Genomic DNA, 57671 nt, shown 5'->3' with positions numbered 1-57671 from the left:
CGGACAAGGACACCGCGTTCGACGTGACCGGCTACGTCCGCGGCGCCATCACCCCGCTCGGCAGCACCCACGCCTGGCCGGTCATCGCCGACGAACGGATCACCGGCACCATCTCGATCGGCGGCGGCGACCACGGCGTGGGGATGACGGTGAACGCCGAGGACCTGGCCAAGGTCCTCAACGCCACCGTCGCCGATGTGACCGACTAGGTCGTGTCTGGTAATCCCGCGCCGTAGCGAGCAGGTGCTCGGTGCGGTGCATCGGTGCGCGGGAGCGAAGGTCTCGATGCGGCGCATCGTGGCCCTTGCTCACGTGCGGCGAAGTGCCGTGCCGAGTGCCGCGCAGTAGGCGGGGGATTACCAGACACGACCTAGACCAGCAGCCCACGTTGGCCCGCGCGGAGGCCGGCCTGGAAGCGGGTGGTGGCATCCAGCGACTTCAGGATGCGTTGCATGCGACGCTCCACCGTCCGCTGTGCCACACCGAGCCGCCGGGCGATGGCCTGGTCTGTCAGCCCGGCCGCTGCCAGCGACAACAACTGCTGATCCTCGAAGCTGAGCGGACCCTCGGCAGCCGACGGAGCCAACGGACTCGCCTGCTTCCACAACAGCTCGAACAACCGCAGCAGTCCGTCCAGCAGACTCGAAGGCCCGAGCTCCACCACCACATCCGGACTCGTCGGCAGCAGCCCAGTACGCCGATCCACGACGACCAACTTCAGCGGTACGTCGCGCAGGATCCGGCAACCCGCAGACCGGGCAGCCACCAGGTCAGTCGGCTCCGACAGCGACGCCATGTCGTAGATCGTCCGGTACGACACACCATGCGCCCACCGCGGCTCGATCGGCACCACCGCGTACGGCGGCCGATCCAGCACGAGTACTTCGTCCTGCGCGCACTGCTGCGCCTGGTAGAACCGCTGAGCGATCGCCTCCGCACCGCGGACCGCAGTGAACGCGTCCTGCCGCGCCCGAAACTCCGCAGTCAGTACCGAGGCACCCACGCGGGCCTCGACGATCGCGGCCTGCTTCCGCAGCGCCAGCAACTCGACCGCAGCCTCCGGCACGGCCGGGACGTAGCGCGCAGGACGCCCCGGCGTGCGGGAGGCCAGGCCGAGTGACAGCAGTGACCGCAGATGCCGGCCGACGCGGGTAGCCGGCCAGCCAGTGTCATGGGACAGCTCGATCGTGGTGCAATCCGGCCGGGCCAGAAGCGCCCGGTAGAGCTGCTCGTCCTCCGAGCAGACACCGAGCGCCTCCAGCACCGGAGCGGGTCGGTAGCTGTGCATGTCCGCGGGTCAGGGCAGTGAATGGACGTGGGATCCGACCTGGTTGGCGAACGCGTTGCCGTTCAACGCGTCCCAGTTGGTCGACCACGTCATCGCGCCACGCAGCCCCGGCCACGTGGTGCTGGGCTTGAAGTTGCCGCAGTTAGTGCCCTTGGTCAGGCAGTCCAGCGCGTTGTTGACGACCGTCGGCGAGACATACCCGCTGCCGGCCGCACGGGACGACGCCGGCAGGCCGAGGCCGACCTGGTCGGGCCGGAGTCCGCCCTGCAGCATGATGCAGGCCTGCGCGGCGATGAAGTCGACCGTGCCCTGCGAGTAGACCTGACCGTCGCAGCCGTTCATCGACCCGGAGTTGTAGTACTGCACGTTGACCACGGTCAGGATGTCCTTGATCGCCAGCGCGAGCTTGAAGTACTCGAACGACGTACTCTGCATGTCGATCGTCTGCGGTGCCATCGCGATCACCAGACCGCTGCCGAACTGGCCCTGCAGGCTGCGCAGCGCCTGACCCAGGTACTGCGCGTTGACGCCGTTCTCCAGGTCGATGTCGATCCCGTCGAACCCGTACTCCTGCAGTACGGCGAGCGCGCTGCCGGCGAAGTTGTTCGCGGCGGTGGAGTTGCCGACCGAGATGGTGCCGTTCTGGCCACCGACCGACAGGATGACCTTCTTCCCGGCAGCCTTCTTCGCGGCGATATCCGCCTTGAACTGGGCGACGGTGTACCCACCGAGCCCGGCGGAGTCCAGGGTGAAGGTGATGGCACCCGGCCGGGACGCATCCGCATCGGCGAAGGCGACAGCGATCAGGTCGTACGCCGCCGGTACGTCGGAGATGCGCTGCACCGTCGCACCATTGTTGAAGTTCTGCCAGTACCCGGTGACGATGTGCTTCGGCAGATCGCTGGCCGGCGGGTTCGTCGGCCCACTGGAGGTCGTGCCGGAGACGGTGGCGCCGTACGGCGAGCAGTTGCCACTCGGGTCACACGCCCGCACCTTGAAGCTGTACGTCGTACTCGGGCTCAGACCGGTCGCGGTCCAGTTGGTCACGGCGCCGACGTTCTGTGCGGCCGACGTCCCGCGCACCACGTCGTAGTGATCGATGCCGTTCGCGTCCGACGCGGCGGACCAGTTGAGCTGCAACGAACTCGAGGTCGGGCTGCCGACCGTCAGTCCGCCAGGAGTCGACGGCGGCGTGGTGTCCGCGGTCCCACCCGGACCATCCAGTACGACGTCATCAGCCTGGTACGCCGGGAGTCCGTACCAGCCGTGCAGGTAGATGGTCACGGACGTGGCCGAAGCGCCGCTCGTGAAGGGGACTGTCAGCTGGCTCCACGTGCTGCTCGTGGTCCAGGTGCTGGGTCCACCGTCGACGCCCAGATAGACGTTCGATCCCTTGACCCAGGCGGACAGTGTGTACGCCGTATTGGGCTGTACCGGTATCGATTGGGAGCACCGGGCGATGTCGGATCCGCTCGGGGTGGCCTGGAGCGCGTAGCTACCGGTGCGGGCCGAGCCGGAGACCGTGCCGGCCGGGCAGGACCACCCGGACGTGGTGCCGGTTTCGAAGGATCCGTTGGTGACGAGATTGGTGGCGGCCGTCCCGGTCGAGGGGACCAGGACCAGGCCCGCGAGGGCGAGAAGCAGCGTGAGCAGGACGGGAATGATCGCGGCCTGGGGGCGGTGTGCAGGCGGGTTCATGCATTACAAACTGTGACTGCCTAACTACATTGTCAAGACCCTGCATAAAGTGAACGCGCTCTCACGCTGCGAAAAAGTGAAGAACATACAGATTCTTGACATAACCGTTGCGAAATCCGCCGGTAGAAAGGCGACGGCCCCCGGCGGGGGGGTGACCGGGGGCCGTCTTCGGCCACGGGCTCGGGGGGAGGAGCCGGGGGCCGATCAGGAGGCGACAGTCTGCCACTGTCAGGGGGTATGTACCCCCCAAGATCGGATCTCACACATCTCGATTCGGTTGCGACCGAGCACGTGTGGACCGAGCGCCCAAGAATGCCGATCAGGCGTCCCGAGCCAGTGTCACTGTCACACTGCTCCACAGTCTAACGGGAGACCGGCCGACACAAAAGCCCAGGCCCCTCGGCGTTTCTCTCCGATGCCTATGCTCGACCTCATGGAGCCCCTCGGGACCACCCGGTCCGCCGCCTTCTTCGATCTGGACAAGACCATAATCGCCCGTTCGAGCACGCTCGCGTTCTCGCGGCCGTTCTATGCCGGCGGGCTGATCAACCGGCGGACGGTCCTGCGCAGCGCCTACGCGCAGTTCGTCTATCTGCTCGGCGGGGCGGACCACGACCAGATGGAGCGGATGCGGGAATACATCTCCGCGATGTGCACCGGATGGGACGTCCGGACGGTGCAGGCGATCGTCGCGGACACCCTCCACCACATCGTCACGCCGATGATCCACGACGAGGCGGTGGAGCTGATCGAGGCGCATCACGCAGCCGGCCGGGACGTGGTGATCGTGTCGTCGTCGGGAGTCGAGGTGGTCGAGCCGATCGGCGCGATGCTCGGCGCGGACAAGGTGATCGCCACCCGGATGGTAGTTGCCGATGGCAAGTACACCGGTGAGATCGCGGAGTACGCCTACGGCCCCAACAAGGCGACGGCGATCCAGGCGCTGGCCCTTGCCGAGGGCTACGACCTCGGGAACTCCTTCGCCTATTCGGATTCCATCACCGACGAACCGATGCTGGCCACGGTCGGTCACCCACATGCGGTCAACCCGGACAAGGCGTTGCGGCGGCTCGCTGCCGAGCGTGACTGGCCGGTCCTCGACTTCAAGGAGCCCGTCGGCTTGGCCGAACGGTCACGTTTGCGTGAGGTACGACGTCCCGCGATGGCGGCCGGCCTGGTCGCCGGACTGGCCGCCGGGGTGTTCCTGCTGGCGTCGCGCCGGCGGTCCCGGCCGGGCCCGGACGGCCTGGGCGGCGGCCCTGATAGCTGAAGGTTGCTTCATTGTTCTCAACTGCATGAAGACCGAGCTTCCCCTTCCCAGAAAGGGTTTTCAGGAGTACAAAGGAAGCACAAAGGACCTCCGGGTCCGGTAGAGATTGCACGGCAGCCAGGCACCCACGCGGCGACCAGCCCATCCCAACCGGGCAGCGCGACCCAGGCCTAGTCCTGTGGCGGCAATCAGGTGCACGCATGGTAACCAGGATGGCGTGCCAGCGACGGCGTTCTCATCTGAGAACGCCGTTCGCACGTTACTGCGACCGGACCAGCGGTGACCGTTCGGCACCGAGTGTCAGGACTTCGCAGGTCCGCAATAACCAGTCACGAACCCCGGTCAATCCTCGCGCTGCGTAGTCGCCGAGGCCCGATCCATACGATCCGGCCAACTCGTAGTGACCAAGCTCCGGCACCGTGACCCCGACCGGGTCGATGCCCCGGGCAACCAACAGGCAGCGTTCGGCGGCCCGGGCGACGAGTCCGTTCGCGGTGGGGAACGGGCGCAGGACGGCGAGTTCCGCATGCACGATGCCCGCGACGACCAGGCCGGGCGCCTTGGTCGGGCGAGTCAGGTTCTGGGCGAGAGCGCTCAACCGCTCCCACATCTCGTCCGCGGGCGGCGACGGTGGCAGGCCCGGGATGTCGTCGGGCAGTGGTTCGCGGCTGGTCCGCAGATGGCCCAACTGCTCGTCCGGTCCGAGGTCGGCGGCCGCCAACTGGTGCAGTCTGGTCCAGACCTGCACCGGCGCGGTGTCCACCCGCGGCGCGAGCGCCATCAGCTCACCGGTCATCCGCACTGCTCCGGTCGCCAGTCCATCGGCGGCGCCACGGCGTACCTCGTCGAGCGTCGCCGGGCTGCCGGCCAGCGCGGCGGACGCGTGGGCGCCGCGCAACAGGGCCTCGGCGGTCATGTCCGAGCCGACCTTGCGCAGACCACGGTCCCGCAGCAGTACGTCGACCGCGTCCCGGGCCGCCCGGGCCGCCGACCCGACCCCCTCCAGCCCGCCCAGTGGCTCGAACACATCAAGACTCATACCTGCACCCTAGGGCGTCGCTGGTGGTCCCACGCCTACTGCGCGGCACTCGGCACGGCATCTCGCCGCACTGGAGCAAAGACCATGATGGATCCGCATCGAGGCCTTCACTCCAGCACGCCGAGCTACCGCGCCGAGCACCTGCTCGCGACGGCGTGGGACCACCAGCGACACCCTAGGATGACGTGGCATGGCGCTCGGCACCGTCCCCAAGTTCAGCATCGTGGTCCCCTGCCATGCCTCGCGGGCGTGGCTGCGACCGTGCCTGGACTCGGTGCTGAGCCAGTCGTTCACCGACTTCGAGATCATCGGGGTGGACGACGCCGATCGGGACAGCTCCGGCCGGATCCTGGACGAGTACGCCGCCGCCGACCCGCGGGTGCGGGCGTTGCACCTGGACGAGAACGTCGGTTTGGGCCTGGCCCGGAACGCCGGGCTGAAGGAGTGCCGCGGCGAGTACGTGCTCTTCCTGGACGCTGACGACCTGTACCTGCCCGGCTCGCTGGAGGCGATCGCCGACCGGATCGATGACACCGACCGGCCGGACATCGTGCTGTTCGACTACGAGCGGATCTTCTGGGACGGCCGGGTGGTCGGCAACCGGCGGCACGACGCGTTCGCCCGGGAGGGCGCCGGGGTGTTCACGGCCGCCGAGCGGCCGATCTTCCTCACCTTCCTCGAAGTGGTCTGGAACAAGGCCTGCCGGCGCGACTTCCTCAGCCGGCACGGGTTCGCGTTCACGGACGGCTTCTACGAGGACGCGCCGTGGACGTACTCGACGATGCTGACCGCCGAGCGGATCGCCACCCTGGACCGGGTGGTCGTGCACTACCGGCAGCACCGGACCGGCGGCAACATCCACGCCACCGGCGGCCGCAGGCAGTGGGACATCTTCCGCCAGTACGACCGGGTGCACGCGTTCATCCAGTCCGACCCGGAGCTGGCCGGCTGGCGGCGGTTCGCGTTCGACCGGTCGCTGGACCACATCCTCACCGTCCTGGCCAAGCCGGAGCGGATCGATCCGGACGACCGGGCCGACTTCTTCCACGCCGCGCACGCGTTCGCGAAGCGGTGGAAGCCCGAGGGGTACACCTCTGACCGCACCGGCCGCGGCTTCAAACGCTGGCTGCTGATCCACGACGACTATGCGACGTACTCGACGCTCAAGCTCAGCGCGAAGGTGTTGCAGGTCCCGAGTCCGCGCAAGACCGTCGGCAAGCTGCTGCACCGGGCGAAGCTGGACCCGAACCTGGCGGCCTACACGGCGTACTGGTTCAAGCAGTACGCGTGCAACCCGCGGGCGATCTACGAGAAGGCGGCCGAGTTGGCGCCCCACCTGCGCGGCGTCTGGGTCGTCGACTCCGACCACGTGGCCGCCGTCCCGGAGGGTGTCGAGTACGTCGTCGCGGGCTCCCCGGCGTACGGCAAGTTGCTGGACCGGGCGACGTACTTCATCAGCAACATGAACTGGCCGAAGGAGCTGGAGAAGCGGGATGGGCAGATCCACCTGCAGACCCAGCACGGTACGCCGCTGAAGACCATGGGCACCGACCTGCGGCACTTCCCCCAGGCGGCGAAGGACCTCGACCTGGACGAGTTGATGCGCCAGGTCGACCGGTGGGACTTCAACCTGTCGTCGAACCGGTACTCGTCCGAGATCTGGGAGCGCACCTATCCGGCGTACTTCGAGGAGCTCGAGTACGGCTACCCGCGGAACGACCGCCTGCTCACCACGAGCATCGACGAGGTCCGCGCGATCCGGGCGTCGTTCGGCTTCGACGACTCACACCTCGTGGTGCTCTACGCGCCGACGTTCCGCGACGGCATCGACTCGATCCGGACTCCGACCGGCGTGGTCGATCTGGGCGGCACTGGCATCCACCTCGACCTGGACCGGTTGGCCGGAGCGGTCGGCGAGCACGGTCGGGTGCTGGTGCGAACGCACTACTCGTTGTCGACGAGTCCGGACGTCGACTCCGGGAAGGTGGTCGACGCGTCCCGGCACCCGCGGGTCGAGGACCTGATGCTGGCCGCCGACGTCCTCGTGTCGGACTACTCCTCCATCACTTTCGACTACGCGAACCTGGACCGCCCGGTCGTCCTGCTGGCCGAGGATCAGCGCTTCTACAATCGCCGGCGCGGCACCTACTTCGACATCACCGAGTTCCCGCCCGGGCTGGTCGCGCGGTCGCCGGAGGAGTTGCTGACGATCCTGCAGACCGGCGCGTTCGCGTCGGCCGAGGCGTCCAAGCACCGTCAGCTGTTCCGGGAGAAGTTCTGCGAGTACGACGATGGCCAGGCGGCGGAGCGAGTGGTACGCCGGGTCTTCCTCGGCGAGACCGACGTACCGCCGATCGTGCCGCTGCACGACCGCTCTCCGGCAGCCTCGCCGCACCTTCATGCATAATGGCTGCCATGTCGACCAGCCTGGAGTCCGTGAGCGCCCTGCGCCCCCGCTTCAGCCTGCGACGACGACGCACTGTCTGAACACCTCAGCCCCTGTTCCAGTGCGTCTCCCTTTGAAGGACCCTTCATGTCCGCTGTTCTGCCTGTCCTGGCCACCAGACTGTCCACTGCCGCCGCGACCGCCTTCGGTCCGTCGTACGGCGAACTCGATCCCGAACTGCGGTCGGCGACCAGACCCGAGTTCGGCCACTACCAGACCAACCTCGCGCTCCGGCTGGCGAACGCACTCGGCCGGCCGCCGCGGGAGATCGCCGCACGCCTGATCGCTGAGCTGCACGTCGACGACCTGTGCGAACCACCGCAGATCGCCGGTCCGGGGTTCGTCAACCTGACCTTGCGGGCCGAGACGTTGGCCGCGGCGGTGAACGAGCCCGAGACGTTCGGGCCGCGCGGCGAGCGAGTCGTCGTCGACTACTCGCAGCCCAACGTCGCGAAGCAGATGCACGTCGGCCATCTGCGGTCGACCGTGATCGGTGACGCGCTCTGCAACGTGCTGCGGTACGTCGGCTACGAGGTGATCCGGCAGAACCACGTCGGCGACTGGGGCACGCAGTACGGGATGATGATCGAGCAGCTCAAGGATGAGGAGCTGGACCCGGAATCCCTTGATCTGCAGGGATTGCAGCTGCTGTACGAGCGGAGCCGGAAGCAATTCGACGCCGATGGCACGTTCGCGGACCGGTCCCGGTTGCGGGTCGTGGCGCTGCAGTCCGGCGATCCGGAGACGCGGGCGATCTGGCGGCGGATGGTCGATGTGTCGCTGGACGACTTCGAGCAGGTGTATGCGCTACTCGGATCCGCGCTGACCCGGGACGATGTGGTCGGCGAGAGCGCCTACAACGACGACCTTCAGCCGATCGTCGACGAGCTGTCGGCCGCGGGCTTGCTGACCGAGTCCGAGGGTGCGTTGTGCGCGTTCCTGCCCGGCTTCCTCGGCCGGGACGGCCAGCCGCTGCCGGTGATCGTACGAAAGTCCGACGGTGGCTTCGGCTACAGCGCTACCGATCTCGCCGCCGTCCGGCACCGCGTGAACACATTGCACGCCAGCCGGATCGTGTACGTCGTCGACCACCGGCAGTCCTTGCACTTCGACCAGATCTTCACCCTCGCCAGGACGGCCGGCTGGTTGCCAGCGACAACGACCGCCGAGCACGTCAGCTTCGGAACGGTGCTCGGACCGAACGGAAAGCCCTTCAAAACAAGGGCAGGCGGCACGGTCAAGCTGACCGCCCTGCTCAACGAGGCGGTGGCGCGGGCCGATTCACTGCTGGAGGGTCGCGACGGCGTCGACCGGCAGACGACGGCACGCGCGGTCGGCATCGGCGCGGTCAAGTACGCCGACCTGTCCAGCGACCGGGGCAACGACTACGTGTTCGACCTCGACCGGATGGTCGCAATGACCGGCAACACCGGGCCGTACCTCCAGTACGCGCATGCCCGGCTGACCCGGCTGCTCACCAAGGCCGGCGCATCCGGCGGCGAGGTGACCGGCCTCAAGGACCCGGCCGAGGTGAGACTCGCACTGCTGCTGACCGGGTTCGCGAGCACGGTCGTCCAAGTCGCGGAGACCCTCCAACCACACCGGCTCTGCACCTATCTGTACGAGGTCGCTGCCGCGCTATCCGCGTTCTACGAGCTGTGCCCGGTGCTGACGAGCGAGGGCGCGACCAGAGCCAGCCGGATCGCGCTCTGCGCGGCGACCCGGAAAGTGTTGCAGGATGGACTCGGCCTGCTCGGTATCGCGGCCCCTGACGCAATGTGACAGTCGCCATGTGAGACCTGAAGGAGTTGCCCATGTTGCCGTGGTCCGCGGATCTGGCCGGCCGGTTCGAGCAGACGACGTACGACAGCGCCTTGCTGCGCGGGAACCCATTGGGTGATCCGCACGAGCGGCCGGTGCTCGTCTACCTGCCACCGGGGTACGACGACTCGGACCGGCGCTACCCGGCGATCTACGTGACGATGGGATACACCGGGCACATCGGGATGTGGTTCAACCGGACGCCGTTCCGGCAGCCGTTCCCGGAGTTGCTCGACGCGCTCTTCGCACCGGGCGACGTACCGCCGGCGATCGTCGTGTTCGTGGACAGCTGGACGCGGTACGGCGGCAGCCAGTGCCTCGACTCCCCCGGCACCGGGCAGTACCACTCGTACCTGTGCGAGGAGATCGTGCCCTGGGTCGACGCGAAGTACCGGACCATCGCCGACCGCGACCACCGCGCCATCACCGGCAAGTCGAGCGGCGGCTACACCGCGATGGTGACGCCGATGCTGCGGCCGGACGTGTTCGGCGCGCTGGCGACGCATGCCGGGGACGCGGCCTTCGGCGTCTGCTACACGCCGGAGTTCCCCGCCCGGGCGCGGACGCTGCGGGACAAGTACGACGGCAGCTACGAGAAGTTCTTCGAGTCGTTCGCAGCCAAGGCGGGCCGGACCACGAACGAGGACCTGCACATGCTCGAGATGCACGGCTACTCCTCGGCGTACTCGGCTGAACCCGACGGCACCGTGCTCCTGCCGTACGACGACCTGGGCCGAATCATCCCGGAGGTCTGGGAGCGCTGGCTGGCCAACGACCCGGTGGAGATGGCCCGCCAGCCGCAGTACGCCGATGCGCTGCGCTCACTGCGCGCGGTCTGGATCGATGCGGGTAAGCAGGACGAGTTCTACCTCGACTTCGGTGCCACCGCGTTCCACCGGGAGGTCCAGCAGGCCGGTGTGCCCGAGGACCGTGTGCACTTCGAGCTGTTCGAAGGAACCCACGGCGGCATCGAGTACCGCTATCCGCTCGCGGTGCGGTGGCTCTGCGAGCAACTGCAGTAATTCACGTGCTCCGGCCGGAGCCACCCCGTACCTTCGGGCCATGGGGACTATCACCTGGCCGGAGGGGATCGACGCGCGCCCGATCGACAAGGGCGATGCGGAAGCGTGGGCCGAGCTGCTCGCCGCGCGGGAGAAGGTCGATCAGGAGGGCGAGAACTACGACGCCGACGACCTGATCGAGGAGCTGGAGGATGCCCAACTGGACACCTCCCGCGACACCGTCGGGCTGTGGGCCGGCGGGCGGATGATCGCGTACGGCAAGGTCTACGCCTCGAGCTCGGTGGTGGACGTCGCCCGGATCCGGACAGAGGGCACCGTCCATCCGGAGTGGCGCCGGCAGGGGATCGGTACGGCGATGCTGCGGTGGCTGATCCAGCGTGCGGGCGAGGTCCACACCGAGAAGCACCCGGACACCAAGGGCGAGATCAACACCGCGACGATCAGCACGAACGTCGGCGCCGACCGGCTGCTGCGGACCTTCGGCTTCGAGGAGTGCCGCTACTTCTTCGACATGAAGCGCCCGCTGGATTCCGCGGTGCCCGAGGCCGCGCTGGCCGATGGACTGCGGCTCGCGCAGTTCGACCCGGTGATGGACGAGGACCTCCGGGTGACCCACAACGAGGCCTTCCGCGACCACTGGGGCTCGACCCCGCGGGACCCGGAGAGCTGGAAGAACTGGGTCACCGGCTCCCGCGCCTTCCGCCGGGGACAGTCGTACGTCGTCCTGGACGGTGACACGATCGCGGCGTACGTGCTCGGCTACGAGTGGGTCGCCGACACGGAGGCCACCGGGATCAAGGAGCTGTACATCGGCCAGGTCGGCACCCTCCGGGACTACCGCGGCCGCGGGCTGGCCCGGGCCACGCTGGCGAAGGTGCTGACCGAGGCCGTACAGGCCGGCTTCCAGCGCGCGGGTCTCGGCGTCGATGCCGACAACCCGACTGGAGCGCTCGGCCTGTACGAAGGCCTCGGCTTCTCGATTCACAGCAAGTGGATCACCTACCGCCTACCGCTCTGATCAGACGTGTGAGTCCACGACGACCGGCTCCGGAGTCGCCTCGAGCGGCTCCGGACCGCGCCGGAACCAGTTCCACGGCCGGACACTGACCACGATCATCGTCAGGCTCAGGACGGCGTACACCAGGGATCCGATGAAGGCCGCGTGCACGCCGTCGGTCAGCACCTCGCGCGGGACGGTCGAGGTGGAGTTGCGGCTCGCCGTACCGAAGATGGTGACCAGGATGCCCAGGCCGAGCGCGCCGCCGACCTGCTGGACCACGTTCAGCATGCCGGACGCGGCCCCCGAATCCTCCGGCGCGACGCCCGAGATGGCCCGGCTGACCAGCGGGATGAAGATCATCCCGGCGCCCAGGCCGAACAGCAGCATCGGACCGACCACGTCGGCGAGGTAGGTGCTGTTCGCGTCCAGTTGCGTCAGCCACACCGTGCCCAGCGCGACCAGCGTGGAGCCGGTGAGCATCAGCTTGCCGCTGTCGATCCGGGCGATCAGCCTCGGCACCACCCGGGAGGCGGTGAACAGCAGAAGGGTCAGCGGCAGGAAGGCCAGACCGGCAGCCAGCGGGCTGAGCTCCAGCACACCCTGCAGGTACTGCGTCAGGAAGAAGAACATCCCGAACATGGTCCCGACCACCAGCAGCATGGTCACGTACGACGCCGACCGGTTGGCCGACCGGAACAGGCGCAACGGGACGATCGGGTGGCTGACCCGGCGCTCGACCAGGACGAACGTGACCAGCAGTACCACGCCGACCGCGAACGCACCGAGGACCTCGGCCGACGTCCAGCCGACGTCGGCGACCCGGATGAAGCCGAACACGAGCGAGGTGATGCCGAGCGTCGAGGTGAGCGCACCGGCCACGTCGAACCGGCCGGTCTCCGGCGCGGTCTCGGTCAGCACCCGCCGGGCCGCGATGACCAGGCCGATGCCGATCGGCACATTGATGAACAGACCCCAGCGCCACGACGCCCAGTCGGTCAGCATCCCGCCGAGGACCAGACCGACGCTGCCACCGCCGGAGGACACCAGGCTGTAGTAGCCGAGCGCCTTCAGCCGCTCGGGACCTTCGCGATAGGTGAGCATGAGCAGGGTCAGCGCGGCAGGTGCGGCGATGGCACCGCCGATGCCCTGCAGGACGCGGGCCGCGAGCAGTAGCTCCGCGCTCGGCGCGAGACCGCCCAGCAGCGAGGCGAGCGTGAAGACACTGATACCGGTGACGAACACCCGGCGGCGACCGAGCAGGTCGCCGGCCCGGGCACCGAGCAGGAGCAGACCACCGAACGCGAGCGCGTAGGCGTTCTGCACCCAGGACAGGCTGGACGGGCTGAAGTCGAGCGCGTGCTGGATCTTGGGCATCGCGATGTTCACCACGGTGCCGTCGAGGATCACCATCAACTGCGTGATCAGGATGACCGCGAGAACGACCCCCGGCCGCCGCGCGGGCGTGCCTGGGGTGGCGCCGGACGGCGCCGCGGCTGTTGCCGACATATTGCTCCTTACCCCGGAGGGGCTACAGTTGAGACAGAAAGCGGAGCGCTCCTCCGGATACAATACGGAGGCCCCCTCCGCTTTGCAAGCGATATTCTTCGGGAACTTCGACTGCTGCGATCCGTGAGGAGGCTGATGAGCACGCCACCGCTGCCGTCCATGCGGCCGACCCGCGCGGATGCGGCCCGCAACTACGACCTGCTCGTCACGGCCGCCCGCGAGGCGTTCACCGAGAACGGCGCCGATACCTCGCTGGAGGAGATCGCCCGCCGGGCCGGCGTCGGCATCGGTACGCTCTACCGCCGGTTCCCGAGCCGGACCGCCCTGCTCGAGGCGGTCTACGTGGACGAGATCCAGTCGGTCTGCGACCGGGCGTACGGCTTCGCCGAAGAGCTCGAGCCGTTCGACGCGCTGGCCGCCTGGCTGCGCAGTTTCGTCGGCTACGCCATCTCCAAGAAGTCCCTGGCCGGCGAGCTGACGGTTGCCCTGGGCAGAGACTCGGAGTTCTTCCAGACCTGCAAGGTCAATGTCCGGGAGGCCGGCCAGCTGCTGCTGGACAAGGCGAAGGCGTCCGGCGAGGTGCGGCCCGAGCTCGACCTGGCGGACATCATGCGTCTGGTCGGCGGGATCAACATGAGCCGCGACATGGAGCCCGAGCAGGCCCAGCGGCTGCTCGACATCATCCTGTGCGGCCTCAGGCCGGCTGGCTCACGGCCTCAGTCAGCGTCCTGATCTCGGCCAGCGTCGGGTTGCCCGCGTCGCGTTCGGTCCAGCTCAGTTGGTCGCGTGGGAACGGCCAGTCGATCGCGAGCTCGGGATCGAACAGGTCGACCGTGACTCGCTCCGGCGACCAGTACTCGTTCACCAGGAAGTTGTAGACCGTGTGCGGCGTCAGCGTGCAGAACGAGTTCCCGCACCCGCGCGGAACGTAGAGCGCCTGCCCGGCGCCCAACTCGAACGTCTCAACAGCACCGAAGGTCTCGCCCGGGCGCAGGTCCACCAGGGCGACGAACACCCGGCCGGCCGACGGCGACAGGTACTTGTCCCAGGGCTCGGCATGAATCCCGCGAATGATCCCTGCCTCGGCGAAGTACGACACGTTGTGCTGCACCGCATCCAGCGAAGGCACTCCCACCTGCTCCAGCTTCGCGCGGTGGAAGTTCTCCTTGAACCAGCCGTCGTCGCTCGGCTGCACCTCAAGGTCGATCCGCAGCACATCCGGGATCGTGGTTTCGTGTGCCCTCACCGGCGTACCTGCCGGCGAGCCTCGAGCTGCGCCTGGTCGGCCGCGGTCAGCCCCGCCTCCCAGCCGGCGCCGTTGGTGATCCGGGTCCGCCGCGTGGTCGTGTTCGGGAACAGCTTGCTGAACAGCGCGTCCACCTGTTCCTCTCGCTTCGTCAGCACAGGCAACAGGCGCCCCGCATCGGCCTGCGGTACGGCGGCCTGGGTCGCCGCCGCGGCGGCCTGCAACCGCTCCCCGATCCGCTGCGCGTAGGCCATCAGGAACGACTGCCGGAAGGACCGCGTTCGCGATTCGCCGCGCCGGCCGAAGTGTTTGCCCGCAGCAAGCATCGCCCGATTCGCCTGCACCAGCAGGGAAGTGCTGAGAATCTCGGTCAGCTGCAGATCCAGGTCGGCACCGACGATCGTGACCACGGCCAACTCGTCGATCACCACGGTGCGGCAGCGGTTCGCCGACGCGACGGCACCGACCAGCTGTGCCTTGGCCGACACGTACGGCGTGTCGACCCACAGTCGCCGGCCGGCCGAGTCGTCCGGGATCTCCACCGCCGGATCCGCCTCCACCAGGGCACTGTCGAGCGAGAACTTCGCCATCAGCTCCTGCGCCTTGCCGGACAACGCCTCCGCCTCGTCCGGGAACTCCGTCGCCTCCGCCTTCGCGAGCAGACCCCGGATCCGCGCCAGCACCTTCCCGTTCACGGGTACGACGTGATGTTCGCCGCGACGTACCGGCGTACCAGGGAGGGGGTAGAGGCGGGCGAGGATCGGGAGGGTCTGGAGGAAGCCTGCGAGGGAAAGGGCGTGGTGGAGCGTGAGGTAGCGGCCGACGCGGGCCTCGGCGGCCCAGGCGGTCAGGTCGAGGCCGGTGAAGGGTGGCGAGACACCGAGGTCCGTGAGCTGGTCAAGCCAGCCCGGGTCGATCGTGGCGGGCTTGTAGGCCTGGTGTTCGGCGGAGATCGCGGCCAGGAGCAGCGGCTCGACACCCGCATCCAACTGCCGTCGCCCGTGCTGAACGACATCGGCCGGCGACCAGCCGCGCTCCCACGTCGTCCGGAGCAGACCGGTCAGAAACCCCTGCAGGCAACGATCGACCTGCGCCTGGTCGCGTTCGTCGTACGCACCGAGGCGGGCCAGCTCGGCGTCGGCGCGATCGTCGCTCAGGGCAACGACGGCGGCAGCGATCGGCAACAATCGCAGGATCTCGTCGTCACTCACGCGGTCGAGTCTGACACCCGGCGAAGTTCCCGCCCAAACGGGATTGCGATCCCTTGTGGAAAACCCGGCGTTTCTGAAGCCTGGCTGAAGACAGCGCACGAAGATCTGTCCAAAAGGACGCTGTCGCAGGGGGAACGGGCACCAGCCTGACAGCACCAAATCGGGGAGGAAACGCAATGACTCAGCTTGCGGAAGCTGGATTCGACGAACTGCGCGCGGCACTGGAGGGGACCGTGCTGGCGCCGGACGACGATGGGTACGACGACGCGCGGCGACTCTGGAACGCGCACCACGACCGGCGTCCGGCGGTGATCGCCCAGGCCCGGACCGCCGAAGACGTCCAGGCCGCGATCCGGTTCGCCGTCGCGAACGACCTGGAGATCGCCGTCCGCGGCGGTTCACACAGCATGTCCGGGGCGTCGTCGGTCGACGACGGACTGATGATCGACCTGAGCCGGATGAACCAGGTCACGGTCGATCCGGAGGCACGCCGCGCCCGCGTCGGCGGCGGTGCGCTGCTGGGCGACCTCGACGCGGCCACACAGGCGCACGGCCTGGCCGTGCCGGCCGGCATGATCAGCCACACCGGTGTCGGTGGACTGACGCTCGGTGGCGGCATGGGCTGGCTGACTCGCAAGCACGGCCTCAGCATCGACAACCTGGAATCCGTGCAGATCGTCACCGCGGACGGCAGCATCCTGCGGGCGGCCGAGGACGAGAACCCGGACCTGTTCTGGGCGGTCCGCGGCGGTGGCGGCAACTTCGGCGTGGTCACCGAGTTCGAGTTCCGGCTGCACGAGGCCGGGCCGATGGTGCAACTGGGCATGATCTTCTTCGGACTCGACCAGGGCCCCGAGGCGCTGCGGATGGCGCGCGACGTCATCCCGAGCCTGCCGCGCGACCTCAACGTGGTGATCGCCTGCCTGAACGCGCCGCCCGCGCCGTTCGTCCCGGCGGAGCACCACTTCAAGCCCGGGTATGCGCTGGTCGTGGTCGGCTTCGGCTCCCCGCAGGAGCACGCCGACGCACTCGAGCGCATCCGGACCGCGCTGCCGCCGCTGTTCGAGTTCGCGTCACCGATGCCGTACGTCGCGCTGCAGCAGATGCTCGACGAGGCGAACGACTGGGGCCGCTACAACTACGAGAAGGGCATCTACCTCGATGCCCTGACCGACGGCGCGATCGACGCGATCACCGAACAGGTGCCGCGGAAGACCTCGCCGATGTCGGTCGTGCTCTTCTACCACCTCGACGGTGCGTACCTCGAGGCCGACGACGACTCCACGGCCTTCGGCGGCGGGCGGACCGAGCGGTATGCGGTCTTCTCGATCGCGATCTGCCCGGAGCCGTCGATGTTCGACGCCGAGCGGGCCTGGGTCCGCGGCCTGTGGGACGCGCTGCAGCCGCACGCGAGCGGCATCGGCGGCTACGTGAACGGGATGACCGACCCGGACGAGGACCGGCTGCGGGCGTCGTACGGCGACAAGTACGACCGGCTCGCGCAGATCAAGGCGAAGTACGACCCGGACAACGTGTTCCACCGCAACCAGAACATCAAGCCGGCCTGACCGACGATCGTCCCATCTGCCTAGCTGACCCAGACCGTGGTGGGTTGGCCACCCGGATTCCGGGTGGCCAACCCACCCTCTGGTAGGTCAGCCAGGCAGATGGGGAGGGGTCAGATCGAGGCGGCGCCGTCGACGACCAGGACCTGACCGTTGATGTTGGTCTGGTCGAGCAGGAGCATGCGGACCACGGGGACGACCTCGTCGGGCTCGGTCAGGTGGCCGGTGGGGGTGCGCCGGACGATCTGGTCGAGCTGGGTCTGGCCCAGGACCGCGGACATCTCCGAGGCGAAGAAGCCGGGCGCGACGGCGTTCGCCAGCACGCGGCCGCCGAGTTCGCGGGCGAGCGACCGGGTGGCGGCGTCCATGCCGCCCTTTGTGGCGGAGTAGGCGACCAGACCCGGGTAGCCGCGCTGCGCACAGATCGAGGTGACGTTGACGATCCGGCCCTTCAGGCCCTTCGCGAGCATGCGGCGCAGCACGAAGCGGGTGAGAATCAGCGGCGACGTCAGGTTGGTCTGGATGATCTGCGCGAGCTGGTCGGCCGACGTGTGGACGTGCAGCGAGTCCTGGCCGATGGCGGCGTTGTTGACCAGACCGTCGATCGGTCCGAGCGCCGTCTCCACCGCCCGCACGAACGCCTGCCCGGCCTGGGCGTCGTTGATGTCGACGGAGCCGTAGTACAGGTGGTCCGGGTACTTCTCGCCGAGCGCCGTCAGCTCCGGCGTCACGGTCCGGGCGAACGCGGCGACCTTCAGGCCGTTGGTGAGCAGGTCGGTCACGATCGCGAGCCCGAGGCCGCGCGATCCTCCCGACACCAGCACGACCGACGCGGGCGGAATCATGCTTGGTTCAGACATCGCTCTTCAGGGTTTCCTTCTGCGGGATCTCGTCGAGGAAGGTGATCCGCCGCGGTACGCCGTAGTCCGGCAAACGGCTCGAGCACCACTGCACCAGGTCGTTGTGGGTGAGCGGACCCAACGTCGGATTCCGCACCACCTCGGCGGCCACCATCCGGCCGACCAGCGGCGCCCTGCGCGCGAACACGCGGGCCCACGCGACACCCGGGTGACCCATCAGCACATTGCGTACGACGCCGGCCGACACCTTCGACCCACCGACGTTGATCTCGTCGGTGTCCAACCGGCCAGTGATCAGCACCCGGTCACCGACGTACTCGATCCGGTCGCCGGTATGCACCGCACCGACCAGCCCCGCGCCATGATGCGGCGACCGGATGACGAGCTCGTCCCCGTCGGTCGAGAGGATCGGGCGGTCCGGGTCGGGTTTGCGGTCCAGCCACTCGCGCGGGAAGCCGGCCTTGCCGTCGTGCACCACGATCGACGCACCGACCTCGGAGGACGCATAGATCCAGGAGATCCGGGCCTTCGGGAAGATCTCTCGCAGCTGGTCGAGAATCGCCTGGTCGACCGGCTCACCACCGAGCGTGATCTGCTCCAGCGGTACGGCGGCCAACGCGTCCGCGTCACGGTAGATCGCCTGGCGCCAGAAGGTCGGCGTCCCGGAAGCCGCGGTGACTCCGTGGGTGGCGGCGATCGACGGCCAGTCCTCAAGCTCGTCCGGTTCGATCGCCACCACGCCCTGATCGGCGTGGGTCAGCGAGAGCGTGACGACCTGCCACCAGGCGTACGTGCCGGGTGAGTACGGCAGGAGCCAGGTGCGCGGCGGCTGGTCGCCGGTGACTGTGGTCAGCGACTCCAGGGTGTGACCGATCCGTTTCGGACGGCCGGTCGAACCGGAGGTGAGCAGCCAGGCACGGCCGGACTCCTCGACGCGCTTGAGCTTCGCCGGCGTCACTTCCCCATTGGGCAGAACGATGGCGAACCCGGACTCACCCAGCTCCTCCCGCATCCGGTTGTCGACGCGGGACGACGTGGCGACCAGGAGCTCAGTGCCGTGGACTGCGTGGTGACGCAACGCGGCGAGGGCGTCGGCGCCATTGTCGACCAGGACTGCAGCCGGTGAGGGCAGTTGCGGAAGTTTGTGCAGGGTCCGCCAGGTCAGGCTCTTCCCGGCGACGACCACTGTGTTGTCGTCACCGATGAGAGCGGTGGTCCGGCGCGGCGCGGTCACGCCGACTGAAGTTGCTCGATGAAGTCCAGCACATCGCCGACAGTGGCGATCCGGCGCAGCCCGGGGGCATCGAAGTTCAGCTCGGCCTCCAGCTCGTCCTCCACCCGGAGGGCCAGCTCGGAGAAGTCCAGCGACCGGAACCCGATCTCTCGCAGATCGGCGGTGTCGTCGCCCGGCAAGTTCTTTCCCTGCGCCGTCATCACCTCGCCCATCAACTCCCTGACCCTGCCACGCGCTATCGAACTCATGAGGCCAAAGCCTAGCTTGTGCGCTCGCCGGCTCGCGGTGGCTCCCGCGGCGGGGTGACGGCGCGACGCCGGACCAGGGATTTCAGTCGTTTGACCCGGCTGGAGATCTCCCAGCCGATCAGGGCGATCAGCGGGCTCGCGGCAGCGACGGCGGCAAGCAGAACCTCCTCGACCGGCAGACCGGCGATGTGGAGGGCGACCATCGAACCTCCCGAACCGTGCGAGAGCTGGGAGATTACTGAGTGTAAAGGGGATCGCGCCACGGGTAAACGTCTCGGGCGACTCCGGCGACCCATACACTTCACCGGTGACCACACCTGGCCGGGGGACGCGCGTGGCCGCGATGGTGAGCCTGCCGGTGCTTCCGCTGGCGTGGTTCGTCGCCTTGCAGGAGCATCCGCCCTGGATGCCGGCCGCGTATCTCGGCTACCTCCTGATCATCATCGCTATACCGGGCACGATGTTCTGGCGACGGCTCACCGGCGGGACCGGATGGTTCTTGGCGGACGCAGTACTGGGGACGGCGTTCGGACTGGCTGTCGAAACGCTGCTCTACCCGATCGGGATGCTGTTCAAGATGCCGTTCGCGGCGCTGCTGATGCCTGCGCTGGCGGTCGGGGTGTACCGCGCGCTGCCACGGCGCAAGCTGCCCGAGCGGCCCACGCCATGGTGGGCGACGGCCGGTGTGATGGTCGCGGTCGGCGTTGCGGCGGCGTGGTTCGTGCGGGTCGGCTCACAGCTCATTCCGCTCAACGGCGCGAGTGCACTGCGGCCGAACTCCGACGCACCGCACAACCTCGCGCTGGCCGGTGAGCTCACGCACCACTTCCCGCCGAAGGTCCCCTCTGCGGACGGGAAATGGCTGACCAGCCACTGGGCGGCGTACGACCAGATCGCCTCGTCGCACTGGCTCACGAACATCCCTCTCGACGTTCTGACGCACCGGATCGCACCGTTCGCCTGGATCCTGCTGACCGTGCTGGGTGCTGCGGCCGTTGGCATGCTGTTCACCGGTCGCGCTGTCGCAGCGCCGATCGCAGCTGGGCTGACGGTGGTCGCCGGGGACCTCACTGCCTGGCCGTGGGCTGTGTCTGACCGTGTCCTCACCGAGAGCCCGTTCTCGCTCGGTCAGCTGACCAACCCGCCGCAGGCGTTCTCCACAGTGCTGTTGCTGCCGCTCATCGCGGTGACCACCTTGCTTCTACGCCGCAAGCCCGGCCAGACGCGCGGTCAGCTGTTCCGGCTGTTCGTCACGGCCGGTGTGCTCATCGCGGCCCTCGCCCTCACGAAGGCGACGACTCTCCCGATCTACGCCGCCGGACTGGCGGCAGCGTGGGTCTATCTGACTGTCCGGGCCGGGCGTCTCAACCTCCGCGCGCTGGTGCTCGGTGTGAGCGTTGCGGCGGCCTACGTACTGACCTTCTTCGTCGTACTGGGCGGCGCAGTGTCCAGCGTCCTCTTCAAGCCGGGTACGACGTTCGACCAGCTGGCCGACCGGATGGGCGGCGGGTCCGCGGTCGCGGTGATCGGTGCTGTTGTCGTGATCGGTTGGGTCAAGCCTGCCGTCGGCGCGCTGCTGATCAAGCGACGCGTGCAGCGCGATCCGATGCCGGTGTTCCTCGTCGTCGGCTTCCTTGCCGCGATCGTGGCTGCGGCAGTGCTGTCCGACGACGGACTGACTCAGCTGTACTTCGTCCGCACCGGCTTCATCTACGGCGTTCTGCTGGCCACCTGGGGTCTGGCGTCGCTGGATCGCCGGCAATTCACCATCGCGGGCGTTGCACTCCTCATCGGGGTCGCCGCGATCTATTGGGGTCGCTACCGGTCGGACGACGCGTGTACGTCGGCCAACTGCTTCGGTCAGGGCCTGGCGGTCGCACTGGTCATCGCAGCGATCGGCATCGGCGTCTTCGGGCTCGTCCTGCGCGGCTCACGTCGTACCTGGGCTCTCATCGCCGTCGCGGTGCTGCTGGGTACGACCGTGTCGCCGACGGTGGTGTCGCTGCGGAAGTTCGCCACGCCACCGCTGACGGAGTACGAGTCGATCGCACCGGGCGGGATCGACGCGGCGCGGTTCATCCGACGGAACTCGGGGTCCGACGACCTGATCGCCACCAACCTGCACTGCCACCGCGCCCGCGCCTCGCACTGCCTCACCGGCTCGTACTGGATCTCCGGGTACGCCGAACGCCGGGTGCTCGTGCAGGGCTGGGCCTACCAGACCAGAGTGGACGATACATACCCGGACGGCGTGCAGAGCAAGTACTGGGACGAGGAGACCCTCCGGCTGAACGACGAGGTGTTCACGGACCCCACGCGGGAGAACCTGGAGACACTGCGGACCAAGTACGGCGTGCAGTGGCTGCTGCTGGACGAACGCGTCAGCGCACCGCCGAAGAACCTGGACCGCCTGACCGAGCTCCGCTTCCAGTACGGCTCGGTCCGCGTCTACCAGCTCTACCCACCGCCGCCGGCCAACCCGTTCCCGTCCCAGAGCCCATCGCCCACGGGCACCCCGTCACAGACGCCAGGCTTCCCGACCGGCACCCCGAGCTTCCCGACCGGCACCCCGAGCTTCCCGACAGGCACCCCGAGCTTCCCGACGGGGACCCCCAGCTTCCCCACCGGGACCTCGAGCTTCCCGACGCAAACGCCCAGCTTCCCCACGCAGACCTTTCCCACGCAGAGCTTCCCGACCGGGACCTTCCCGACGCAGACTCCCTGACCGTCAGCGCAGGGACACGGCCGGGATCGGCACGCTCTGGTTGGCGAGGCGGTCCAGGGCGGTGACCGAGTACAGGTACTTCGTGCCAGGCGTCGCCGACGTGTCCAGGTAGGACTGCTCTGCGCCGCTCGACCGGACCGTGGCGATCAGGTTGCGAGCGTCGTTGTCCGGGCAGTGGTCGCCACCCAGCAGCTCACGCCGGTAGATCGCGTACGACGTGGTGTCACCCGACGTACGGCCCCACTTGACCTGTACGCCGCTACCCGTCCGTGTGGCCTGGACTGCATGGACCGGGAGCGGTGCACGCGAGTCGAGCGCCGGCATGGCCGGAATCAGCGCCGGACGGGTGTACCAGGTGTTGTTGAGCAGTGTGGTCGCCCCGAGCCGGTCAGCGCGGACGTCCTTCGCGGAGAAGTAGATGTTGCCCTTCACCTCGGGGATCGCACTGTCGAACGCCAGGTGGTCACTCAGCTCGAGCGGATCCGCCCAGTCCGGCGACTGGGTCGACGTACCGACCTTGTACGTCGCCTCGCCGATGTACAGATGCACATGGGTGCCGCGGACCTGATCGGCCCACCACGGGACGATCTTGTTGTAGTCGGCCGGCGCGAACCCACCGGCCCAGTAGACCTGCGGGACGATGTAGTCGATCCACTCCTCGCGGACCCACTTCCGGGTGTCCGCCGCGAGGTCGTCGTACGTCTGCACGCCGGCGGTGGTGTCGGTGCCCTCCGGGTCGGTCGCCTTGTTCCGCCAGACCGCGAACGGCGAGATGCCGAACTTCACCCACGGCTTGATCGCCTTGATCTTCTGGCCCAGCTCCTGGATCAGCAGGTCGATGTTGTTCCGCCGCCAGTCCTGCAGGTTGGAGAAGCCGGCGCCGTACTGCGCGAACGTCGCGGCGTCGTCGAAGACCTGGCCCGCCACCGGGTACGGGTAGAAGTAGTCGTCGAAGTGGACGCCGTCGATGTCGTAGCGCGAGACCGCGTCCATGATCGCGTCCTCGACCAGCTTGCGGGCGGCCGGAATGCCGGGGTTGTAGTACAGCTTGCCGCCGTACGAGACGACCCAGTCCGGGTGCTGGCGCGCCGGGTGCTCGGGCACCAGCGCGTTGATGTCGGTGCCCATCGACAGCCGATAGGGGTTGAACCAGGCGTGCAGCTCGAGGTTCCGCTTGTGCGCCTCGGCCACGGCGAAGGCCAGCGGGTCGTAGCCGGGGTCGCCGCCCTGATGGCCGGTCAGGTACTGCGACCAGGGCTCGACCGTGGACGGCCAGAAGGCGTCGGCGGTCGGGCGGACCTGCAGTATGACGGCGTTGTGGTGCTGACGGACCGCGTCGTCGAACCAGCCGATCAGCTCCGCCTGCTGCTGTGCCGGGGTCAGACCGGTCTTCGACGGCCAGTCGATGTTGACCACCGACGCGACCCAGCTCGCGCGGAACTGCCGGAGCGGCGTGGCCGGGTTCGCCACGCATTGACTCCCGTCCGCGGACGCCGCAGGCGCGGCTGACGCCGTACCGGACAACCCGCTCAGCAGCAGCCCTGCCGTGGCACCGAGGACACCCATGACTCGCCAGACTCTCATGTCACTCTCCGACTATCGCTCCGGACGAAGTGGAAAGATGTTTACACATCAAGGCGCTCCAGAGAAGACGCTAGGTTGGGTGCATGCTGCGCGCCGCGACCCAGGACGACCTCGACACCATCCGCCGGCTCCGCAACCAGCAGGCCAACCGCGAGGTCAGCATCAATTCGCACGAGATCTCCGCGGACGAACACGCTGCGTGGTGGGCGAAGACCTCGGCCGACCCGAGCCGCCGGGTGCTGATCTACGAGCGCGCCGGGACGACGGCCGGTGTGGTGAACTTCTTCGACATCGAAGGATCCACTGCCGCCTGGGGGTTCTTCCTCGACGCCGACGGCCTGGCCGAGCGGGGTGAGACCCTGCCGGCCTGGATCGAGGTGATGCGCGATGCGGCGTCGTACGCGTTCGACGACCTGGGCCTCGATGTGCTCACCGGCGAGGTGCTGGAGCACAATACGGTGGTGCGGCAGATGAACCGGCGGTTTCGCTTCACCGAGGGGACGCCAGAGGTCCGGTCCGCAGACGGTCGCGAGGTCACCGTGATTCCGATCAGCCTGCGCAAGCAGGACCGACGACACCAGAGGACGTCATGAACACCACCATCGAGATCGGCGGAGTGCCGGTCGGGCCGGACCACCAGCCGTTCGTCATCGCGGAGATGTCCGGGAACCACAACGGTGATCTCGAGCGGGCGAAGGACATCGTCAGGGCGGTGGCGGAGTCGGGCGCGCAGGCGCTGAAGCTGCAGACGTACACGGCGGACACGATGACGCTCGACGTCGACCTGCCGGCGTTCCGGCTGCCGTCGGAGCATGAGCTGTGGAGTGACGCGCGGCTGTACGACCTCTACGACGAGGCACACACACCGTGGGCCTGGCACGAGCCGATCTTCGACCTGGCGACGTCGCTGGGCATGGTGGCGTTCTCGTCGGCCTTCGACCGGACCGCGATCGACTTCCTGGAGAAGCTGAACGTCCCGGCGTACAAGGTCGCCTCGAACGAGATCGGCGACCTGCCGCTGGTCCGCGGGATGGCGGAGACCGGCAAGCCGATCATCATCTCCACCGGCTCGGCGACGCTCACCGACATCGACGCCGCGGTCCGCGCGGCCCGCTCCACCGGCAACGAGCAGATCATCGTCCTGTCGTGTACAGCGAGCTACCCGGCTCCGCCCGAGCAGTCCAACCTGCGCGCGATTCCGGTCCTGCGCGACGCCCTCGGCGTACAGGTCGGTCTCTCCGACCACACCATGGGCATCGGCGCCGCCATCGCCGCAGTCGCGCTCGGTGCCACCGTCATCGAGAAGCACGTCACCCTCAAGCGCGCCGACGGCGGCGTCGATTCCGCCTTCTCCCTCGAGCCGGGTGAGCTGGAGGCGCTCGTCGAGAACACCCGCGTCGCCCAGCTGGCGCTCGGCGAACCGATCATCGGTCCGAAGCAGGCCGAGCAGAACGTCCTCCGCTTCCGCCGGTCGCTCTACGTCACCCGGGACGTCAAGGCCGGCGAGCGGGTTGCCGTCGACAACGTCCGCTCGGTGCGACCGGCCGGCGGCCTGCCGCCGGACGCCTTCGGCTCGGTCGAGGGCCGTGAGTTCCGCGTCGACGCACCGGAGGGCACCCCGCTCACCTGGGACATCCTCTGAGCATTCACGCCGTGCCCAGCTTGTTCTTCAGTTGGCGCTTCACCTTGCCGGCGAACGTCCGCGGATTGCGGATCTGCGCGACGTTGCGAACCAGCTTGACCGCGGCGTACGCGCGGGACTTCCGCAGCCTGGCGTGCTCGGCGTTCACCGCCTGTACCTGGATGCGCAGCTCGCGGATCCGGGTCTCCCGAGTCTTCAGTGCCTTGTCCCGGAAATTGAGCGTACGTTCCAGGCCGAAGATCTGACCCTTCAGCTCGTAGACCTCGTGCGCGGCCCGCTCGGCCGCCGCGAGCGCCGTGCGGACGTCCGGCGTCTGCGACGCGTCGGCCGGGATGCCCACCGCGGCGGCCAGCGCGCCGGCCAACTCCTTGCCGCGGGCAACATACTCGACGGAGGCCGGCGGCGTGTCCGGGCCGGTGGCCGGCGTTGGCCCGACCGGTTCGATACCGGACATCGCCACCCAGGCGGCGACCAGGTCGTCGCCGACCACCCACGGTGGCCACGGGTGCCGGCGGTGGCCGCCGATCAGCCGATCGTGGAACCGGGACCACGCGGCGGCCAGCCGGTCTTTGCCGGTCTCCTCGGCGGCGGTCGTCCAGGCGGAGATCCCGAACCCGAAGCTTTCGCCGTCGACGACCACGTCGTCCCAGCGCAGCAGCACCCGCGAATCGGTCTGTGACCGGGCCCAGTCGCCGAGCCGTGCGGCCAGGTCGCGGAAGCTCGGGACGTCCTCGGCGGCGGCCAGCCGAATCAGTTGCGTCTCGACGGTGACCCCACCCGGCACCCTGGCCGGCACCGCGGACGCGTCGAAGATCACACCGGCGATCTCCGCACCACCGCCGGTGACGCTGACGGACCAACCATCGCTTTCGGGATCGGCGGTCAGCAGGGCTTCCTGCCCCGGCGTCTGCGCGTACACGGCGTGCTTCGGCGCCGCGCCCGCCACTGCGATCCACCCACCCGCGGTCGATGCCAGCAGACCGGCGCGCGCGGCCGCCTCCGCACCCTCGGCCACCGGCGCGAGCAGCGGTACGACGGCGGCTGACGCCTCGAGCGCCTCGACCGCGATCCGCGTAGGCAGCTGACCTGGGCGAGCGGCCGCGGCGACGTCGGCCGCGATCAGTGCCGACGGGGTCTCATCCACCGAGAAGGCCGCGTACGCCGCGACATCCGTGCCGAGCCCGACCCGCTCGAGCGACTCGGCGAGTTGCGCGACGGAGACCGGCCGGGACGGGTCGTCGTGCAGCGGACGCCACTCGTCGTCAGCGTGCCGCTGATCGGCAGGGCGACGGTCGAGCAGGTTCACCAGCGAGAACTCGTTCTCGAGACCCAGTACCAGCACGCCCTGCGGCGACATCACGGCGGCGAGCGCGTCCAGCCGCTGCTGCCAGCTCAGGTCGTCGCTGTCGTAGCCGAGTACCCGGTCGAGCCCGTCGGCCGCCACGATCACGTCGTACGTCGGGACACCGGCTGCGATCAGGCCGTCGAGCGCACCCGCGATGACCTGGAGCCGGTCACCGAACTTCTCACTCAGCTCGCCCGCGTCGGATACCGAGCGGACCAGCAGGGTCGTCGGTCCGGACCTGGCCAGCACGGCTTCGATCAGGTCGGCGCCGTGCGGGCCGAGGACGAGTGTGCGTGCGTCGAGCAGCACGTCAGTCAGCAGTGTGCGCAGAACCAGCCCGCCAACGGCCTTCCGCTTTCCGGAGTAGTCGCTCCACGGCTGCATCTCGCCGCGGACCACTTCGACGGCCAACTGGTTCTCAGACACGCTCTCTCCAATCGAACAGCATTCGCATCTCCTGGGGCGGCATCATCCACGGCACCCCGAGCTCCAGATCGGTGGTCGCCCGAGCGGCCTCCAGGTCGAGTTCCTTGCCGAGCATCTCCGGCCACAGCCGCGCGATCCGGTTGTCACCGCCGAACAGCGGGTTCTCGCCCTCCATCGCCATCGGGTCGCCGTACACGGCCGCATCGCAGCCGGCCGCGATGCCGTAGAAGATCGCGGTGGACAGCCGGTTCGCGGCCACCCGCTTGTGCTTGCGCAACTCGGCCAACTGCTTGTAGAGGAACTTCGGATCGGTGCCCTCGTAGGAGAAGCCTCGGCGGCCGAACGAGACCACCCGGAAGCCGGCGTCCTCATAGAACCTGCGGATCTCCGGCCGCTCGTACTCGGTGTAGTACAGGCTGAAGGTGACCGGACCGGTCTCCGTCTCGCGGATCTCGTCGATCAGCCCCTTGTGGTCGCCCCGGATCTTGCCGCCCTCCCAGCCGTGGAAGAGGAACCACAGGGTGCCCTCGCGCTTGTCCTGCGGCACCACAACCGGCTCGGGCTCCATGTCCAGGAGATACAGGAACGGCGCACCGATGCTGTGGTAGTTCCGCCGGCCGAGCGCGTGGCCACGGCGGCGCGGGGCGTCGCTCCAGGTGAACCGGAAGGCGCCGTCGTAGAACTCGTGTACCGGGTTCCAGCCGTCGCCGATGTTCCAGCCGTGCTGGAGGTAGCCGCGCAGCCGCGGTGGGTACTCGTCGTCCAGACCGGCATATCGGGCGAGGATGTGCGCCTGGCCGTAGTAGTGGTTGTGGTGGTGCATCAGCGAACCTCGAGGTGAAGGGTCCCCGCGTGCGGACGCAGCGCCGCGATGTGGCCGTCCTGCTCCGCGTCGATCGGCAGCCGGCTGGACAGGAACGGCTCGCACTGCACGGCGCGCGCCGACCCGTCCGGCGAGGCCGCGAAGAGGATCCAGTCCGCCAGGCTGGCCAGCGGATCGGTGGCGTTGGCGACCGCGTTCTCCGGAATCAGCTCGGACAGCGTCACCGCGGCGGTCCAGCGGCCGTCCTGCTCGGCCGGCCGGCACTGCACGTCGAGATGGTCGTCGGAGTCGTCCAGATAGCGCCGCCAATGGAACTCGTAGCCGTCGCCGTCCAGCGCCGGGCCGCTGATGCGCAGCTCCTTACCATTGCTGCCAGCAACAATCTCGGCGTCCTCGGCGGGTAGTCGCAGCGGCGCTTCGTGCAGGTTCACGTAGCCACCCACGGACCGGGTCAGCGTGACCAACCGGTCCTGCTCGAGGTGGTGGATCGCCCGCGGACGGGCGGTCCACAACAGCAGCCGCTCCTCGCCGTCGACACCGATCAGCCGGAAGGCCCGGATGGTGCGCTGGGTGAACGGGTCGTCGGGATTGGCATCCTCGATGATCGACTGGATCGGGATCCGCACCGCGAAGTCCCGTCCGTCGCCGCTCAGCGTGACCGGCAGAACCGTGTCCTGATCGGCCAGCGGGCGACTGATCCGCAGCTTCGGCTCGTCGAGCTCGGCCGGCACCCGGCCCCGCAGCACCAACGCGTCGGCGGTGTGCTCGGCGGCGGTGAGCCGGCAGCAGTCAACCATCGTGCGGAGCACGAACGCACCGTCGGCGCCCTGGCCGGGCTGCACCCAGCTCGTCGCGTCGATCCACGCCCCTGGCGCCCAGGCGGGACTGCCGGGCCGCAGGCCGCCGAGCTTGCCGTGCCGGCGCAGCCGGCCGGACCACAGCCGGACCACGAAGTGCGCCGGCGCCGCGGCCTGCTTCAGCGTCGCCAGCAGCGCCTTGTCGATCCGTGCCTCGAATCCGGCCAGGGCTGGGTCGCCGTGGGTGTCGATCGCCTCGAACCGGCGGACCGCGAGCTCTGTCTCCACACCGGCGACGACCAGCGCGATCCGCAGGCTGGACGACGCCTTGATCTCCAGGTGCCGGATCTCCGCCGTGCCTTTGACCGACAGCGAGCCGTCCTCGAGCCAGGCGACGTGCTGGACACTGGTGGCCAGCGACAGCTCCTTCTTCGGCAGCCGGTACAGCTCCTTCGGCACCGAGCTCCGCTGGTCCTGCACACCGGGGTAGTTGTGCTCGAGCAGCCAGGGGCGGCCACGCCGGGGCAGCGCGCGGGCTCCCCCGCGCAGGCCGCCGTCGCCGCGGAACCGGGCCAGCCGACGGAGCAGGTCGACGTCGCCCGCCTCGAGCGCGGAATGCTGGATCCGGTCGTAGCCGTGCGCTCCCACCAGCTCGGAGTCGTCCAGCCGGTCCATCAGCCGCCGGGCGAGCTTGAGCAGGTTCTCCTCTTCCTCCGGTGGCGCCGCGCCGAACGCCATCATCAGCGTCAGCAGGTCGATCTGGGTGAAGTGCGCGTGCACGCGGCGACGCACCTCGCGCAGGCTCTGCTGCCCCTCGACCAGGTCCATCACCAGCTCGGCGGAGCGGACCCGGTCCTCGAGGTTGCCGAGCTGGAACTTCTGCTGGGTGATCGACTCGCCGGACTCACGTTCGCGCCAGTAGTAGACCGGCACGGCCAGCGCGTCGACGGTCACGGCATCCAGGTGCGCCTTCAGCGTCACCGGGTAGTCCTCGTACCGGATCGCCGGGAAGTCGTAGCCGTACTCGTCCCAGAACGACCGCCGATACACCTTGTTCCAGACCATCCGGTCCAGGACCAGGTCCGCGGTTTCGGTCACATGGGTGGCGATCCGGTTCTGCGCGAACGGCAGCCGATGGATCCAGGACGGCCGGACGCCGGAGGTGTTGTTGAACCGGCGCGCGTTCCCGCCGGCGAAGGAGGACCCGGTCTTGTCGAGGGTGCGAATCAGCTTCTCGAAGCCGTGCCGGGACACCAGGTCGTCGCTGTCGACGAAGGTGAGGTACTCGCCCTGCGCGTGCCGTACGCCGGTGTTGCGGGCCGGGCCCAGCCCTTGGTTCTCCTGCTCGATCATCCGGAACCGGCTGTCCCGGGCGCAGAACTCCTTCGCGATCGTGGCGCTGTGGTCGGGTGACCCGTCGTCGACCAGGATCGCCTCGAAATCGGTCCAGGTCTGGCGGGCGATCGAGTCCAGACAGTCGCCGATGTACTCACCAACTTTGTAGAAGGGCACCACCACGGTCAGTCGCGGCGTCACGCCGGCAAGTCTCCCCTCACTGCATGTTTACGCGATGTGCCCCCCGAGGCACTCTACGAAGCGGCAACGAAGGTGACCCGTCAGAAGTTATGGGTGGATTCGAATCCGTGGCAGGCCCAGACCCGCTAGGAGCTGCGGCGCACTGCGCACAGGCGCGCGCCGCCGGGCGCGACAATCTACGAAATCAGCTGCAAGAACGCGTCGGCGACCCGGGACCGGCCCTGGCCGTCGACCAGCTTCCACCCCACGGCGGCTACCCGGGCACGTTCCACGGGGTCCAGCAGCAGCCGGCGGAGTACCGCGGCAGCGGCTGACGGGTCGACCTTGAGGTCGGACAGGACGCCGACGTCGATCGCGGCGCCGGTGGCAACCGTTCGTTCGTAACCCATCACCTGGTTGTCGACGACGCAGACCAGCCCCGCGGTGGCCCCGAGACACAACAGCTCCCAGGTCGAGGTCCCCGAGGCGCTGAGCACGAGGTCCGACGCGACCACGGCCTTGGCCAGCTCGGACGTCGGCCCGATCACCTCGACGTGCTGGCCTGGTGCCAGGGCCACCGTGCGGATCGCGTCGGCGAGGTCGTCATCCGGCGCGACCACTAGCCCCTCGAACGGAACGCCGCTCATTGCGAGCGCACGGACGACGTGCGGGCCGGCGCCGAACGCGTCGGTCCCGCCGAAGAATGCGAACACCTTGGGAACCCCGTGCTCGCGCGGCTGCGGCGGCGCGGCGGCGCGGAGCTGGAGAATCTCGTTGCGCAGCAGGACGTAGTCGAGGCCGGCGAGCCGGGTGGAGGCCTCCGGCAGAAGCGGGCGGTCCAGTTCGGCTCCCAGGTTCTGGTCGACGAAGACGTCCGCCTCGGCGCCGCGCAGGTCGCCGTCGACGATCGCGAGGGTCGGCAGACCGGACTTGCGGACGGCGGTGAACACCTCGGCGTCCAGGTCGTAGGAGTCGAACACCACGGCGTCGAGTCGCAACCGCGCGAAGAGGTCGAGGTGCTCCTGTGGCGACCGGACCGCCGGTTCGACCTGGATCCCCCGTCTCCGGATCTGCTCGTCCGCCCACGGCACCGTGTGGCTGTCGCAGACGAAGACAAGCTCCGCCCCGCGTGCGCCCAGCTCCTCCGCCAGCGCCAGACTCCGCATCACATGCCCGATCCCCCGCTGGGGGCCAACATCACACCTGACGCCGACGCGCACGGTCACCCCCGGGCCGTATCAGGTCCGCCGGGCGCGCCGTGCACGTGGTCTTCGTGGGCAATGGTCTGGTCGGACAGCACACGGACGTGGTCGAGATCCACCAGGCCGGCGTCCTCGACGACGATCGGGCGGCGTCCTTCCCGGGGCGGGCGGCCGTTGACCACGAGCGGCAGCGTCCGGACTGTCACGTCGCGCAGGACGAGGTCGGTGTACGCACGAGTGGTGACGGTGCCGTCGACCTCGCTCCGGCCCCAGCCCGCGACCCGGATGGCGTAGAGGTCGCCGCACCAGCCGATGTCACAGCCGCGGATCGACAGGCGTTCGTTGATGCCCGAGCCGGCACCCTTCTCGTGGTACCGGTCGGTGTTGTCCCCGGGCAACAACCGGAATCCGATCTCGACCCGCTCGCACCGCACGTCGCGCACCTCGACATCGTGTACCGAGCTGAGACAGAACGCCTCGAAGGCGTCGTGCACCCGCAGGCCTTCCACCTGAAAGTGGTGCGGGTGCAGCGAGTGTCCGGTGATGTCGTTCACGGCCGCGCCGACGGCACCCCAGTGCGCCATGATGGCGGTGCCGCCCCCGTGCACCTCGAGGTCCGCGCATCGCACGTCCCGGACAGCGCCGATCAGCGTGATGTTGTTCGCCGGACACCGGCCGGCACGACGGATCACCACCCGTTCCACGGTGATCCGTTCGATCCACTCCGGCTTCTCGGTGTAGAAGTACCGGCCGATCGTGATGGCGGTCCATTCCGCCCCGTCGTGCGGACCAGGCGTGGCGTCCGGGAGCTCGAGGGTCAGGTCGGTGACCGAAACGCCCGATCCGAGAACATGGATCAGCGGCGATTCCTCGGCCTCCGCCCGCCACAACGTCGTACCGGAGCCGCAGAGGCACCAGGAATCGGTGAGTACCAGCCCTCCGCTGATCGGGTAGGACCCGGTCGGAAGGACCACGCGGCCGGGTTCGGAGCCACTCAGCAGGCCTCGGAGCAGCGCACCGTTCTGATCCCCGTCGCCAGTGAGTCGCGGCCGGTACTCGGCGACCATCAGGACTCGGTCTCGACGAGATCCCAGCGCACTGTTTTGTCGTCGACGCCTGGCACCCCGCGCAGGCTCGACGGGTCGATCGACAGCCGGACCAGGGCCGGGACTCTCAGTGGACCATCGGTGACGATCTCGATCTCAGCTCCCGGACGTGCCCGCACCTGCACGCCGGGCGTCGCACCGGCTCCGATCCCGGCCAGCTCCACCTGCACGAGGTTCCTGCTGACCAGGTCGACCATCACATCGGCGAGGGGGTTGCGCGCCAAGGCTCGCGGAACCGAAAGGGAAGCGCTCACCCAGGACATGGAGCGGGCGGACAACCGCCGCTTGGCGGCTCGTCGAAGCCTGCGCTTGAGACCTGCCACCCGCCGGCGCGCTGTGCGCGCAGCCGGAACGGCGGCAACCGGCACGACCCAGCGGGCGGCACGTCTGGCCCCGCGTTTGAGCCTCTGCTTGGCGTCGAGCGACGTGCTCGGCCAGCTGTCGATCGGCTCGCCCACCGGGTCGACGAGCGGCGCGAACTTGGTCCGGGGCCCCGGCAGCACCGGATCCACCAGAGTCGCGTGAGCGATCCAGCGCCGTGGCTCGTCGCGGTCGCCCGGATTGGCCACGAAGTACCCCGCGCCGAGCGTCAGTCTGCCGTTCCCCGGGTCGGGCGGCAGGGTGCCGGTGGAGACCAGGCCGATCTCGCGATCGCCTTCCACCTCGGCGAAATCGATCAGGTCCATCATGATGCCGACCGAACCGGCAGGCACGGCGGATGCCCACGCCGGCCGGCCCGTGTCGATGCTGATCATCTCGAAGACGAACAGTCCCTCCGCAGTCAACTCCTCCGGCTGCAGATCGAAGCAGACGACCCCGGTCGCCGCTCTGTGGAAATCCACTGCCGGCCGGATCAGCAGCGCGGCGCCGCGGGTCTTGCCCTGCGAACGGACCAGCACCAGCCGAGGCGCACCGGCACCACGGACCGGCCCTGGCGTCGTGACGCGTTGTTCCCACCAGCCCAGCGACATGCTGTCGAAGCGGAAGTGCGCGGTGACCCGGACCGGACGGCCGGTCGGCCGGACCTTGACGCCGAGCAGTGCCGGCGAGGCGATGAAACGGCCGATCACGGCATTACCGCGGACCATCTGGTCGACAGTGGTCAGCTCGGGGGCCGCACCGGAGCGGAGTTCGCCTGGCAGCGCGAGCGGCTCGATCATCCGGTCGTACGCGGTCTGGAAGTGCGGCGTCGTGAAAGTTCTGGTCACAGCTCGCTCACTCCCCCCAGCGCCAGGGCGAACTCCTCGGCCGGCAACGTCATGTCGATACGGGTCAGGAAAGGATCCTTACGGGCCCACATCCGGCGGACTGCGGTGAACGCCGGGTCGGCGTCTGCCTCGACATGCCGCATCGACACCCTGACCGCGCGCAGCAACTGCTCGCTCCGGCCCATCTCCCAGGGCTGTACCAGTTGGGTCGAGACATCCGCTCCGCTGCGGTAGAACCACGCCCAGAGCCGGGCGCGCTCGATCTGCTCCTCGGTGATCAGCGGGCGCCCGGCCAGCAGGCTCTCGATCGATTCGTCCAGCCGCTTCCAGTAGTCGCCGGCGTCGTCGGCCACGATCGTGAACCCGCACTGGCTCCACTCCGACCAGCCCGCCTGGATCGCCGGGATTCCGAACGCGGGCAACTCGTTACTGATGCTGCCTCGGACCGTGACGCCGAGGTCGACCAGGCTCCACATCACGTTCTTGCTCAGCTCGAGGCTGGGCAGGAAGGCCAGCGGTGAGCCGGCGAGCCGCTCCTTCAGGCTGTCGAAGAAACCGGTCGAGTCGTACAGGCCCTGATTCGGGTGGTCGAGGAACAGCCAGTTCACGTCCGCACGCTTGGTCGCGTACTCCGCCGTCGCCTCGTACCAGGCGGCGAGGTCGTCGAAGATCTCGACGTTCGTCCGGGGCGCGTCGGAAATCGCGTGGTTGAACACCGCGACCACCGGCTTGTCGGGATCGAAGCCGAACCTCGCCAGGGCGTGCTCACGAAGCGACAGCCGATCCTCGGGGGTTTGCAACTCGATCGCCGCCATCGCGCCACCACGCCACCACGCCGGCCTCCCCCAGTCGCCCTTCACCCGCCAGGCGCTCAGCTCGGCGCTGGACCGCAACCTGTCCCGGTTCGACCAGACGTACTGCTCGAAGAACTCCCCGATCTGATGGGTGAGCTCGGCCCGGAAGGTTGCCGCACCGCGCCGCTTCTCGGGGAAGAGCGCATACGCCTTGAGGGTGCCCGTGCTCTGGACGTGCACCGTCGGTACGTTGAACCGGGTGGCCGTCTCGACCGCCAGCCCCCAATGGTTGTAGTCGACGTGGCTGGTCACCAGGGCGACCGGGTCGAGGCCGGTGAAGAGGGCATCGTAGATGTTCGAGAACTGCTCGCTCCGCTGCCGGACCTCGGCGTACTTCGCGCCGGCGCGAATCTCGTCGGTCACCTGCGGAATCTTGAGCACCCGGCTGAGCGTCGCGCGGACGATCTCGTCCAGCACGGCCGGCTCGATGCCCGACCCGGCAACCGGCAGGTCCTTCCCGGCAACGTGCAGATCGCCAGGCACGCGATCGGCGATCCGGCTGTCCACCAGGTCGTGGATGTCGATCACGTCGACCGCGCCGTACGCGCGCGAGATCGCCGACAGCACACCGGAGTCGAAGAACGTCCAGAGGATCTCGTTCCAGTCGTCGTCCGCGCCGGTGAAGACGACCAGCTTGGCCGGAATGAACCGCCGCAGAGCGTTCGCAACCGTGAGGTTTCGCAAGGTGACGCGGATGTCCTGGCTCATCGCTTCGACCAGGATCACCCGCTCGCCACCGGGCAGCAGGTTCCGTTGCCAGAACTCGAGGGCAGTCGTGCAGAACTGCGGAAACTCCGCAGTGTCCGTGAGACTTTTTTGAACCTGGATCGGGGCTGTCACCACAGAGTTATACCAACTACGGCGGGGCACGCGGTCACCCGGGCGCAACCCGGCCGCCCAGGCGAGCCCTCGCCGGCGAACCGCCGGGGGCGAGGCAACCGTGCTGAACTAAGCCAGTGACCACCGCACAATCAGGCACGACGGCGATCCCCCCACCGGAACCGCCCGTTGTCACGGGTCCTGGCTCGCCCGGTCCGGCGATCGTCGGACGGATGGTTCCTTGGTTGCTTCCGGTGGTGGCCGGCATCGGCGGGCTGCTTGTGATCGACGTGCGCTTGGCGGCCGTGCTCGCCTACTTGGTCTATTTCGGCTGCTGCGTCGTCCTGCCCGGCGTACTGCTGCTGCGGGCCGCGTGGCGAAGCAGCGGCAACTGGGCCGAGGACGTCGGCTTGGGTGCAGCGGTCGGAATGGCCCACCAATTGCTGGGCTGGGCGATCTTCACGGCTCTGGGGCAGCAAACCTGGCTGGTCGTCTGGCCGATGCTCGTCCTGGCCGTCTTCGCGGTACTGCCTCGGCTGCGGCAGTGCTGGCGGATCGCGACGCCGGCTCCGCTGCCGGTGGCATGGTCCTGGGGTCTGGCGAGCTGCGCGACCTTGCTGGTCGCCTTCGTCACCTTCACTTCACTGTCCGACCACAAGCCGCCGCCGGACGGAACGTCCTATTACCAGGACCTGCTGTTCCACCTGTCGATGGTGAACGAGCTGATGCGGTCGGTGCCGCCGCAATTGCCGCAGGTGGCCGGTGAACCGCTGCAGTACCACTGGTTCGCCAACGCCGACATGGCCGGCGCGGCGGACATCACTCGACTCTCGCCCGCCTTGGTGTACTTCCGGCTCTGGCTGCTGCCGCAGGCGGTTGTCGTGCTGCTCGTGTGCGCGTCCCTGGCCCGGCAGGTCAGCAAGGTGTGGTGGACCGGAGTGCTGGCTGCACTGATCGTCGTGCCTACCGGATCCGCGAGTCTGCTCAGCCCTTCCACGACCTTCAGCCTCGTCACCGGAACCGCGGCGGCGATCTTCCTCGTCGACGCCCTGTTCCGTCGCAGCGGCGGCCGAGGCGCCTGGGTGCTCGCTGCGGCGTTGGCGGTCATCGCCGGTGGATCGAAACCGTCGACCTTGCCCCTCCTGATCGGCGGCGTCGGACTGGCCGCGCTGTTCGTCCTGATCCGGGACCGGAAGCTGCTGTGGCGTTCGACCGGCGCGGGCCTGATCCTGATGCTCGCCATGCTCGGCACCTTGCGCTTCATCGCCGGCAGCACCAGTGGATCAGGGTTCCAGTTCCTGGCCATCGCCAGGTTCCGGGCGGACTACCGCGGGATCACCGACGACCAGTCCTTGCCGGGCACCGGCGGCCTGCTGCTGCCGTCGCTGACCTCTGGCGACTCGACGGCGATCGCCGGAGTTGCGGTCATGCTCGGACTGATCCTGGTGTCGTACGCCGGGCTGCTCACCGGTTTCGCCCTGCTTCTGGTTCGGTCGACCAGGCGCGATCCGGTCGCCTGGCTGCTGGCCGGAGCCCTCACGGGTGCCTGGGCCGGCATGCTGCTGGTCAGTCACCCCTCGGGGGGCCAGCAGTACTTTCTCCGCAGCGTCGTGCCGTTCGCAGCCGCCGCTGCGGCTTGGCTGGTGGCGGTCGCCTTCGAAGGCCGCAGCCGCCGCACCCTCGTACTGGTCAGTGTGTCCGCACTGGTGCTCGGCGTTGTGTTCTACGAGGTCACGCAACCGGCAGCCCTCCGGCAGGGAGCTTCCAGAGCGGCTCAGGTCGATGCACTCGTACGGCCACTGCTGGTTACCGCCGTGCTGACGGCGCTGCTGGCCGCCGGCTGGTTGCTGATGAGGCGCCGCCGGCCGGGACACCGTGGACTCGGCCTCGCCGTGCTCGTCCTCGTGGTGACAGCGCTGTCCGTCGTACGCCTGGCCAGGGACTCGTACGTCGCCGTCCGGACGGACGGTACCTACCGTGCGGCGAGCAGCCTGGTGCATCCGGACGAGCAGGCGGCCGCGCTGTGGCTCGAGGCGCACTCGGCGCCGTCGGACGTGGTGGTCACCGGCAGTTGGTGCCTGTCAGCCGGTCCTCGGGAGCCTGGTTGCGATGCGCGGGGGTATCTCGTCAGCGGGATGGCGGGGCGCCGAACCGTGATGGAGGGCTGGGCCTACACCCAGCAGGCTTTGGCCACCAACGGTGCCGACGGCAGGATGTACAGGGTCCAGCCGTCGCCGTGGCCGGATCGCGTCCAGCTCTCCCTTCAGGTCCTGACGGCGCCGACCGCAGAGGTGCTGAAGCAGGCCCAACGGCAGTACGGCGCACGCTGGATCTACGCTGACCGGCGGGAGGGACCGGTGTCCACGAAGTTGGATGAGCTGGCGGTGCTGCGCTACCAGGACGGCGAGGTCAAGATCTACGAGCTCGGTACTCGCTGACCGCCGTGCGGCGGGCCGAAACGTTCACGTGATTGCTCAAAGCGCTGGCGTTGGCCCTCGTCAGACCCCAAGCTTTGGCTATGGAGGCAGCGGAGGTCCGCAAGCTCGCCGCACTCGAGGACCAGCACTGGTGGTACCGCGAGCGACGCAGAGTGCTCGCCCGGTCGCTCGACGCGCTCGTGAGGACCGGCGAGAAGCCGGGCCGGGCGCTCGACATCGGCGCAGCCGGCGGCGGGAACACCAGGGTGCTGCGTGGCCGGGGATGGGACGCCACGGCGCTGGAGTACGGCGAGGAGGGAGCGGGAGTCGCGCACGGGCGCGGTCTCCCGGTGATCCGTGGAGACGCGGTCGCGCTGCCCATGGCCGACGAGGCGATGGACCTCGTCGTCGCGTACGACGTGCTGGAGCACATCGAGGACGACAAGTCCGCGGTCCGCGAGATCGCCCGGGTCCTTCGGCCCGGTGGCACCGCCTTGGTCGCCGTACCGTGCGACATGGAACTGTGGAGCGAGCACGACACCGCCGTCGGGCATTTCCGCCGGTACGACCGGGAGGGTCTGCTGAGCTTGCTCTCATCGGCCGGCCTGCGGATCGAGGAGGTCAGGTCGTGGAACGTTCTGCTCCGGCCGGTGGCGGCCTGGCGGCGGAAGAGGAGCACGGGCAGTGACCTGGAGGACCTGTCCCCGCTCGTCAACCTCGGACTCAGCGCGGTCATTGCCGCTGAACGGTATTTGCCTGTCGGCAAGCTTCCCGGCGTCTCGGTGCTGGTCCGCGCCCGGCGGCAGGATCCGGCCGGGGTCATCGCCCAGACCGGGTACTGATTGAGGCTCCTGCTGGTTGGGCAGCTATCGTACGGACTTGCGCTCCGTGCGCCCCGACCCGAACTGGCCTGAAGAAGGGTCCCAACGACGTGTCTATCCTGACCGGCTCCGACATCCTCGTCACTGGAGGTACCGGCTCCTTCGGTAAGGCGTTCATCCGCTACGCATTGGACAATCTCGACCCGCGCCGGATCATCGTGTTCAGCCGGGACGAGCTGAAGCAGTGGGAGGTCCGTCACCTTTTCGGCGACGATCCCCGGCTGCGGTTCTTCATCGGCGACATCCGCGACAAGGACCGGCTGGACCGGGCCATGCACAAGGTCGACTACGTCGTGCACGCGGCCGCGCTGAAGCAGGTCGACACCGCGGAGTACAACCCGTGGGAGTACGTGAAGACGAATGTGATCGGCTCACAGAACGTGATCGAGTCCAGCATCGACACCGGGGTGAAGAAGGTTGTCGCGCTGTCCACCGACAAGGCGTCCAGCCCGATCAACCTGTACGGCGCGACCAAGCTGACCGCCGACAAGCTGTTCATCACCGGCAACCACTACGCCGCGGCGTACGACACCCGCTTCAGCGTGGTCCGGTACGGCAACGTCATCGGCAGCCGGGGCTCGATCATCCCGAAGTTCAAGGCGCTGCACGCCGAGGGCAAGTCGCTGCCTATCACCGACCTGCGCTGCACCCGGTTCCTGATCACGCTGCCGCAGGCCGTCCGGTTCGTGGTCGACTCCTTCGAGCTGATGCAGGGCGGCGAGCTGTACGTGCCGCGGATCCCGTCGATGAAGATCACCGACCTGGCCCAGGCGATCGCGCCCGGCGCCGCGCTGCACGACGTGGGCCTGCGGCCCGGCGAGAAGCTGCACGAGGAGATGATCAGCCCGGAGGAAGGCCGCCGCGCGCTCGCGATCGGCGAGCGTTATGTCCTGCAGCCGGACCTGGCAACCTGGGGTTACAGCCCGCCGGCCCACGGCATCCCGGTCGCCGAGGGCTTCCACTACACCTCGGACAACAACGACGAGTGGTACTCGATCGAGGAGATCACCAAGATCCTCGAGAGCGACGTCTGATGCTCCCCTACGGCCGCCAGTCCATCTCGGACGAGGACGTCGAGGCCGTCGTCGCGGTCCTGCGCGGTGACTGGCTGACCACCGGCCCGACCGTCACTGCGTTCGAGAACGCGGTCTCGGAGCTCGCCGGCGGACACCGCGCGGTCAGCTGCACGTCCGGCACGGCGGCGCTGCACATGGCGTACGCCGGACTCGGGATCGGCCCCGGCGACGAGGTCGTGACCACGCCGATGACCTTCGTCGCGACCGCGTCCTGCGCCGCGATCATGGGCGCCAAGGTCGTCTTCGCCGATGTCGAGGCGGATACCGCGCTGCTCGACCCCGCGGCCGTCGAAGCGGTCGTCACCGACCGCACCAAGGTGATCGCGGCCGTCGACTACGCGGGCCATGCGGCCGACTACGACGCGCTGCAGGCGATCGCGGACGGGGTCGGCGCGAAGACGCTGGGCGACGCCGCGCACTCGGTCGGCGGGTTCTACAAGGGCCGCCCGGTCGGCGATCTGGCCGACGTCACCACGATGTCGTTCTTCCCGACGAAGAACCTGACCACCGGTGAGGGTGGCGCGGTCGTCGCCAAGGACCCGGCCGTCGCTCAGCGGGTGCACGAGTTCCACTTCATCGGCCTGGTCCGCGACCCGGCCCGGTTCCAGATCACCGACGAGGGCCCGTGGCATCAGGAGGTGCACGAGTTCGGGGTGAACTACCGACTCACCGACATCGCCTGCGCGCTCGGTCTGTCCCAGTTGAAGCGGCTGGCCGACTTCACGAAGCGGCGCCGCGAGATCACCGCGCGCTACAACGAGGCGCTCGAGCTTGTCGACGGTGTCCGGATCCCGGCTCAGCGCGACTACGTCGACCCGGCCTGGCATCTGTATCCGGTCCGGATCGTCGGCGGCCGCCGCCGCGAGATCTTCGAGGGACTGCGGGCCGCCGGCATCGGCGTCCAGGTCAACTACATCCCGGTGTACTGGCACCCGGTGTTCGCCAACGCCGGCTACGAACGCGGCATGTGCCCGAATGCGGAACAGTACTACCGCGAGGAGATCTCACTGCCGATGTATCCGGACCTGACCGATGCCGACGTCGATCGGGTGATCGAGACCCTGACGAACCTGGTGTCCTGAGTCGTGACATTGTTGCGCCTGTCAGCCGCGTACAGTCGCGAGCAGGCGAAGATCCTGGACACGAAAGTGGCTTCATGACGATCGGCATCATCACCCAGGCCCGGGCGACCAGCACCCGGCTACCCGCGAAGGTCCTGCTCACCGCGGGCGGCAAGAGCTACCTGCACCACCACCTGGAGCGGCTCGCCCAGACCGGCCTGCCGGTGATCGTGGCGACCACGACCAACCCCGCCGACGAACCCATCGTCGAGCTGTCGACCGAGCTCGGCTTCCCGGTGTACCGCGGCAGCGAGCTCGACGTGCTGTCCCGGTTCGCGGGCGCGATCCGCGAGCACGACCTGACCGGCGTCGTCCGGGTCACCTCCGACTGCCCGCTGATCGACCCCGCGGTCATTGCCGAGGGAGTCGAACGGTACCGCGCCGAGAACGCCGGCAACGTGTACGTGTCGAACTGCCTGACCCGGACCTACCCGCGCGGCATGGACTACGAGGTCTTCTCTGCTGCCCGGCTCCTGCAGGCCGACGAGGTCGCGACGCTGCCGGTCGACCGCGAGCACGTGACCACCTACCTGCACCAGAACCGGGCCGGCGACATGCGACTGGTCAACGTTGCCTGGGACGGTGGCGACGGGTCGAGGTACCGGCTGACCCTGGACACCGAGGACGACCGGAAGTTGCTCAGCACCCTGATCGAGGAGTTCGCCGCGGCGAAGCTGAACTGCGCCGAACTGGTCGCGCTGATGGACTCGCACCCGGAGCTGGCGGCGCTGAACGCGCATATCGAACAGAAGAAGCTCGGCGAGTGACAGCGGAGCCCTGCATCACGCAACGGCCCTACGTAGCGGCGACGAGATGGATCGTGACCAGGTTGTGCACCGGCTCGAAGCCGTAGCGAGCCCAGATTCGCTGGATGCCCGTCTGGTGGGCCTGTGCAGAGACCACCAGACGCCTGGTCGTGCAGGCATCCTCGATCGCGGCGAGCAGGTGGCCGTACCGGCCCCGGCCCTGCTCAGCCGGTAGAACGCCGGCCAGCTCGATCTCGGTCCAGGACCTCTGCCGGTCGATCGAGGCCACCGCCAGCACCCGTCGGTCGGGACCACGCAGCACCACCGCGCCGGTGTGTGCGATCCGCCGCCGCCCCCACTCCTGCCGTCCAGCCAGCGCGCGGGAGCGATCGAACACCGGGGTGGCGCAGTAGTGGTTCCCGGAGTCGCCGAAGATGTCCGCGACCAGGTCGTCCACCAGTTCGTCGTCGACCGACTCCTCCACCCGGGTGGTGAACCCGGCCAGGGGCGCAGGCCGCCGCCCCTTGCCGACCGCGAGAGACCAGTAGACGACGGTGCCGGCCAGTAGCGCCTGGCGCGGACCGCTCGCCAGCGCGGAGAACCAGGTCGTCTCCCGTGCCGGGTAGCGCAACACGATGACCTCGGCCGTCGACCTCTCCACCGCTGCCAGCACCTCGGCCAGCGACGTACCTGCCGAGGCGGACACCGACATCCGGTCGATCGAGACGCCGAACCGCTTCGCCGCCTCCACGGACGGCCGCACGGTCAGTTCACCGGCCTCGAGCGCGTCGTACCAACTCATCAGGCACGGAGCTTAGGGCATGTCCTTGTCCGGCGCGTCGGCTGTCTCGGAAAAGGTGTGGTGGCCCGAGTCGTCGAGGCTGTCGTAGCCGACGAGGAACTGGGGCCGGCGCTGACTCGACTGGAACAATCGCGCGACGTACTCACCCAGTAGACCAAGACACAGCAACTGGATCGCACCGATCAGGCCGACAGCCAGGACGGTCGACGTCCAGCCAGGTACGCTCCGCCCGGCCAGCTTGACGACCAGCGCACCGATCACCACTGCACACGACAGCAACCCACCGAGCAACCCGAGCCAGGTCGCCAGCCGCAACGGCGCCGCCGAGAACGCGGTCACGCTGTCGAAGGCCAGCCGGAGCATCTTGGTGAAGCTGTATTTCGTCGTCCCGGCACCCCGCTCCGCGCGGACGTACTTGACCTCCGTGCTCGGGAAGCCCAGCCACGGAATCACCAGCCGGAACACCCGGCCGTCCTCCGGCAGCGCGTTCACCGCCTCGACCACGCGCCGTGACACCAACCGGAAATCACCGGCGTCGAACGGGATCTCCTCGCCCACGAGCCGGCACATCAACCGGTAGTACATCCGAGCGGTCGTCCGCTTCACCCAGGTGTCGCTCGACCGGTCCGACCGGACGCCGTACACCACATCCACATCCTGCTCCCGCACCGCCGCGAGGAATTCTGCGATCACCTCCGGCGGGTCCTGCAAATCCGCATCGATCGTCACCAGGAACTCACCCCGCGCCCGCCGGAACCCGGCCGACAGCGCCGCCTGATGACCGCTGTTGCGCAGCAGCCGTACGATGCGCAGCTGCGGCCAGTCCCTCGCGGCCTCCAACAACAGCGTCGCGGTCCGGTCGCGGCTGCCGTCGTCCACCACGATCAGTTCGTAAGAGATCCCGAGACCGTCCAGCAACGGATGCATCCGCTCGAGAAACAGCGGCAGCACTTCCTCCTCGTCGTACATCGGCACGACGACGGAAAGTACGGACTGTTCGGTTCGCATAGAGGACCTCCGGTTCCGGAGACTACTCGGAAGAGCGCCACCCCGCGGGCACAGGGCGCTCGCGTCCACCACCCGCGGTGACACTGCGCATTCGTGACGCGACAGGGTTCACATTAGGCTTGCCGCCATGCGGGCGAGGGCGAGGCGACGGGGGCCGCGGACGGCGGGTCCTTCCCTGTCCGGCCTGCTGGCGGGTCTCGCCGTCCTGATCCTGGCGATCGCGCTGCTGCTCCAGGATTCGACTGTCGGTGAGGTCGGCCGGTTCGTGCTGTTCATCTGCTTCGGGATCGCGCTGCCCGGGTTCGCGCTGTGGCGCCTGATCGGGAGCTACGGGCGGAACCTGGTCGAGGATCTCGCCGCCGGCTTCGCGGTCGGGACAGCGGCACAGATCATCGTTTATCTGGCCTGTGCCTCGATCGGGCTGCAGGCCTGGTCGTGGGTCTGGGCGCCCGTGGTGCTGGTGATCGTCCTCGCGGATCGTGACGTACGGGCGAGGGTCTGGCGCCCGGTCGACGTACCACTCAGGCCTCTGCAGGCCTGGTTGCTCGCGGCGACGACGGCCATCGTCGTCCTGGTGGTCTACCGGCGTGGGCCGGGACAGTTCACCCCGGCGTACACGGATCCGCTGCGCTCGTACCCGGACCTCGCCTTCCAGCAGGCTCTGGCCGCCAGCGCGAAGTACGACGTACCGATCTCGACACCGTGGCTCGGTGGCGAGCCGATGAAGTACCACTCGTTCTTCCACCAGGCGACCGCGGCGACGGCCTGGGCGACCCGGATCGACCTCACGGACCTGATCCACTCGCTCACCTGGCTGCCGTTGTTCCTGGCCGGATGCGGGCTCGTCTTCGCGCTGACCACCCGGTTCGCGCCGAACGCGGAGTCGGCGGCCACCTGGACCGGGCCGCTCGCCGTACTGATCGCGGGACTCGGCGGCGCCGTCCAGCCGCTGGCCGATCACGGGCTGGGCGGGATCTCGACGGCGGTGACGGCGTACTTGAGCCCGACGCAGAACCTGGGCGTCGCGATCGCGCTGACGCTCTGCCTGCTGGTGGTGGACCTGCTCCGTGCGGACCGGCCGCGCAGCCGCTGGGTGTTGCTGATCCTGCTTGCCCTGGTCGCGGCCGGCGCGAAGTCGACGATCCTGCCGTTGCTGGGCTGCGGGTTCGCGTTCGCCTTCCTGCACCTGGCGGTGACGCGTCGCAGCACGCGTACGGCGTTGCTCGGCGGCCTGCTGTCCTTCGCGATCTTCCTTGCGGCGCTGGTGGTCATCTTCGGCGGCAGCACGTGGGGCACCGAGGTGAAGCCGTTCCGGACGTTCGTCCAACTGGCGCCGTACTCGATGCTCGCGACAGCAGGTGTGCCGCACGCACGCCTCCTGTCGGCGGCAACGACCTTGCTGAGCTGGGGTCTCGCGGCGTCGGGGATGGCGTTCCTCCGCCGACCGCGTCGTTCCGGCAGACAGGGGCGCGATCCGGCGGCCGTCTTCCTGGTCGGGTTCTGCGTCGGCGGACTGGTGGCGTCGGTGCTGACCACCCAATCGGGGCTCAGTCAGATGTACTTCCTGCTGACCGCTTTCCCGGTGGTCGCCGTACTGGCGTGTGTGGGCCTCGCGAACCTGGTCGGGCGGCTCGGCGACCGGCGTGCGGTGGTGTTGGTCGGCATGGCCGGGCTGCTTGGTCTCGCGGCCTGTGCGTTGGCGCGGACGGCGTCGGCTGACCTGGCCGGAGTCACCGGCCCCTGGCTGTGGACAGGCGCTGGGCTCGTGGCCGTCGCGGTCGTGGTCGCCGGTGCCTGGAAGCTGCTGCGGCGGCCCGGCAGCGTCCTGGTCGCTTTCCTGTCTGCCGGGGTGGCGGCGAGCATGGTCGGAGCCGCGCTCGTCCCGCTCCAGGCCTTCGTGTCGGACACGGCATCGACGCTGGTCTTCGCGCAGCCCCGGCAGGGTGGGGCGACCGCAGCGGAGGCGGGCGCGGCGCGGTGGCTCCGGCGGAACAGCAATCCCGGCGAGCTGATCGCGACGAACGCGCACTGCATCATCAGACGCGACGGGTTCTGCGACAGCAGGCACTTCTGGCTCGCCGCGCTGTCCGAACGGCCGGTCCTGATCGAGGGCTGGTCGTACTCCAACCAGGCGAACCGGATCGCGGTCAGCACCGGCAGCAGCCCGAGCCTGATCCCGTACTGGAATCCCGCCGAGCTGGCGGCGAACGACGCTGCCTTCACCAACCCCTCGCCCGGGGCGATCGAGCGCTTACGCAAGGCCGGCGTTCGCTGGATGTACGCCGATCGCCGCGCCGGCAAAGTCTCCCCGGCGCTGCGCGAGTACGTCAGTCTCCGGCACGCCACCCTGGACGTCACGGTCTACGAGATCAAGTGACGCCGGGGTGATCGCCACTGTGACGAGGCCGGTTCGCTAGTGTCATGCGATATGACCCGATCGATTCTGGTCGGCGGCGAGATGCTCGGCTGGTCGGATCTGCACCCGGTCGACGCCCTGTCGGCGGCCGGTGGAGCCGCCGCCGGAGCACTCCTCGCCGCCGCACTCCGGCCCGGCGACTCCGTGCTGGTCGCCGGACCGCACAAACTCAGCCTGATCACCGACATCGCCTCCGGCGTCGCCTCGGTCGATGTACTGGTCCGCTCCGCGCCGGACGCCGAGGAGATCGCCGGACTGCTCGATGGCACCAAGGGCCAGGTCATCTGCGGCTCGCTCGACCGCCTCACGTCCGACGACGTGTACGACGTCGTCGTCGCGCTGGACGGGTTGGATCGGCTGGTCGGCCCGGACACGGCGAATCTGACGTGGTCCGGCGCCCTGGCCCGGCTACAGACGCGGCTCGCTCCCTCGGGACGGCTGCTGCTAGGCGCGGCGAACCCCTTCGGCGTCGAGCGATTCCTCCAGCCCCCGATCTCCGCCGCACTCCCGCGTAACGAGGACTGGGCCCGCGATCTCGATGACACCGCACCCACCGGCCGCACATCATTGGTCAGCACACTGGAGGCAGCCGGTCTCGACATCAGCCGGACCTATGCGGTGTTCCCGTCGCTGGTCGAGGCCGATGTCGCTCTGGCCTCAGTCGACCACCTCGGCGCCGTGACCGCCGCCAGGGCCATTGCCAAGCGCAACTCCGGTCCGACGCTGATGGATCCCTACCGGCTTGTCGTCGACGCGGCCGCCGCAGGCCTCGCCGTCGAGCTGGCACCGGCTTGGTACGTCGTCAGCGGCGATCTCCCCGACGTACTCCCGGCAACTGCAGTCCCAGCCGGCGCGGGCGTGCTGCTGGAAGAGCACCTGCTTGCCGCCCTGAAGGTCGACGACCAGGCGGTAGTGCGGCGGACGATCACCGAGTACGTGAACTGGCTGGTCGCGCAGGATCACCCGACGGCCGCGATCGCCGCTCCGGACAACGTGATCCTCGACGGGACCTCCTACCGGCTCTTCGGTGACGGCGATCCGGTGGACGCACACGGCGAGGCACTGGTCGTCGCGCACCTGGCCCGCTTCGCCCGGCGCTCACTGGAAGGTGGCTCACGGCAACCATGGCCGGCCGGCGGTGACGTCCGCGAGCTGACGGCGCGGCTCGGGTCAATGGCCGGAATCACTGTGACAGGAGAGCTTTTGCCTGCGCCCGAGCTGGTGCGGCCGCTCGGCAGTGCCGAACAGCTGGCCACGGTCGCGCGGCTCGCGGAGGAACTGGCGGAGGCGAACGCGCGGGCGATCCTGTTCGAGGGACTGCTGAGCGGGATCCGCCGGTCGCGGCCGTATCGGGTCGGGCACGCTGTCCTCAACCCGGCCCGGGTGATCGTCCGGCGGGCGAGGCGCATGCTGCGGAAGGTCGTGCGCTGATGCACCATGCCAACCACTTCTACGGGCACGCGGACATCATGGCGTCGTACGCGGGACTCGGGAAACCGCCGCGGATCTGGGGGTATCTCCAGCACGGCTGGAACATCCTGGACGGGTTCGCCCACGGCACCGCGTTCGCGCCGGGGATGCCGAAGTACGTCTGGTCCGACAGCGTCCGGCGGCGCGGCTGGTCGATGGGTTTGCGTAACTACTCGGTGATCGGCTCGGTCTGGCTGTACCTGCTGAAGGTGCACCCCGAGCTGGCCACGCCGGCGAAGGGCGCCGAGGGCACCATCTTCTACCCGTTCCACGGCTGGGAAGGCCAGCACGTGCTCGGCGACCACGGCCGTATCGTTGCCTCGATCAAGGAGCACGAAACCGGGCCGGTGACGGTCTGCCTGTACTGGAACGAGTACGAGAAACCCGCGATCCGCAACGTCTACGAGGAGGCCGGGTTCCGCGTCATCACCCACGGCTACCGCGGTCTGCACTGGCGGCGGACCGACGCGAAGTTCCTGGTCAACCAACTGGGCGAGCTCCGCAAACATCAGCGCGTCGCCTCCAACCGGCTCAGTTCCGCCGTTCTGTACGGCGCCTCGCTCGGTCTGCAGCCCGGGGTCTACGGTGACCCGATGGTGCTGGAGAACGAACACCCCTCGTTCGGCGGCCAGGCCAGGATCAAGCGGCTGTGGCCGGAGCTGGACCAACCGTTCGTCCCGCCTGCGATCGCCCGTGAGTTCACCGACACCGAACTGGGAGTCGACCACGTTGCCTGTCCGGCCGAGATCCGGGAGTTGTTCCGGTGGAACTGAAGATCGGCATCGTCACCACGTGGGGCGCCCAGCGCACATCAAACTGAAGAAGCTCGGCGAGTGACAACGCGCCAGCGCGCCGCTACGGCATGATTTGCGGTGATGACCACCGAGGATCCAGTACCGGAGCCGGCAACCGGCCGGGACACGCCGGAGACCGGCTCGAACGCGGGCCGCGCCCGGTCCTTCGGCGCCGTGGCGGCCGCGTACGACGCCGGCCGGCCGACGTTTCCCGCCGAGGCGCTGACCTGGATCCTCGGGCCGGGGCGCGGGCTGCAGGTCCTCGACCTCGGCGCCGGTACCGGCAAGCTGGCCGCGGTCGCGGCCGCGCTCGGGCACGATGTGATCGCGGTCGACCCGTCGCGGGAGATGCTCGAGGTCTGCCGCCGCCGGCCCGGCCTGGACACGATGATGGGTGCGGCCGAGTCGATCCCGCTCGCCCATGCCTCGGTCGACGCGGTCATCGTCGGACAGGCGTTTCATTGGTTCGACCACGCCCGGGCTCTGCCCGAGATCGCCCGCGTGCTGCGGCCGAACGGCGTACTCGGACTGCTCTGGAACCACGCCGACACGGTGGTCCCCTGGGTACGGCGGATGGTCCACACGATGCGGGGTGACGGCATCGGCGGCGACCGGTTCGACCCGGTGCCGGTCCTGCTGCAGTCGGGCCTGTTCGCGCTGGTCGAGGACACCCGGTTCCGGCACTGGCAGGACCTGGATCGCAACGGACTGCGTCAGTTGGCCCAGTCGCACTCGCGGATCGCTGTCCTGACCGAGTCCCGCCGCGACGCCGTACTGGAGCAGGTGGACGCCATCTACGACAACACCGCGCGACCGCCGGAGCCGCTTCGGATGCCGTATTTCACCGACTGCTACCGGGCTCGGCCCAGCGACCTGGCGAACTACCGTCGTACTCTCGACGCCCCCGTTGCGCCCCATCTCTAGCCTTCACCGAAACGTTTTGGTTGCGGTGGGTCACAAATCCGCGACATGGGGCTAACGTGCACGTGTTCGTGTTCAGCGCTGGGCCCATTGGAGACAGGGAAACTCATGGACGAGGAAATGGTGCGCGAGCGGGATGCCCGCGCCTATGAGGCCGTACACGAGGCGGAAGACTTCACCAAGCTGAAAACGCGCTACAAGAACTTCGTGGTGCCGTGGACCATCGCATTCATGGCCTGGTACCTGGCGTACGTCGCCTGCAACAACTGGGCCCGTGACTTCATGAGTCACCAGGTGGTGGGCCACATCAATGTGGCCCTGATCTTCGGTCTGCTGCAGTTCGTGTCGACCTTCTTCATCGCGGCGCTGTACGGACGGTTCGCGAACCGCAAGCTCGACCCGCTGGCCAGTGGCCTCAACGCCAAGTACAAGAGGGAGCGTCGCCGGTGAACGTCCTCAGCATCCCGATCCTGATCCCGCTGGCCGACGCCGAGCCGGGCAACCGGGCCCTGACCATCTCGCTGTTCTCCGCGGTCGTCGCCGTGACGCTGTACATCACCTGGTGGGCGTCCCGGCAGAACAAGACCGCGGCCGACTACTACGCCGGCGGCCGCTCGTTCAGCGGTGCGCAGAACGGACTGGCCGTCTCCGGCGACTACATGTCCGCGGCGTCGTTCCTCGGTATCTCCGGGTCGATCGCGCTCTTCGGGTACGACGGCTTCCTCTACTCGATCGGCTTCCTGGTCGCCTGGCTGGTGGCGCTGCTGCTGATCGCCGAGCTGCTGCGGAACTCCGGCCGGTTCACGATGGCCGATCAGCTCGCGTTCCGGATGAAGCAGAAGCCGGTCCGGACCGCGGCCGCGACCTCGACGATCGTGGTCTCGATCTTCTACCTGCTGGCGCAGATGGTCGGCGCCGGATCGTTGGTCGGGCTGCTGCTCGGCGTGAAGAGCGAGGGCCTGAAGGCTGCGGTGATCGTCCTGGTCGGCGCTCTGATGATCGTCTACGTGACGATCGGCGGCATGAAGGGCACCACCTGGGTGCAGATCGTCAAGGCCGTACTGCTGATGGCCGGCACGGTGATCATCACCTTCCTGGTGCTGGTCAAGTTCCACTTCAACCTCTCCGACCTGCTGGGCGCGGCCGCGGACAATTCCGGCAAGGGCGAGGCGTTCCTGCAGCCCGGGCTGCTCTACGGCAAGGACCTGACGGGGCAGATCGACTTCCTGTCCCTCGGCCTGGCACTGGTCCTCGGTACGGCGGGTCTGCCGCACATCCTGATCCGCTTCTACACCGTGCCGGATTCGCAGACCGCGCGCCGTTCGGTGCAGTGGGCAATCGGTCTGATCGGCGCGTTCTACCTGATGACGCTGGCGCTCGGGTTCGGTGCGGCGGCGCTGCTCGACACGGGCAAGGGTTCCGCGGTCGCGGAGTCGAAGGGCAACGTGGCGTCGCCACTGCTGGCCGAATCCGTCGGCGGTGGTGCCGACTCGATCGGCGGCTCGATCCTGCTCGCGCTGATCGCGGCGGTCGCGTTCGCCACGATTCTTGCGGTGGTGGCCGGCCTCACCCTGACCTCAGCATCGTCGTTCGCGCACGATCTCTACGCGAACGTGATCGCCAAGACCAAGCCGGACGAGAAGACCGAGTTGCGGGTGGCGCGGTTCGCCGCGATCGGGATCGGCGCGGTCTCGATCGCGCTGGCGATCCCGGCGCAGAAGCTGAACATCGCGTTCCTGGTCGCACTGGCGTTCGCGGTCGCCGCGTCGGCGAACCTGCCGGCGCTGCTGTTCAACCTGTTCTGGAAGCGGTTCAACACCGCTGGCGCAGCCTGGAGCATCTACGGCGGCCTGATCTCCGCGGTCGTCCTGGTGTTCTTCTCGCCGGTCGTGTCCGGTACGCCGACGTCGATGATCACCGACGCCGACTTCTCCTGGTTCCCGCTCTCGAACCCGGGCATCGTGTCGATCCCGCTGGGCTTCCTGTTCGGCGTCCTCGGCACGTACCTCGGCAAGGACAGGTCCAGCGAGGCCCGCTACAACGAACTCTCCGTCCGCTCCCTCACCGGCGCGGGCGCGGAGGGTCCGGCCAAGCACTAGTCGCCCCCACAACAGCCGTCAGCAACGGTTAGGCTCCATCACTATGTGCGGCCTAATTCCTGTCACCGAGGGACCGTCTTGATGACCGACGGGTCCGGCAGGTCTACCGGGCCACGGTTTCTGGGTGCACTCGTCTGGCTACTCCCCGCGGTGACGGTGTATTGGGTACTTGCAGGCACAGGGGTGACGGACGGCGACATCCTCCGCTACTCGGCCTACTTCTCAGGCTGCGTGGTGCTTCCGGGAGTGTTGCTGCTGCGAGCTTTCGCGCCGGGCCGGCGGACTTGGCCAGAGGACGTGGGCCTCGGCATCGTCGTGGGGCTCTGCTACGAGTTGCCGGGGTGGGCGTTGTTCACGGCCGCTGGGCTGCAGCAGTGGTTGGTGCTGTGGCCCGCGGCGGTGCTGGTCGTCTTCGCCGCGGTACCGCGGTTACGCCGCTGCTGGCGGGCGCAGGACGCGCCGCGGCTGCCGCTCGCCTGGGGCGCCACGCTGTCGCTCCTCATGTCGGCGACGTTGCTGCTGAACTACGGCACCACGGTCAGCGCCACCCCGGTCCCCGAGAACGGCGGCAACTACTACCAGGACCTGCTCTGGCACCTTGGCATCGTGCACGAGCTGGGCCGCTCCGTCCCGCCGCAGATTCCGCAGGTGGCGGGCGAGACGATGCAGTACCACTGGTTCGCCGACGCACACCTGGCGTCGGCCGCAGCGATCGCCGGAATCGACCCCCGCCTCGTGCTGTTCAGGCTGTGGTTCGCCCCGATCATCATCGGGCTCGTCCTCGCGGTCGCTGCACTCGCGCGCCAGGTCAGCGGCGCCTGGTGGACCGCCCCGCTCGCGGTCGCGCTGACGACGGTCGTCCAGCGGGTCGCCATCTGGACGTACGCCGGCGGCGTCGCGTCCTCACCACTCGTCTTCCTGAGCCCGTCGCAGTCCTTCGGGACGACCGTCAGCGTCGGAGCCGCCGCGCTGCTGATCGGCGTCTTGTACCGCGGTGCCCCGCGACGGTCCTGGGTGATCGTGCTGCTGGTCGTCTGCGTATCAGCCGGCTCCAAGCCCACCGCCGTGCCGCTGCTGCTCGGCGGGACCGGCCTGGCGGCGCTGTTCCTACTGGTGCGGAACAGGCGTATCCCTTGGCCGACCGTCGGCTTCGGCGTCGTACTGGTCGGTGTGATGGTGGCGTCGATGCTGACTGTGGCGGGCAGCACGGCAGGTACTCCGCTGCGCCTGTTCGGGGTCTTGCGGGCCTTCCCGGGATACACCGCCCTGACTGGTGACAGAACCGTTCCGGCGCCGGGTGGATGGATCATCGAAGGGCTCCGTGACCCCGACCAGAAGACGCTGACCTGGGCGAGCGCGATCCTTGTGTCCGCCGTGGTGAGCAGGGCGGTGGTGATCGTGTCGTTCCTGGGTCTGGTACAGCGCCGGACCCGTACCGATCCGGTGCAGTGGTGGCTGGTCGGCACGCTCATCGCCTCGCTGCTCGGATTCGTGGTCGTCGACCATCCGGGTTTTGGTGAGTTCTACTTCCTCGGCGGCGCGCTTCCCTTCGCCGCCGTGGCCGCGGGATACGTGGTCCACAGCGCGGTCACCGGACGCCCCCGCGTCGCCCGCCGGGTGATCATCGCAGGTGGCCTGCTGACCGGTGCGGCGCTCGCTCTGGCTATCCGGGCGTTCGGCAACATCGAAGCCCCGCCTGTCTCCCCCGCGGACATCACGCGGGCGGTCACCGTGCCGATGGTGTGGCTCGCGGCAGCACTCGTTGTCGGGCTCCTCGGCTGGCTCGTCCTTCGCACCGTCCGTCCGCAGGTCCGCGGCCTCGGCCTGGGCCTGGTGATGTGCGTCGCGCTCGGTCTCGCCCTGCCCAGCCGGCCGTGGCCGGAGTGGCGCAACGCGGCGGACGCGCTCACCGGGGAGCTCCGGCAGATCCCGATCCCGGCGGTACCCTCGTTCACCACGGATGAGATCCAAGCCGCGCTGTGGCTGGAGCGCAACGCGGGACGGGACGACGTGGTCGTGACGAACACCGCCTGCCTGTCGCGACCACGACCTCGACCGGCCTGTGACGCGCGTGGCTACCTGGTCAGCGGTGTCGGCGGTCACCGAACGCTGATGGAGGGCTGGGCCTATACGCAGCAGTCGCTGGCCAACCAAGGCGAGGGAAACGTCGGCTACAACCTGCTGCCGTCGCCCTGGCCCGACCGGGTGGAACTGACGACGAAGGCACTCACGGCGCCAACGCCTGACCTGCTGGAGACCCTGCGCCGTGATCACGGCGTCCGTTGGGTCTTCGCGGACAAGCGAGCCGGCAAGGTCGCCGAGCGCACCCTCGATCGGCTCGCCGACCGGAGGTTTACCCGAGGGCAAGTCATCGTCTACGAACTGAGGGACTGAACGAGTTCGTTGCTTTACCTGTCGAGATCCTGAAGCATGATCAATCCCCGGAGGAGATACCCATGGACGGTCTGAAAGGCCTTCTCAGGCATGTGCGCGCCTACGTCCTGCTGCAGCGGATCGTCGGCGCAGACCGCTTGCGCTATCGCTGCATCGAGGAGATCCAGCCGGGTGACACCGTCCTGGACATCGGCTGCGGTCCCGCGTACTACTTCCCGCGTCTGCCCCAGCCGCTGAACTACCACGGGTTCGACACAGATGCGCCGTACATCGACTGGGCCGAGGAGCGCTTCGGCGGTGAGAACGCCAGCTTCCATTGCGGCAACTTCGACGAAGCCGCGGCCCGATCGCTGCCGCCGATCGATGTGGTGCTGCTGCTCGGGCTGTTGCACCACCTGTCGGACGAGCAGTGCACCCAACTGCTCAACCTGGCCGCGAGCGTGCTGGGTCCCGGCGGCCGGGTGATCAGCGTCGACACCTGCTTCGAGCCGACCCAGGGCCGGATCTCGCGGTGGATGTCGGCGAACGACCGCGGCGAATACGTCCGGGAGCCGGCGGCGTTCGAGAAGCTCGCCCTGCAGTCCTTCGGCCAGGTCGAGGGCAACGTCATCAATGACGCCACCCATGTTCCCTCGAGCTACTGGATGATGAGGATGACCGAGCCGAACCGGCTGCGGGCCGAATAAGTCAGAGGTCGTCGGCGATCCGGGCGAGGACGACGCCGGCGCGCAGGACGAGTTCGCTGTCGGCGTCGTCGAGGCGGCGGAGGAGATTGCCGAGTTCCTCCGCGGCCTGCCGGCCGGAGGCCTCGACCGTCTCCGCGCCCACCTCGGTGAGCACGACAGCGGTCGCACGGCCGTCGACCGGGTCCGGCTCGCGGCGGACCAGGCCCGCTTCCTCGAGGCCGGCGACGGTGGTGGTCGCCGTGGGCTGGGAGCAGGGGACGCGGGCGGCGATCTCGCCGATCCGGATCGGTTGCTCGTCGGCGATCAGCATCAGCGCGAGGAACTGGGTCGGGTGCAGGGCCGTAGTGGTACGACTCCGGCGCAGATGCCGGACGATGCGGTGCATGGCCACCAGGAGCTGCAGAGTCTCTTGTGCCATCGTGATCACCTCCTCCGAGCGGATGCGTCATCATGGCACACGTCCGAACCGATCTCCACGGATCACAGGTGACCGGCGGCCACCCCGAGCGCGAACGCGGCACCGGTCAGACCGAGCATCGTGCCTGCCAGTACGACGAGTTGCCGCCGCAGCACGACCTGCTCGGCCTCGGTCGAGAACACCCGTCGCGGCCAGTGCCGCCAGGAGACGTACCAGAAGATCCCGCTCGCACCGAGCAGCAGAACCGCTTTCACCGCATGGATCCCCCAGTGCCCCGGCTCCAGCACCAGCAGCACCGCTCCGGTCAGTGCGATCGTCGCGATCAACCCGACCACCTTCCATCGATTGCCCGAGGCAATCACCGTGGTCAGTGCCTCCCGCCCTTCGTCGTCCGGGCCGAAGTACCTCTTCACCTTCGGCCGCACCAAGAACAGCGAGTAGGCCATCCCCCCGACCCAAGCCGCCGCCAACCCCGCATGCACGATCGCCACGACGACGGTCATGCCGCACAGCCTAGGCCCACCCGGGGTCGTCTATCGGATGGCCACCGTGACGGCGTTGTTGCCGTAGCGCCAGACGACGTCCGCAGTCTCGAACCCTGCGGCGTGGAGCTCGTCGAGGTGCCAACTCGCGGGCCGCATCAAGTCGCCCGACCAATGGGTGAAGAGGTGCTGTCTTTCTGCCCACAGGGACCGGTACTGCGGAAGAGCGTAGGCGCGGTGGTACCAGTCGTCACAGCTCTGCGCGCCCGCCGCGAACGCTGTGTCGAGGTGCTGCTGGTGGAGGGCGTCGGCGGCGGCTCGCAGCCGTTCATCGTCGATCAGAACGTGATCGGCGTTGAGGAACACCCCACCCGGGCGGATCAGTCCGGCGACCGCGCGGCACACCCGAGCGAACGCCGGCGGGCTCAGCCAGTGCAGGGCGGTCGCGGTCAGTACGGCGTCGAAGTCGCCGTCGAGCCCGGTCGTCCAGTCGGGGTGGTCCAGGTTCCGGCTCAGCACATTCACCCGCTCGTCGCCGGCGAACGCGCCCGTGGCCAGGCGCAGCAGCAACGGGTCCAGGTCCACTGCGACGACTCGTGCGGCGGGGAAGCGGTCCAGCACCCTCCGGGTGATCGAGCCGGGCCCGCAGGCGAGGTCGAGGACCCGTTTCGGCGCACCTGTCAGGTGCTCCACGTAGTCGAGCATCACGGCGAAGCGCTGCTCCCTGTCGATCTTGTGCACCGCCTGCTGATCCTCCCACGTGCGGCGCAGGTCATCGTCGGTCGTCATGCCACCGACAGTGCCGCCGGAGCGCCGGAGCTGTCCAAGACATAGGCTGCATGACGTTATCCGGAATGGTTATCACCGCAGGTCAGGAGCACCACGGTGGACGTCGACCTCAGATTGCTTCGGTACTTCGTCGTACTCGCCGAAGAACTGCACTTCACCCGCGCGGCGCAACGCTTGTACGTCTCGCAGCCGGCGCTCAGCAGCCAGATACGCCGCCTCGAACGTCGCCTCGACCTTGTCCTGTTCGACCGCTCATCCGGTGGTGTTCAACTCACCCCCGCCGGCGTTGCCTTCGTTCCCCACGCCCGCGACGCGTTGTCCGCGGCGTCCCTCGGGGTCGCCGCAGCCGTTGCCGCCGCGACGCCGGCGGAGGGTGACACGCTGCGCATCCAGGTCCAGGCCTCCGGCTTGGCCACGCCCCGCATGGTGATCGGCGCATTGCGGGCCGGGTTGCCGACGGTGGCACTCGAGGTGACCAGCCACGGCAGCACAGCGCATGCCGAACGGCTACGGTCCGGCGATCTCGACCTCGCACTGTGCGGCGCCCGCGCGCCTGGCGGGCCAGACATCGCGGAACAGCCTGTCCGTGCCGAGCCGGTCGGCGTCGCACTCCCCGCGACCCACCGACTTGCCGACAGCGCAGCGGTCGACCTCGGCGACCTCGCCGCCGAGCTGCATTATCTGCCCCGCGACGGATTCGCACCCGACTGGAACGACTACGTACTGGCCGCCTGCACGACCGCCGGATTCACACCACGCCGTCATCCATCCAGCACCGACGGCACCGACACCGCCCTCGAACTCGTCCGGGCCGGCGAGTGCGTCGCGCTCAGCCTCGTGTCCACATCCCCGCCACCCGGCTGCGTCATCCGGCCACTCGCCAAACACCCAGCCCCCTACCGATGGGTCCTCCGATGGCTCGTGCGGAAGCCGATACACCCGCACATCACACAAGCCCGCCAGGCGATCAGCAACCTGAGCACAGCCCACAGCTGGCTGGAGGGCTAGCGATCGGGGGCAAGTTACTTGCTGTTAGCAATCACAAAGCATCAGCCCGTACGACGTCGCGTCGTACGGGCTGAGCCGATAGGAGGTCAGTCTTCGTCGGATTTGCCGGATTCCAGGTTGGTCTTGATGAGGTCCATGACGGTGGAGTCGGCGAGGGTGGTGACGTCGCCTACCTCGCGGTTTTCGGCAACGTCGCGGAGGAGGCGGCGCATGATCTTGCCGGAGCGGGTCTTGGGGAGTTCGGCGACGACCATGATCTGGCGGGGCTTGGCGATCGGGCCGATTTCCTTGGCGACGTGGTTGCGGAGTTCCTGGACGACGTCCGGTCCACCGTCGCCGGCCTCCGAGCGAAGGATCACGAAGGCGGCGATCGCCTGGCCGGTGGTCGGGTCGGAGGCGCCGACGACCGCGGCTTCGGCGACCTTCGGGTGGGAGACCAGGGCGGACTCGATCTCGGTGGTGGACAGGCGGTGGCCGGAGACGTTCATGACGTCGTCGACGCGGCCGAGGAGCCAGATGTCGCCGTCCTCGTCCTTCTTGGCGCCGTCACCGGCGAAGTAGACGCCGGGGAAGCGGGACCAGTAGGTCTCCTTGAAACGCTCGTCGTCGCCCCACAGGGTGCGCAGCATGGCCGGCCAGGGCT

General features: G+C 68.6%; 49 protein-coding genes (2 of these 49 cut by a window edge). 25 read left to right on the top strand and 24 right to left on the bottom strand.

Annotated elements, in window-relative coordinates; translation table 11 throughout:
• Positions 1-209, top strand: the end of a protein-coding gene (locus tag E0H73_RS27580; RefSeq protein WP_131361491.1) for an aminoacyl-tRNA deacylase. Its footprint begins 241 nt before the window's first position; the window shows 209 of its 450 coding nt (coding positions 242-450); the start codon falls outside the window, past its left edge; it ends in the stop codon at positions 207-209.
• A gap of 161 nt (positions 210-370) precedes the next feature.
• Here E0H73_RS27580 and E0H73_RS27575 read toward each other — a convergent pair whose 3' ends face one another.
• Together E0H73_RS27575 and E0H73_RS27570 are read right to left on the bottom strand one after the other, a co-directional pair.
• The gene (locus E0H73_RS27575) at positions 371-1288 is read right to left on the bottom strand and encodes a helix-turn-helix transcriptional regulator (RefSeq protein ID WP_131361490.1); all 918 of its coding nucleotides are present in this window, start codon (positions 1286-1288) and stop codon (positions 371-373) included.
• Positions 1289-1297: 9 nt separating this feature from the next.
• The gene (locus E0H73_RS27570) at positions 1298-2986 is read right to left on the bottom strand and encodes a chitinase (RefSeq protein ID WP_131361489.1); all 1689 of its coding nucleotides are present in this window, start codon (positions 2984-2986) and stop codon (positions 1298-1300) included.
• A 421-nt stretch (positions 2987-3407) separates the two neighbouring features.
• On the opposite strand from E0H73_RS27570, the gene E0H73_RS27565 reads away from it, so the two are divergent.
• Positions 3408-4256 (top strand): HAD family hydrolase, encoded by an 849-nt coding sequence (locus E0H73_RS27565; RefSeq protein WP_131361488.1) that lies wholly within the window; start codon positions 3408-3410, stop codon positions 4254-4256.
• Between the two features lie 259 nt (positions 4257-4515).
• Here the strand turns inward: E0H73_RS27565 and E0H73_RS27560 are convergent, their stop codons facing one another.
• Positions 4516-5295: a Fic family protein gene (locus E0H73_RS27560; protein ID WP_131361487.1), complete on the bottom strand. Its 780-nt coding sequence runs from the start codon at positions 5293-5295 to the stop codon at positions 4516-4518.
• A gap of 190 nt (positions 5296-5485) precedes the next feature.
• Between E0H73_RS27560 and E0H73_RS27555 the strand changes: the two genes are divergently transcribed.
• From E0H73_RS27555 to E0H73_RS27540, 4 genes are all read left to right on the top strand, one after another.
• On the top strand, positions 5486-7702 hold the full coding sequence (locus E0H73_RS27555) for a bifunctional glycosyltransferase/CDP-glycerol:glycerophosphate glycerophosphotransferase (protein ID WP_131361486.1): 2217 nt from the start codon (positions 5486-5488) through the stop codon (positions 7700-7702).
• A gap of 126 nt (positions 7703-7828) precedes the next feature.
• Positions 7829-9523, top strand: coding sequence for an arginine--tRNA ligase (gene argS / locus E0H73_RS27550; protein WP_131361485.1), 1695 nt, complete (start codon positions 7829-7831; stop codon positions 9521-9523).
• A gap of 32 nt (positions 9524-9555) precedes the next feature.
• Positions 9556-10584 carry an alpha/beta hydrolase-fold protein gene (locus E0H73_RS27545; RefSeq protein ID WP_131361484.1) on the top strand — a complete coding sequence of 343 codons (1029 nt, stop codon included), beginning with the start codon at positions 9556-9558 and terminating at the stop codon, positions 10582-10584.
• A gap of 40 nt (positions 10585-10624) precedes the next feature.
• A complete protein-coding gene (locus tag E0H73_RS27540; RefSeq protein ID WP_131361483.1) occupies positions 10625-11602 on the top strand; it encodes a GNAT family N-acetyltransferase in 978 nt (325 codons plus the stop codon).
• On the opposite strand, the gene E0H73_RS27535 is transcribed toward E0H73_RS27540, so the two are convergent.
• Positions 11603-13090 carry an MFS transporter gene (locus E0H73_RS27535; protein WP_131361482.1) on the bottom strand — a complete coding sequence of 496 codons (1488 nt, stop codon included), beginning with the start codon at positions 13088-13090 and terminating at the stop codon, positions 11603-11605. It lies immediately after the preceding gene.
• 135 nt (positions 13091-13225) lie between these two features.
• Between E0H73_RS27535 and E0H73_RS27530 the strand changes: the two genes are divergently transcribed.
• The gene (locus E0H73_RS27530) at positions 13226-13822 is read left to right on the top strand and encodes a TetR/AcrR family transcriptional regulator (protein ID WP_131361481.1); all 597 of its coding nucleotides are present in this window, start codon (positions 13226-13228) and stop codon (positions 13820-13822) included.
• Here the strand turns inward: E0H73_RS27530 and E0H73_RS27525 are convergent.
• Positions 13785-14336: a dTDP-4-dehydrorhamnose 3,5-epimerase family protein gene (locus tag E0H73_RS27525; protein ID WP_131361480.1), complete on the bottom strand. Its 552-nt coding sequence runs from the start codon at positions 14334-14336 to the stop codon at positions 13785-13787. The genes E0H73_RS27530 and E0H73_RS27525 overlap by 38 nt on opposite strands.
• Entirely contained in the window at positions 14333-15547 is a 1215-nt protein-coding gene (locus E0H73_RS27520) for a DUF2786 domain-containing protein (RefSeq protein WP_238164300.1), read from the bottom strand. Before E0H73_RS27520 ends, E0H73_RS27525 begins: the two co-directional genes overlap by 4 nt.
• A 176-nt stretch (positions 15548-15723) precedes the next feature.
• On the opposite strand from E0H73_RS27520, the gene E0H73_RS27515 reads away from it, so the two are divergent.
• The gene (locus E0H73_RS27515; RefSeq protein ID WP_131361479.1) at positions 15724-17115 is read left to right on the top strand and encodes an FAD-binding oxidoreductase; all 1392 of its coding nucleotides are present in this window, start codon (positions 15724-15726) and stop codon (positions 17113-17115) included.
• Between the two features lie 110 nt (positions 17116-17225).
• On the opposite strand, the gene E0H73_RS27510 is transcribed toward E0H73_RS27515, so the two are convergent.
• The 4 genes from E0H73_RS27510 to E0H73_RS27495 are packed head-to-tail and all read right to left on the bottom strand — an operon-like array spanning position 17226 to position 19657.
• On the bottom strand, positions 17226-17972 hold the full coding sequence (locus E0H73_RS27510; protein ID WP_131361478.1) for an SDR family NAD(P)-dependent oxidoreductase: 747 nt from the start codon (positions 17970-17972) through the stop codon (positions 17226-17228).
• On the bottom strand, positions 17965-19206 hold the full coding sequence (locus E0H73_RS27505; protein WP_131361477.1) for an AMP-binding protein: 1242 nt from the start codon (positions 19204-19206) through the stop codon (positions 17965-17967). The genes E0H73_RS27510 and E0H73_RS27505 overlap by 8 nt, the downstream gene beginning before the upstream one ends.
• Positions 19203-19454: a phosphopantetheine-binding protein gene (locus tag E0H73_RS27500; protein ID WP_131361476.1), complete on the bottom strand. Its 252-nt coding sequence runs from the start codon at positions 19452-19454 to the stop codon at positions 19203-19205. Before E0H73_RS27500 ends, E0H73_RS27505 begins: the two co-directional genes overlap by 4 nt.
• An 11-nt stretch (positions 19455-19465) precedes the next feature.
• Positions 19466-19657, bottom strand: a complete 192-nt coding sequence (locus E0H73_RS27495; protein WP_131361475.1) for a hypothetical protein — start codon at positions 19655-19657, stop codon at positions 19466-19468.
• Between the two features lie 104 nt (positions 19658-19761).
• Here E0H73_RS27495 and E0H73_RS27490 point away from each other — a divergent pair, with 104 nt between their 5' ends.
• Positions 19762-22179 carry a hypothetical protein gene (locus tag E0H73_RS27490; RefSeq protein ID WP_238164297.1) on the top strand — a complete coding sequence of 806 codons (2418 nt, stop codon included), beginning with the start codon at positions 19762-19764 and terminating at the stop codon, positions 22177-22179.
• 3 nt (positions 22180-22182) lie between these two features.
• Here the strand turns inward: E0H73_RS27490 and E0H73_RS27485 are convergent, their stop codons facing one another.
• A complete protein-coding gene (locus E0H73_RS27485) occupies positions 22183-23763 on the bottom strand; it encodes a glycoside hydrolase family 10-like protein (RefSeq protein ID WP_131361474.1) in 1581 nt (526 codons plus the stop codon).
• An 83-nt stretch (positions 23764-23846) separates the two neighbouring features.
• Between E0H73_RS27485 and E0H73_RS27480 the strand changes: the two genes are divergently transcribed.
• Complete coding sequence (locus tag E0H73_RS27480) at positions 23847-24356, top strand: GNAT family N-acetyltransferase (RefSeq protein WP_131361473.1); 510 nt, start codon at positions 23847-23849, stop codon at positions 24354-24356.
• On the top strand, positions 24353-25405 hold the full coding sequence (gene pseI, locus E0H73_RS27475) for a pseudaminic acid synthase (RefSeq protein WP_131361472.1): 1053 nt from the start codon (positions 24353-24355) through the stop codon (positions 25403-25405). The genes E0H73_RS27480 and pseI overlap by 4 nt, the downstream gene beginning before the upstream one ends.
• Positions 25406-25409: 4 nt before the next feature.
• Here pseI and E0H73_RS27470 read toward each other — a convergent pair whose 3' ends face one another.
• The 7 genes from E0H73_RS27470 to E0H73_RS27440 all read right to left on the bottom strand — a co-directional run bounded on the left by E0H73_RS27470 (position 25410) and on the right by E0H73_RS27440 (position 35521).
• The gene (locus E0H73_RS27470; RefSeq protein ID WP_131361471.1) at positions 25410-27176 is read right to left on the bottom strand and encodes a serine/threonine-protein kinase; all 1767 of its coding nucleotides are present in this window, start codon (positions 27174-27176) and stop codon (positions 25410-25412) included.
• Positions 27169-27999, bottom strand: coding sequence for a hypothetical protein (locus E0H73_RS27465; protein WP_131361470.1), 831 nt, complete (start codon positions 27997-27999; stop codon positions 27169-27171). Before E0H73_RS27465 ends, E0H73_RS27470 begins: the two co-directional genes overlap by 8 nt.
• Positions 27999-30332, bottom strand: coding sequence for a glycosyltransferase family 2 protein (locus tag E0H73_RS27460; RefSeq protein ID WP_131361469.1), 2334 nt, complete (start codon positions 30330-30332; stop codon positions 27999-28001). The genes E0H73_RS27465 and E0H73_RS27460 overlap by 1 nt, the downstream gene beginning before the upstream one ends.
• A 176-nt stretch (positions 30333-30508) precedes the next feature.
• Positions 30509-31477 carry a PseG/SpsG family protein gene (locus E0H73_RS27455; RefSeq protein WP_238164296.1) on the bottom strand — a complete coding sequence of 323 codons (969 nt, stop codon included), beginning with the start codon at positions 31475-31477 and terminating at the stop codon, positions 30509-30511.
• Positions 31478-31533: 56 nt separating this feature from the next.
• Positions 31534-32580: a hypothetical protein gene (locus E0H73_RS27450; RefSeq protein WP_131361467.1), complete on the bottom strand. Its 1047-nt coding sequence runs from the start codon at positions 32578-32580 to the stop codon at positions 31534-31536.
• Positions 32580-33827: a hypothetical protein gene (locus tag E0H73_RS27445; RefSeq protein WP_131361466.1), complete on the bottom strand. Its 1248-nt coding sequence runs from the start codon at positions 33825-33827 to the stop codon at positions 32580-32582. Before E0H73_RS27445 ends, E0H73_RS27450 begins: the two co-directional genes overlap by 1 nt.
• Complete coding sequence (locus E0H73_RS27440) at positions 33824-35521, bottom strand: hypothetical protein (RefSeq protein WP_238164295.1); 1698 nt, start codon at positions 35519-35521, stop codon at positions 33824-33826. The genes E0H73_RS27445 and E0H73_RS27440 overlap by 4 nt, the downstream gene beginning before the upstream one ends.
• A 212-nt stretch (positions 35522-35733) precedes the next feature.
• Between E0H73_RS27440 and E0H73_RS27435 the strand changes: the two genes are divergently transcribed.
• From E0H73_RS27435 to E0H73_RS27415, 5 genes are all read left to right on the top strand, one after another.
• Positions 35734-37938 carry a hypothetical protein gene (locus E0H73_RS27435; RefSeq protein WP_238164294.1) on the top strand — a complete coding sequence of 735 codons (2205 nt, stop codon included), beginning with the start codon at positions 35734-35736 and terminating at the stop codon, positions 37936-37938.
• An 80-nt stretch (positions 37939-38018) separates the two neighbouring features.
• Positions 38019-38759 carry a class I SAM-dependent methyltransferase gene (locus tag E0H73_RS27430; RefSeq protein WP_131361465.1) on the top strand — a complete coding sequence of 247 codons (741 nt, stop codon included), beginning with the start codon at positions 38019-38021 and terminating at the stop codon, positions 38757-38759.
• A gap of 89 nt (positions 38760-38848) precedes the next feature.
• A complete protein-coding gene (gene pseB, locus E0H73_RS27425) occupies positions 38849-39832 on the top strand; it encodes a UDP-N-acetylglucosamine 4,6-dehydratase (inverting) (protein ID WP_131361464.1) in 984 nt (327 codons plus the stop codon).
• Positions 39832-40956, top strand: a complete 1125-nt coding sequence (gene pseC, locus E0H73_RS27420; protein WP_131361463.1) for a UDP-4-amino-4,6-dideoxy-N-acetyl-beta-L-altrosamine transaminase — start codon at positions 39832-39834, stop codon at positions 40954-40956. Before pseB ends, pseC begins: the two co-directional genes overlap by 1 nt.
• Positions 40957-41030: 74 nt before the next feature.
• Positions 41031-41762, top strand: coding sequence for a cytidylyltransferase domain-containing protein (locus E0H73_RS27415; RefSeq protein ID WP_131361462.1), 732 nt, complete (start codon positions 41031-41033; stop codon positions 41760-41762).
• Positions 41763-41790: 28 nt separating this feature from the next.
• Here E0H73_RS27415 and E0H73_RS27410 read toward each other — a convergent pair whose 3' ends face one another.
• Positions 41791-42543 (bottom strand): GNAT family N-acetyltransferase, encoded by a 753-nt coding sequence (locus E0H73_RS27410; protein ID WP_131361461.1) that lies wholly within the window; start codon positions 42541-42543, stop codon positions 41791-41793.
• Positions 42544-42555: 12 nt separating this feature from the next.
• Positions 42556-43551: a glycosyltransferase family 2 protein gene (locus E0H73_RS27405; protein WP_131361460.1), complete on the bottom strand. Its 996-nt coding sequence runs from the start codon at positions 43549-43551 to the stop codon at positions 42556-42558.
• Between the two features lie 127 nt (positions 43552-43678).
• On the opposite strand from E0H73_RS27405, the gene E0H73_RS27400 reads away from it, so the two are divergent.
• The 8 genes from E0H73_RS27400 (at position 43679) to E0H73_RS27365 (ending at position 54331) form a co-directional block, all read left to right on the top strand.
• A complete protein-coding gene (locus E0H73_RS27400) occupies positions 43679-45928 on the top strand; it encodes a hypothetical protein (RefSeq protein ID WP_131361459.1) in 2250 nt (749 codons plus the stop codon).
• 51 nt (positions 45929-45979) lie between these two features.
• A complete protein-coding gene (locus tag E0H73_RS27395) occupies positions 45980-47398 on the top strand; it encodes a hypothetical protein (RefSeq protein WP_238164293.1) in 1419 nt (472 codons plus the stop codon).
• Positions 47398-48210, top strand: a complete 813-nt coding sequence (locus tag E0H73_RS27390) for a hypothetical protein (RefSeq protein WP_131361458.1) — start codon at positions 47398-47400, stop codon at positions 48208-48210. The genes E0H73_RS27395 and E0H73_RS27390 overlap by 1 nt, the downstream gene beginning before the upstream one ends.
• A gap of 102 nt (positions 48211-48312) precedes the next feature.
• Entirely contained in the window at positions 48313-49155 is an 843-nt protein-coding gene (locus tag E0H73_RS27385; protein ID WP_131361457.1) for a class I SAM-dependent methyltransferase, read from the top strand.
• A 105-nt stretch (positions 49156-49260) separates the two neighbouring features.
• Positions 49261-49602, top strand: coding sequence for a DUF485 domain-containing protein (locus E0H73_RS27380; RefSeq protein ID WP_131361456.1), 342 nt, complete (start codon positions 49261-49263; stop codon positions 49600-49602).
• Positions 49599-51251, top strand: coding sequence for a solute symporter family protein (locus E0H73_RS27375; protein WP_238164292.1), 1653 nt, complete (start codon positions 49599-49601; stop codon positions 51249-51251). The genes E0H73_RS27380 and E0H73_RS27375 overlap by 4 nt, the downstream gene beginning before the upstream one ends.
• Before the next feature lie 150 nt (positions 51252-51401).
• Positions 51402-53645: a hypothetical protein gene (locus E0H73_RS27370; protein ID WP_131361455.1), complete on the top strand. Its 2244-nt coding sequence runs from the start codon at positions 51402-51404 to the stop codon at positions 53643-53645.
• Between the two features lie 62 nt (positions 53646-53707).
• Complete coding sequence (locus tag E0H73_RS27365; RefSeq protein ID WP_131361454.1) at positions 53708-54331, top strand: class I SAM-dependent methyltransferase; 624 nt, start codon at positions 53708-53710, stop codon at positions 54329-54331.
• A 1-nt stretch (position 54332) separates the two neighbouring features.
• Here the strand turns inward: E0H73_RS27365 and E0H73_RS27360 are convergent, their stop codons facing one another.
• The 3 genes from E0H73_RS27360 to E0H73_RS27350 all read right to left on the bottom strand — a co-directional run bounded on the left by E0H73_RS27360 (position 54333) and on the right by E0H73_RS27350 (position 56020).
• On the bottom strand, positions 54333-54749 hold the full coding sequence (locus E0H73_RS27360) for a MarR family winged helix-turn-helix transcriptional regulator (RefSeq protein WP_131361453.1): 417 nt from the start codon (positions 54747-54749) through the stop codon (positions 54333-54335).
• A gap of 62 nt (positions 54750-54811) precedes the next feature.
• Positions 54812-55252, bottom strand: a complete 441-nt coding sequence (locus E0H73_RS27355; protein ID WP_131361452.1) for a hypothetical protein — start codon at positions 55250-55252, stop codon at positions 54812-54814.
• A 30-nt stretch (positions 55253-55282) separates the two neighbouring features.
• Positions 55283-56020: a class I SAM-dependent methyltransferase gene (locus tag E0H73_RS27350; RefSeq protein WP_131361451.1), complete on the bottom strand. Its 738-nt coding sequence runs from the start codon at positions 56018-56020 to the stop codon at positions 55283-55285.
• A 96-nt stretch (positions 56021-56116) separates the two neighbouring features.
• Here E0H73_RS27350 and E0H73_RS27345 point away from each other — a divergent pair, with 96 nt between their 5' ends.
• Entirely contained in the window at positions 56117-57028 is a 912-nt protein-coding gene (locus E0H73_RS27345; protein WP_131361450.1) for a LysR family transcriptional regulator, read from the top strand.
• 86 nt (positions 57029-57114) lie between these two features.
• On the opposite strand, the gene acs is transcribed toward E0H73_RS27345, so the two are convergent.
• Positions 57115-57671, bottom strand: the 3' end of a protein-coding gene (acs, locus tag E0H73_RS27340) for an acetate--CoA ligase (protein ID WP_131361714.1). 1378 nt of this gene lie beyond the right edge of the window; the window shows 557 of its 1935 coding nt (coding positions 1379-1935); its start codon lies beyond the right edge, outside the window — the gene reads right to left on this strand; its stop codon occupies positions 57115-57117.

Origin of the sequence: Kribbella pittospori (genome assembly GCF_004331465.1) — a bacterium.
Lineage (GTDB): Bacteria > Actinomycetota > Actinomycetes > Propionibacteriales > Kribbellaceae > Kribbella > Kribbella pittospori.
Note: the sequence above shows the minus strand (reverse complement) of the source record. Positions and strands in the feature narration are given on the sequence as shown.

What these genes read in the sequence shown, in the direction of transcription:
- E0H73_RS27575 (WP_131361490.1), bottom strand. Translation starts at nt 1,288, where the DNA reads ATGCACAGCTACCGACCCGCTCCGGTGCTGGAGGCGCTCGGTGTCTGC.
- E0H73_RS27570 (WP_131361489.1), bottom strand. Translation starts at nt 2,986, where the DNA reads ATGAACCCGCCTGCACACCGCCCCCAGGCCGCGATCATTCCCGTCCTG.
- E0H73_RS27565 (WP_131361488.1), top strand. Translation starts at nt 3,408, where the DNA reads ATGCTCGACCTCATGGAGCCCCTCGGGACCACCCGGTCCGCCGCCTTC.
- E0H73_RS27560 (WP_131361487.1), bottom strand. Translation starts at nt 5,295, where the DNA reads ATGAGTCTTGATGTGTTCGAGCCACTGGGCGGGCTGGAGGGGGTCGGG.
- E0H73_RS27555 (WP_131361486.1), top strand. Translation starts at nt 5,486, where the DNA reads ATGGCGCTCGGCACCGTCCCCAAGTTCAGCATCGTGGTCCCCTGCCAT.
- argS (WP_131361485.1), top strand. Translation starts at nt 7,829, where the DNA reads ATGTCCGCTGTTCTGCCTGTCCTGGCCACCAGACTGTCCACTGCCGCC.
- E0H73_RS27545 (WP_131361484.1), top strand. Translation starts at nt 9,556, where the DNA reads ATGTTGCCGTGGTCCGCGGATCTGGCCGGCCGGTTCGAGCAGACGACG.
- E0H73_RS27540 (WP_131361483.1), top strand. Translation starts at nt 10,625, where the DNA reads ATGGGGACTATCACCTGGCCGGAGGGGATCGACGCGCGCCCGATCGAC.
- E0H73_RS27535 (WP_131361482.1), bottom strand. Translation starts at nt 13,090, where the DNA reads ATGTCGGCAACAGCCGCGGCGCCGTCCGGCGCCACCCCAGGCACGCCC.
- E0H73_RS27530 (WP_131361481.1), top strand. Translation starts at nt 13,226, where the DNA reads ATGAGCACGCCACCGCTGCCGTCCATGCGGCCGACCCGCGCGGATGCG.
- E0H73_RS27515 (WP_131361479.1), top strand. Translation starts at nt 15,724, where the DNA reads ATGACTCAGCTTGCGGAAGCTGGATTCGACGAACTGCGCGCGGCACTG.
- E0H73_RS27510 (WP_131361478.1), bottom strand. Translation starts at nt 17,972, where the DNA reads ATGTCTGAACCAAGCATGATTCCGCCCGCGTCGGTCGTGCTGGTGTCG.
- E0H73_RS27500 (WP_131361476.1), bottom strand. Translation starts at nt 19,454, where the DNA reads ATGAGTTCGATAGCGCGTGGCAGGGTCAGGGAGTTGATGGGCGAGGTG.
- E0H73_RS27495 (WP_131361475.1), bottom strand. Translation starts at nt 19,657, where the DNA reads ATGGTCGCCCTCCACATCGCCGGTCTGCCGGTCGAGGAGGTTCTGCTT.
- E0H73_RS27485 (WP_131361474.1), bottom strand. Translation starts at nt 23,763, where the DNA reads ATGAGAGTCTGGCGAGTCATGGGTGTCCTCGGTGCCACGGCAGGGCTG.
- E0H73_RS27480 (WP_131361473.1), top strand. Translation starts at nt 23,847, where the DNA reads ATGCTGCGCGCCGCGACCCAGGACGACCTCGACACCATCCGCCGGCTC.
- pseI (WP_131361472.1), top strand. Translation starts at nt 24,353, where the DNA reads ATGAACACCACCATCGAGATCGGCGGAGTGCCGGTCGGGCCGGACCAC.
- E0H73_RS27465 (WP_131361470.1), bottom strand. Translation starts at nt 27,999, where the DNA reads ATGCACCACCACAACCACTACTACGGCCAGGCGCACATCCTCGCCCGA.
- E0H73_RS27455 (WP_238164296.1), bottom strand. Translation starts at nt 31,477, where the DNA reads ATGCGGAGTCTGGCGCTGGCGGAGGAGCTGGGCGCACGCGGGGCGGAG.
- E0H73_RS27450 (WP_131361467.1), bottom strand. Translation starts at nt 32,580, where the DNA reads ATGGTCGCCGAGTACCGGCCGCGACTCACTGGCGACGGGGATCAGAAC.
- E0H73_RS27435 (WP_238164294.1), top strand. Translation starts at nt 35,734, where the DNA reads ATGGTTCCTTGGTTGCTTCCGGTGGTGGCCGGCATCGGCGGGCTGCTT.
- E0H73_RS27430 (WP_131361465.1), top strand. Translation starts at nt 38,019, where the DNA reads ATGGAGGCAGCGGAGGTCCGCAAGCTCGCCGCACTCGAGGACCAGCAC.
- pseC (WP_131361463.1), top strand. Translation starts at nt 39,832, where the DNA reads ATGCTCCCCTACGGCCGCCAGTCCATCTCGGACGAGGACGTCGAGGCC.
- E0H73_RS27415 (WP_131361462.1), top strand. Translation starts at nt 41,031, where the DNA reads ATGACGATCGGCATCATCACCCAGGCCCGGGCGACCAGCACCCGGCTA.
- E0H73_RS27410 (WP_131361461.1), bottom strand. Translation starts at nt 42,543, where the DNA reads ATGAGTTGGTACGACGCGCTCGAGGCCGGTGAACTGACCGTGCGGCCG.
- E0H73_RS27405 (WP_131361460.1), bottom strand. Translation starts at nt 43,551, where the DNA reads ATGCGAACCGAACAGTCCGTACTTTCCGTCGTCGTGCCGATGTACGAC.
- E0H73_RS27400 (WP_131361459.1), top strand. Translation starts at nt 43,679, where the DNA reads ATGCGGGCGAGGGCGAGGCGACGGGGGCCGCGGACGGCGGGTCCTTCC.
- E0H73_RS27395 (WP_238164293.1), top strand. Translation starts at nt 45,980, where the DNA reads ATGACCCGATCGATTCTGGTCGGCGGCGAGATGCTCGGCTGGTCGGAT.
- E0H73_RS27390 (WP_131361458.1), top strand. Translation starts at nt 47,398, where the DNA reads ATGCACCATGCCAACCACTTCTACGGGCACGCGGACATCATGGCGTCG.
- E0H73_RS27385 (WP_131361457.1), top strand. Translation starts at nt 48,313, where the DNA reads ATGACCACCGAGGATCCAGTACCGGAGCCGGCAACCGGCCGGGACACG.
- E0H73_RS27380 (WP_131361456.1), top strand. Translation starts at nt 49,261, where the DNA reads ATGGACGAGGAAATGGTGCGCGAGCGGGATGCCCGCGCCTATGAGGCC.
- E0H73_RS27365 (WP_131361454.1), top strand. Translation starts at nt 53,708, where the DNA reads ATGGACGGTCTGAAAGGCCTTCTCAGGCATGTGCGCGCCTACGTCCTG.
- E0H73_RS27360 (WP_131361453.1), bottom strand. Translation starts at nt 54,749, where the DNA reads ATGGCACAAGAGACTCTGCAGCTCCTGGTGGCCATGCACCGCATCGTC.
- E0H73_RS27355 (WP_131361452.1), bottom strand. Translation starts at nt 55,252, where the DNA reads ATGACCGTCGTCGTGGCGATCGTGCATGCGGGGTTGGCGGCGGCTTGG.
- E0H73_RS27350 (WP_131361451.1), bottom strand. Translation starts at nt 56,020, where the DNA reads ATGACGACCGACGATGACCTGCGCCGCACGTGGGAGGATCAGCAGGCG.